Annotated in this window: 68 protein-coding genes and 1 riboswitch (1 of these 69 cut by a window edge); of the genes, 18 read left to right on the forward strand and 50 right to left on the reverse strand. The window is 47.7% G+C overall.

Annotation, left to right across the window (positions count from 1 at the left end; genetic code table 11):
• The first annotated feature begins 64 nt into the window (after positions 1-64).
• The 14 genes from WMO29_RS13130 (at position 65) to WMO29_RS13195 (ending at position 13,232) form a co-directional block, all read left to right on the forward strand.
• Positions 65-2,449, forward strand: a complete 2,385-nt coding sequence (locus WMO29_RS13130) for an FtsX-like permease family protein (RefSeq protein WP_227589429.1) — start codon at positions 65-67, stop codon at positions 2,447-2,449.
• 132 nt (positions 2,450-2,581) lie between these two features.
• Positions 2,582-2,905, forward strand: a complete 324-nt coding sequence (locus WMO29_RS13135) for a PadR family transcriptional regulator (protein ID WP_004841007.1) — start codon at positions 2,582-2,584, stop codon at positions 2,903-2,905.
• Positions 2,902-3,489, forward strand: a complete 588-nt coding sequence (locus tag WMO29_RS13140) for a DUF2812 domain-containing protein (RefSeq protein WP_148336069.1) — start codon at positions 2,902-2,904, stop codon at positions 3,487-3,489. The genes WMO29_RS13135 and WMO29_RS13140 overlap by 4 nt, the downstream gene beginning before the upstream one ends.
• 12 nt (positions 3,490-3,501) lie before the next feature.
• Positions 3,502-3,921 carry a nuclear transport factor 2 family protein gene (locus WMO29_RS13145; RefSeq protein ID WP_004841005.1) on the forward strand — a complete coding sequence of 140 codons (420 nt, stop codon included), beginning with the start codon at positions 3,502-3,504 and terminating at the stop codon, positions 3,919-3,921.
• Between the two features lie 27 nt (positions 3,922-3,948).
• On the forward strand, positions 3,949-4,122 hold the full coding sequence (locus WMO29_RS13150; protein WP_158575090.1) for a hypothetical protein: 174 nt from the start codon (positions 3,949-3,951) through the stop codon (positions 4,120-4,122).
• Positions 4,123-4,197: 75 nt separating this feature from the next.
• Positions 4,198-4,866 (forward strand): response regulator transcription factor, encoded by a 669-nt coding sequence (locus tag WMO29_RS13155; protein ID WP_148336070.1) that lies wholly within the window; start codon positions 4,198-4,200, stop codon positions 4,864-4,866.
• Positions 4,863-5,876, forward strand: coding sequence for a sensor histidine kinase (locus WMO29_RS13160; protein WP_227589428.1), 1,014 nt, complete (start codon positions 4,863-4,865; stop codon positions 5,874-5,876). Before WMO29_RS13155 ends, WMO29_RS13160 begins: the two co-directional genes overlap by 4 nt.
• A 101-nt stretch (positions 5,877-5,977) precedes the next feature.
• The gene (locus tag WMO29_RS13165) at positions 5,978-6,745 is read left to right on the forward strand and encodes an ABC transporter ATP-binding protein (RefSeq protein WP_004840998.1); all 768 of its coding nucleotides are present in this window, start codon (positions 5,978-5,980) and stop codon (positions 6,743-6,745) included.
• On the forward strand, positions 6,735-8,954 hold the full coding sequence (locus tag WMO29_RS13170) for an FtsX-like permease family protein (protein ID WP_227589427.1): 2,220 nt from the start codon (positions 6,735-6,737) through the stop codon (positions 8,952-8,954). Before WMO29_RS13165 ends, WMO29_RS13170 begins: the two co-directional genes overlap by 11 nt.
• A gap of 12 nt (positions 8,955-8,966) precedes the next feature.
• The gene (locus tag WMO29_RS13175; RefSeq protein ID WP_227589426.1) at positions 8,967-10,931 is read left to right on the forward strand and encodes an ABC transporter permease; all 1,965 of its coding nucleotides are present in this window, start codon (positions 8,967-8,969) and stop codon (positions 10,929-10,931) included.
• Positions 10,932-11,081: 150 nt separating this feature from the next.
• Positions 11,082-11,246, forward strand: coding sequence for a DUF6440 family protein (locus tag WMO29_RS13180; RefSeq protein WP_117497604.1), 165 nt, complete (start codon positions 11,082-11,084; stop codon positions 11,244-11,246).
• A 55-nt stretch (positions 11,247-11,301) separates the two neighbouring features.
• On the forward strand, positions 11,302-11,736 hold the full coding sequence (locus tag WMO29_RS13185; protein WP_029465871.1) for a winged helix-turn-helix domain-containing protein: 435 nt from the start codon (positions 11,302-11,304) through the stop codon (positions 11,734-11,736).
• A gap of 166 nt (positions 11,737-11,902) precedes the next feature.
• Complete coding sequence (locus WMO29_RS13190) at positions 11,903-12,817, forward strand: ParM/StbA family protein (RefSeq protein WP_227589425.1); 915 nt, start codon at positions 11,903-11,905, stop codon at positions 12,815-12,817.
• Positions 12,780-13,232, forward strand: coding sequence for a hypothetical protein (locus WMO29_RS13195; protein WP_253057963.1), 453 nt, complete (start codon positions 12,780-12,782; stop codon positions 13,230-13,232). The genes WMO29_RS13190 and WMO29_RS13195 overlap by 38 nt, the downstream gene beginning before the upstream one ends.
• Positions 13,233-13,262: 30 nt before the next feature.
• Here WMO29_RS13195 and WMO29_RS13200 read toward each other — a convergent pair whose 3' ends face one another.
• Positions 13,263-13,592 (reverse strand): helix-turn-helix domain-containing protein, encoded by a 330-nt coding sequence (locus WMO29_RS13200; protein ID WP_003501971.1) that lies wholly within the window; start codon positions 13,590-13,592, stop codon positions 13,263-13,265.
• A gap of 126 nt (positions 13,593-13,718) precedes the next feature.
• On the opposite strand from WMO29_RS13200, the gene WMO29_RS13205 reads away from it, so the two are divergent.
• From WMO29_RS13205 to WMO29_RS13215, 3 genes are all read left to right on the forward strand, one after another.
• Positions 13,719-14,267 (forward strand): SLOG family protein, encoded by a 549-nt coding sequence (locus WMO29_RS13205; protein WP_118560398.1) that lies wholly within the window; start codon positions 13,719-13,721, stop codon positions 14,265-14,267.
• 666 nt (positions 14,268-14,933) lie between these two features.
• Complete coding sequence (locus tag WMO29_RS13210) at positions 14,934-15,461, forward strand: sigma-70 family RNA polymerase sigma factor (RefSeq protein ID WP_349165117.1); 528 nt, start codon at positions 14,934-14,936, stop codon at positions 15,459-15,461.
• Positions 15,458-15,640 carry a helix-turn-helix domain-containing protein gene (locus tag WMO29_RS13215; RefSeq protein ID WP_025529780.1) on the forward strand — a complete coding sequence of 61 codons (183 nt, stop codon included), beginning with the start codon at positions 15,458-15,460 and terminating at the stop codon, positions 15,638-15,640. The genes WMO29_RS13210 and WMO29_RS13215 overlap by 4 nt, the downstream gene beginning before the upstream one ends.
• Positions 15,641-15,693: 53 nt before the next feature.
• On the opposite strand, the gene WMO29_RS13220 is transcribed toward WMO29_RS13215, so the two are convergent.
• The 4 genes from WMO29_RS13220 to WMO29_RS13235 all read right to left on the reverse strand — a co-directional run bounded on the left by WMO29_RS13220 (position 15,694) and on the right by WMO29_RS13235 (position 18,485).
• On the reverse strand, positions 15,694-16,119 hold the full coding sequence (locus tag WMO29_RS13220) for a winged helix-turn-helix domain-containing protein (RefSeq protein WP_029465888.1): 426 nt from the start codon (positions 16,117-16,119) through the stop codon (positions 15,694-15,696).
• Positions 16,120-16,289: 170 nt separating this feature from the next.
• A complete protein-coding gene (locus WMO29_RS13225) occupies positions 16,290-16,982 on the reverse strand; it encodes a riboflavin kinase (RefSeq protein WP_227589421.1) in 693 nt (230 codons plus the stop codon).
• Between the two features lie 8 nt (positions 16,983-16,990).
• Positions 16,991-17,635, reverse strand: a complete 645-nt coding sequence (locus WMO29_RS13230) for an ECF transporter S component (protein ID WP_227589420.1) — start codon at positions 17,633-17,635, stop codon at positions 16,991-16,993.
• Between the two features lie 117 nt (positions 17,636-17,752).
• Positions 17,753-17,868: riboswitch (FMN riboswitch) on the reverse strand.
• Positions 17,869-17,966: 98 nt separating this feature from the next.
• A complete protein-coding gene (locus tag WMO29_RS13235) occupies positions 17,967-18,485 on the reverse strand; it encodes a nitroreductase family protein (RefSeq protein WP_227589419.1) in 519 nt (172 codons plus the stop codon).
• A 152-nt stretch (positions 18,486-18,637) separates the two neighbouring features.
• Here WMO29_RS13235 and WMO29_RS13240 point away from each other — a divergent pair, with 152 nt between their 5' ends.
• Positions 18,638-18,991 carry a winged helix-turn-helix transcriptional regulator gene (locus tag WMO29_RS13240; protein ID WP_118024187.1) on the forward strand — a complete coding sequence of 118 codons (354 nt, stop codon included), beginning with the start codon at positions 18,638-18,640 and terminating at the stop codon, positions 18,989-18,991.
• 143 nt (positions 18,992-19,134) lie between these two features.
• Here WMO29_RS13240 and WMO29_RS13245 read toward each other — a convergent pair whose 3' ends face one another.
• The 45 genes from WMO29_RS13245 to WMO29_RS13465 all read right to left on the reverse strand — a co-directional run.
• Positions 19,135-19,557 carry a winged helix-turn-helix domain-containing protein gene (locus WMO29_RS13245; RefSeq protein WP_227589418.1) on the reverse strand — a complete coding sequence of 141 codons (423 nt, stop codon included), beginning with the start codon at positions 19,555-19,557 and terminating at the stop codon, positions 19,135-19,137.
• Between the two features lie 187 nt (positions 19,558-19,744).
• On the reverse strand, positions 19,745-22,237 hold the full coding sequence (locus WMO29_RS13250; RefSeq protein WP_349165118.1) for an ABC transporter permease: 2,493 nt from the start codon (positions 22,235-22,237) through the stop codon (positions 19,745-19,747).
• Positions 22,234-22,908, reverse strand: a complete 675-nt coding sequence (locus tag WMO29_RS13255) for an ABC transporter ATP-binding protein (protein ID WP_148336085.1) — start codon at positions 22,906-22,908, stop codon at positions 22,234-22,236. Before WMO29_RS13255 ends, WMO29_RS13250 begins: the two co-directional genes overlap by 4 nt.
• A gap of 68 nt (positions 22,909-22,976) precedes the next feature.
• On the reverse strand, positions 22,977-24,077 hold the full coding sequence (locus tag WMO29_RS13260; protein WP_204987124.1) for a HAMP domain-containing sensor histidine kinase: 1,101 nt from the start codon (positions 24,075-24,077) through the stop codon (positions 22,977-22,979).
• A complete protein-coding gene (locus WMO29_RS13265; protein ID WP_431833075.1) occupies positions 24,065-24,736 on the reverse strand; it encodes a response regulator transcription factor in 672 nt (223 codons plus the stop codon). The genes WMO29_RS13260 and WMO29_RS13265 overlap by 13 nt, the downstream gene beginning before the upstream one ends.
• Positions 24,737-25,007: 271 nt before the next feature.
• Positions 25,008-25,664: a hypothetical protein gene (locus tag WMO29_RS13270; protein ID WP_227589416.1), complete on the reverse strand. Its 657-nt coding sequence runs from the start codon at positions 25,662-25,664 to the stop codon at positions 25,008-25,010.
• 26 nt (positions 25,665-25,690) lie between these two features.
• Positions 25,691-26,398 (reverse strand): DUF4313 domain-containing protein, encoded by a 708-nt coding sequence (locus tag WMO29_RS13275; RefSeq protein ID WP_227589415.1) that lies wholly within the window; start codon positions 26,396-26,398, stop codon positions 25,691-25,693.
• A 128-nt stretch (positions 26,399-26,526) separates the two neighbouring features.
• Positions 26,527-26,850 (reverse strand): hypothetical protein, encoded by a 324-nt coding sequence (locus WMO29_RS13280; RefSeq protein WP_006874331.1) that lies wholly within the window; start codon positions 26,848-26,850, stop codon positions 26,527-26,529.
• On the reverse strand, positions 26,847-27,941 hold the full coding sequence (locus WMO29_RS13285; RefSeq protein WP_227589414.1) for a DUF4313 domain-containing protein: 1,095 nt from the start codon (positions 27,939-27,941) through the stop codon (positions 26,847-26,849). The genes WMO29_RS13280 and WMO29_RS13285 overlap by 4 nt, the downstream gene beginning before the upstream one ends.
• Before the next feature lie 48 nt (positions 27,942-27,989).
• Entirely contained in the window at positions 27,990-28,589 is a 600-nt protein-coding gene (locus tag WMO29_RS13290; protein ID WP_227589413.1) for a hypothetical protein, read from the reverse strand.
• 101 nt (positions 28,590-28,690) lie between these two features.
• Positions 28,691-29,920, reverse strand: a complete 1,230-nt coding sequence (locus WMO29_RS13295) for an ATP-binding protein (protein ID WP_331465188.1) — start codon at positions 29,918-29,920, stop codon at positions 28,691-28,693.
• 118 nt (positions 29,921-30,038) lie between these two features.
• Entirely contained in the window at positions 30,039-30,530 is a 492-nt protein-coding gene (locus WMO29_RS13300; protein ID WP_227589412.1) for an adenylosuccinate lyase, read from the reverse strand.
• Positions 30,527-31,066, reverse strand: a complete 540-nt coding sequence (locus WMO29_RS13305; RefSeq protein WP_003502000.1) for a hypothetical protein — start codon at positions 31,064-31,066, stop codon at positions 30,527-30,529. Before WMO29_RS13305 ends, WMO29_RS13300 begins: the two co-directional genes overlap by 4 nt.
• A 175-nt stretch (positions 31,067-31,241) precedes the next feature.
• On the reverse strand, positions 31,242-31,679 hold the full coding sequence (locus tag WMO29_RS13310; protein WP_270224393.1) for a hypothetical protein: 438 nt from the start codon (positions 31,677-31,679) through the stop codon (positions 31,242-31,244).
• A 40-nt stretch (positions 31,680-31,719) separates the two neighbouring features.
• On the reverse strand, positions 31,720-32,148 hold the full coding sequence (locus WMO29_RS13315; RefSeq protein ID WP_003502005.1) for a DUF6809 family protein: 429 nt from the start codon (positions 32,146-32,148) through the stop codon (positions 31,720-31,722).
• A gap of 35 nt (positions 32,149-32,183) precedes the next feature.
• A complete protein-coding gene (locus WMO29_RS13320) occupies positions 32,184-32,867 on the reverse strand; it encodes a YkgJ family cysteine cluster protein (RefSeq protein ID WP_003502007.1) in 684 nt (227 codons plus the stop codon).
• A 104-nt stretch (positions 32,868-32,971) separates the two neighbouring features.
• Positions 32,972-33,217, reverse strand: a complete 246-nt coding sequence (locus tag WMO29_RS13325) for a hypothetical protein (RefSeq protein WP_003502009.1) — start codon at positions 33,215-33,217, stop codon at positions 32,972-32,974.
• Positions 33,218-33,280: 63 nt separating this feature from the next.
• The gene (locus WMO29_RS13330; protein WP_003502011.1) at positions 33,281-33,820 is read right to left on the reverse strand and encodes a hypothetical protein; all 540 of its coding nucleotides are present in this window, start codon (positions 33,818-33,820) and stop codon (positions 33,281-33,283) included.
• Positions 33,821-33,923: 103 nt separating this feature from the next.
• On the reverse strand, positions 33,924-34,757 hold the full coding sequence (locus WMO29_RS13335) for a hypothetical protein (RefSeq protein WP_003499649.1): 834 nt from the start codon (positions 34,755-34,757) through the stop codon (positions 33,924-33,926).
• A gap of 37 nt (positions 34,758-34,794) precedes the next feature.
• Entirely contained in the window at positions 34,795-35,868 is a 1,074-nt protein-coding gene (locus tag WMO29_RS13340; protein ID WP_003499648.1) for a DUF932 domain-containing protein, read from the reverse strand.
• Positions 35,869-35,913: 45 nt separating this feature from the next.
• The gene (locus WMO29_RS13345) at positions 35,914-36,729 is read right to left on the reverse strand and encodes a hypothetical protein (RefSeq protein WP_003499647.1); all 816 of its coding nucleotides are present in this window, start codon (positions 36,727-36,729) and stop codon (positions 35,914-35,916) included.
• Positions 36,730-36,845: 116 nt separating this feature from the next.
• Positions 36,846-37,247, reverse strand: coding sequence for a single-stranded DNA-binding protein (locus tag WMO29_RS13350; protein ID WP_003499646.1), 402 nt, complete (start codon positions 37,245-37,247; stop codon positions 36,846-36,848).
• A 293-nt stretch (positions 37,248-37,540) separates the two neighbouring features.
• The gene (locus WMO29_RS13355; RefSeq protein WP_003499645.1) at positions 37,541-38,149 is read right to left on the reverse strand and encodes a hypothetical protein; all 609 of its coding nucleotides are present in this window, start codon (positions 38,147-38,149) and stop codon (positions 37,541-37,543) included.
• Positions 38,150-38,321: 172 nt separating this feature from the next.
• Entirely contained in the window at positions 38,322-38,780 is a 459-nt protein-coding gene (locus WMO29_RS13360; protein ID WP_308459193.1) for a hypothetical protein, read from the reverse strand.
• Between the two features lie 2 nt (positions 38,781-38,782).
• Complete coding sequence (locus WMO29_RS13365; protein WP_003499643.1) at positions 38,783-39,478, reverse strand: hypothetical protein; 696 nt, start codon at positions 39,476-39,478, stop codon at positions 38,783-38,785.
• Positions 39,479-39,538: 60 nt separating this feature from the next.
• The gene (locus WMO29_RS13370; RefSeq protein ID WP_050624190.1) at positions 39,539-40,120 is read right to left on the reverse strand and encodes a sigma-70 family RNA polymerase sigma factor; all 582 of its coding nucleotides are present in this window, start codon (positions 40,118-40,120) and stop codon (positions 39,539-39,541) included.
• Positions 40,121-40,136: 16 nt separating this feature from the next.
• Positions 40,137-40,544, reverse strand: a complete 408-nt coding sequence (locus WMO29_RS13375) for a zinc-finger-containing protein (RefSeq protein ID WP_243139228.1) — start codon at positions 40,542-40,544, stop codon at positions 40,137-40,139.
• Positions 40,545-40,600: 56 nt separating this feature from the next.
• On the reverse strand, positions 40,601-40,948 hold the full coding sequence (locus WMO29_RS13380) for a hypothetical protein (protein WP_003499640.1): 348 nt from the start codon (positions 40,946-40,948) through the stop codon (positions 40,601-40,603).
• An 83-nt stretch (positions 40,949-41,031) separates the two neighbouring features.
• Positions 41,032-41,253, reverse strand: coding sequence for a DUF6133 family protein (locus WMO29_RS13385; RefSeq protein WP_003499639.1), 222 nt, complete (start codon positions 41,251-41,253; stop codon positions 41,032-41,034).
• A gap of 61 nt (positions 41,254-41,314) precedes the next feature.
• Positions 41,315-41,461, reverse strand: a complete 147-nt coding sequence (locus tag WMO29_RS13390; protein ID WP_006873413.1) for a hypothetical protein — start codon at positions 41,459-41,461, stop codon at positions 41,315-41,317.
• A gap of 185 nt (positions 41,462-41,646) precedes the next feature.
• On the reverse strand, positions 41,647-42,525 hold the full coding sequence (locus WMO29_RS13395) for a type II secretion system F family protein (RefSeq protein WP_050624192.1): 879 nt from the start codon (positions 42,523-42,525) through the stop codon (positions 41,647-41,649).
• Complete coding sequence (locus WMO29_RS13400) at positions 42,522-43,454, reverse strand: type II secretion system F family protein (RefSeq protein ID WP_003499637.1); 933 nt, start codon at positions 43,452-43,454, stop codon at positions 42,522-42,524. The genes WMO29_RS13395 and WMO29_RS13400 overlap by 4 nt, the downstream gene beginning before the upstream one ends.
• Positions 43,455-44,831, reverse strand: coding sequence for a CpaF/VirB11 family protein (locus WMO29_RS13405; RefSeq protein ID WP_003499636.1), 1,377 nt, complete (start codon positions 44,829-44,831; stop codon positions 43,455-43,457).
• Entirely contained in the window at positions 44,824-45,618 is a 795-nt protein-coding gene (locus WMO29_RS13410; RefSeq protein WP_003499635.1) for a CpaE/TadZ family protein, read from the reverse strand. The genes WMO29_RS13405 and WMO29_RS13410 overlap by 8 nt, the downstream gene beginning before the upstream one ends.
• Positions 45,619-45,645: 27 nt before the next feature.
• Entirely contained in the window at positions 45,646-46,485 is an 840-nt protein-coding gene (gene cpaB, locus WMO29_RS13415; RefSeq protein WP_003499634.1) for a Flp pilus assembly protein CpaB, read from the reverse strand.
• A gap of 12 nt (positions 46,486-46,497) precedes the next feature.
• Positions 46,498-47,007 carry a prepilin peptidase gene (locus WMO29_RS13420; protein ID WP_227589410.1) on the reverse strand — a complete coding sequence of 170 codons (510 nt, stop codon included), beginning with the start codon at positions 47,005-47,007 and terminating at the stop codon, positions 46,498-46,500.
• Positions 46,982-48,679, reverse strand: coding sequence for a DUF8193 domain-containing protein (locus WMO29_RS13425; protein WP_227589409.1), 1,698 nt, complete (start codon positions 48,677-48,679; stop codon positions 46,982-46,984). Before WMO29_RS13425 ends, WMO29_RS13420 begins: the two co-directional genes overlap by 26 nt.
• Before the next feature lie 80 nt (positions 48,680-48,759).
• Positions 48,760-49,329, reverse strand: a complete 570-nt coding sequence (locus tag WMO29_RS13430) for a DUF6550 family protein (RefSeq protein WP_215725542.1) — start codon at positions 49,327-49,329, stop codon at positions 48,760-48,762.
• 74 nt (positions 49,330-49,403) lie between these two features.
• Positions 49,404-49,904: a hypothetical protein gene (locus tag WMO29_RS13435; RefSeq protein WP_215725543.1), complete on the reverse strand. Its 501-nt coding sequence runs from the start codon at positions 49,902-49,904 to the stop codon at positions 49,404-49,406.
• Positions 49,905-49,912: 8 nt separating this feature from the next.
• Entirely contained in the window at positions 49,913-50,404 is a 492-nt protein-coding gene (locus WMO29_RS13440; protein WP_243167434.1) for a DUF4320 family protein, read from the reverse strand.
• 123 nt (positions 50,405-50,527) lie between these two features.
• A complete protein-coding gene (locus WMO29_RS13445; protein ID WP_118560360.1) occupies positions 50,528-51,175 on the reverse strand; it encodes an RloB family protein in 648 nt (215 codons plus the stop codon).
• A 1-nt stretch (position 51,176) separates the two neighbouring features.
• Complete coding sequence (locus WMO29_RS13450) at positions 51,177-52,373, reverse strand: AAA family ATPase (protein WP_006873400.1); 1,197 nt, start codon at positions 52,371-52,373, stop codon at positions 51,177-51,179.
• A gap of 194 nt (positions 52,374-52,567) precedes the next feature.
• Positions 52,568-54,064, reverse strand: coding sequence for a S1 RNA-binding domain-containing protein (locus WMO29_RS13455; protein WP_173885384.1), 1,497 nt, complete (start codon positions 54,062-54,064; stop codon positions 52,568-52,570).
• A gap of 34 nt (positions 54,065-54,098) precedes the next feature.
• Positions 54,099-56,039: a VirD4-like conjugal transfer protein, CD1115 family gene (locus tag WMO29_RS13460; protein WP_349137190.1), complete on the reverse strand. Its 1,941-nt coding sequence runs from the start codon at positions 56,037-56,039 to the stop codon at positions 54,099-54,101.
• Positions 56,040-56,050: 11 nt separating this feature from the next.
• Positions 56,051-56,242 carry the 3' portion of a hypothetical protein gene (locus tag WMO29_RS13465; protein WP_006873397.1) on the reverse strand. Its footprint extends 894 nt past the window's final position, so 192 of the gene's 1,086 nt are visible here — the last part of the coding sequence; its start codon lies off the right edge, out of view; the stop codon is at positions 56,051-56,053.

Consider the following 56,242-nt stretch of genomic DNA (forward strand, 5'->3'; position numbering starts at 1 on the left):
CTTCCGATGTGAAGCCGCCGCTTTGCTGACAGCAGAAATATAAGACTTAAAGGAGATGATCAAAATGACAGTACCATTTGAAAATGATACAGGAAATATTGTCAGGAAACTGGCAAGAAAAAGTTTGAAAAGCGAAAAACGCCGGAATTTGATGGTGGTGATCGCCGTTGCGCTGGCATCCTGTCTGATCTGTTTTTCGATTGTGATGGCTTTGTCTACCCGGCAGATAGAGAAAAATCATGTGGAGGATACTTATGAGGCGGTCTATACCAGGATTACTGAGGAAGATGTGTCCACCCTGAAGGGGCTGGATGACTTCTCAAGGGTAGGAGAGTATTATATGCTGGCTGTGGAACCTGCGGAGCAGGGATACAATGCCTCCTATATCTATTGTGATGAGGAAACGATGTATATTGCCCGTGACCAGATGAAGCTGCTGGAAGGCCGACTGCCCCAAAAGGAGGATGAGGTGGTGGTGAGCCGTTATTTCCTTTCCAACTATGCTGCAGACGCCGGGATTGGCGAAAAGGTTATGCTAAGCAGCGAGAGCTTTCACGGAGAATACACGGTGACTGGCATTATGGAAGGCTATAAGGAAAAAGAGGTAAATGGATCTTCCATCCTTCTTTCCAAAGAAGCCCTGAAAGGATGGAGCGGCTATGACCCCGCTGATTATCGAGCCTATGTGCATTTTAAGAATGAGCAGCAAATGGATGAAACAGAGCTGACTGCCCGCAGCAGGGAGATTGCCAAGGAATATCAGCTGGAAATGCCGATCATGAACCTCAGCTATATGAAGTTCTATAAGCAGCCTGTGAATGTCAGTATGCTGGCGCTGGTTGCCGGAATTGCAGTTCTGGTCATCATCGGAGGGTATGTTGTGATACAAAGTATCTTCCGAATTTCTATCAATGATAAAATCCAAAGCTATGGACAACTGCGGACCATCGGCACAACGCCAAAACAGATCCGCCGTATTGTCAAAAAAGAAGGCCGTTTCTTAGGATGGGCTGGCATTGGTATCGGTATTTTGCTGGGATGTGCAGCCGGGTTTGCACTGTTTCCCCGTGGGTTTAATCTGCTATTTTATGCAGCCGCGATTGTTTTGACTGCACTGCTTGGCTGGTTTATGGTATCCATTGCGATCCGCAGACCGGTAAAGATTGCCGCCAGTATCTCCCCGATTGAAGCAGTCCGCTTTACCGGCAATCAGAGCGGAAAGGCCCACACACATAAGAAGAATATGCGGTTAAATCCCCTCTCCATGGGAATTGCAAATTTCAGGCGTGACCGCAAAAAGACGATCAGTATCGTGGCTTCCCTGAGTCTGGGCGGGGTGATCCTTTTGGTGACAGCTTCTATTCTTTTGGTTCGTTCGCCGGAGCGGATCGCAAGACAGTATTTCCCGGATGGGGATTATAAAATCTATATCCATTCTGAAAAAACAGAATATGAGGTGATGTCAAAAGGAAATCCTTTGAATGAAGCGCTTCGGCAGGAGGTGCTGGCCGTGGATGGCGTAACAGATGTGATAGAAAATCGTCAGGCGGTTCATGTGCGGTTTGAAAATGAGGAAAGTTCTTCCGGCGGAATGTGTGATCTGTTGAGTGACCGAAACAGGGATCAAATGGAAGCGGCGCTTGTGTCCGGAACTTTACCTCAAGATTCCCATAGTATTGCACTTGATATGGATTATGCAGAAGATATGATCGGTGTAGATGTGGGGTCAGTTATCAAACTTACCATAGGGGATCAAGAGATTCCTGTCACTGTTTCCGGTCTGCTCATAAACGATGGGCTTAAAAATGGTCATGGTCCTCTGGCATTGGACAGCACCTGCATGGTTGCAACCAAAGAGCTATTTCAGGAAGCAATGCCAAAGATCAACTGTTTTGATTATTCCTGGAGCATTGTCAGCGATCCCAAAAAGGCGGAGCAGATTGAAAACAGTCTGAGTGCGATCATTTCTTCCAATCCGGATCTTGACTTGGATACCATTGGGATACATAAGGATTATGAGGAAATGGAAAACCGGGTCGTTTTTGGAGGGTTTCAGGCGCTGTCCTGGCTGGTATTCCTCTTTGGCGTGGTCAATCTCATCAACACAACCCTCTCCAATCAGATGTCCAGAAAGAGGGAAAACAGCGTCTTTCGTGCCATCGGTCTGACCAGAAAACAGCTCTGTCAAATGACCATCTATGAGGGAATTTGCTATGCGTTTTCTGCTGCGCTGGCAACCCTGGTAGCGGGCCTCCCGATTGCAGTGATTGCTGCCCGGAAATTCAGTGAAATGACTTTCCATGGAGTCATCATGCCATATTCCTTCCCCTTCCTGCAAATGGGGCTGTTCGTTCTGGTGCTGTTTGGCCTGGAGGTGATTCTGTCCTTCTGGACAATGCGCAGGCAGAAAAATCAATCGCTTGTGGAAGAAATGCGAGCGATGGAATAAGCATATAGAATCGGCGGGGCGGCGTGTGCTGCCCCGCTTTTTAAGTTTGCTGTTATATTTTGGATCGTTATTGACTTCTATTACGGTTAGTGATATATTTATTACAGTAACCGTAATAAGGAGGCAGGTGTTATGCGAGACAATGCGAAAGGCGGTGCGCTCACAGAGGTGACATTCTTTATTTTGCTTTCCCTTTATACCCCGAAACATGGATATGCTGTCATGCAATTTATTGAAGATAGTACAAAAGGGCGGCTCACGCTGGGGGCAGGTACTTTATATGGTGCGTTGAACTCGTTGCAGGAAAAAGGCTGGATTGCACCTTTTGGAGATAGTGCGGGACGGAAAAAAGAATATCTCATCACAACACAAGGAAAAGAAATTGCAGAAAAGGAACTTATAAGGCTCAATGAACTTGTAGGAGTGGCCAATGGAATTATTGGAGGTGCAGTATGAGCAAAAAGTGTTATCGTTTCTTTGGCGGTTTGTTGACTGCCCAGGAACATTGGTTGAATAAAATGTCTGAAAAGGGCTATCGTCTGATTCGGACGGAAAAAATGTTGTATGAATTTGAGGCGTGTAAACCGGATCAGGTAAAATACTGCGTGGAGTTTATCGGGCAAAAATCGAAAGCCAACGCGTCCGATTATCATGAGTTTTTAGAGGGGATGGGTTACAAAGTATTTTATAAAAACATCAACCTGAACTACTCTGTTGGTAAAGTACGCCTACGGCCATGGGCTGAAAAAGGCGGACGCATAGCAACAAATGCCACCACCTTTAATCGGGAACTGTTGATTGTAGAAAAAGATAATGACGGTAAGCCGTTTGAACTTCATACTTCTTATGAGGACAAGGAAAACTATTACAGAAATCTGCGTAATCCGTGGCTGCTGCTCCTGCTTATGTTCGCAATATTTGCGGTTGTAAATCGCTCGGCAGTTTTTGGTGTGCTTGCCCTGGTTTCTCTGATTCCTGTCCTCGTATATCAAACCCAGGTGATGCAGAACAAACGCGAAGGTAAGACAAAAGAATGGTGAGGTGTTTATATCATGAATGAACGAGAAAAAACAATCCGATTATGGTTTGATATGTGGCTCAATCAGCAGGATATGGGGATTGATGATATTTTTACAGAAGATGTGATCTATACAGAAAGCTGGAGTCCCCAGTATAACAACCGAAAAACAGTAAAGCATTGGTTTCAGGAATGGAATACCCGTGGCAAGGTGGTCATTTGGGAAATCAAGCAATTTTTTCATAAGGGAGATCAAACGATTGTGGAGTGGTATTTCAAAAATGAAATGAACAATGGAAGTATAGAGGAATTTGATGGAATCTCGCTGGTTGAATGGACAGAGGATAATAAAATAAAGGCATTAAAAGAATTTGGGTGTAATCGCAATACCTATAATCCATACCAGGAAGGCGATACCCCTCAATTCAAAGCAGAAAAAGCAAATTGGTTTTGAATTGAGTGCTTATGGAGGTAAAATATAATGTATCGGACAGAATTAGTAGAAGGAATTACCGTGGAAAATGTAACAGAGAAAATCAATGCAAAAATAGAAGAAATGGAAAAGGAAAGCTATCGACTTGTTACGATGTCTTTTTGGGGAACCGAAAGAGCTGTACTGGTTTTCAAAAAAGGCTTAAAGGGTAGTTTGCTTTAACATATATACTTGACTTATTCGAATGTCAATGGGAGAATGAGCAACTGCATATCGTATTTTTTTACGGAGGCTGATATGAAAGAAAAAATATTGATAATAGAAGATGATCCGTTGATACGGAATGAATTGAAAACGCTGCTGCAAAGCAACGGCTATGAAACGGTGGCTCCGGAGAAATTTGCTGATGTGATCGACCGGATCAAAGCCGAGCAGCCACACTTGATTTTGCTGGACATCAAACTGCCGGGGACCAGTGGCTTTTCTCTCTGCACCGAGATTCGCACATTTTCCGAAGTGCCAATCATCTTTGTGACAAGCTGCAACACGGATATGGACGAGCTGAATAGCATTATGCTGGGCGGAGACGCTTTTATCACGAAGCCCTATAACACAGCGATCCTGCTTGCGAAAATCGCTTCTCTGTTGAAAAAAGCCTATCCCACACAGCAACGGGAACAGATCGTCTATGGAGATGCGGTGCTGCGTCTGGAATCCAGCAGTTTGGACTATCATGGACAGAGCGTAGAACTTACCAAGAACGAATTGAAAATTCTCTATTACCTGTTCAAGAACGGTGGAAAAATCTGTTCTCGCGGAGATATGATTGAGTATTTGTGGGACAATCAGCTATATGTGGATGACAATGCTTTGAGCGTCAATATCAACCGCATCCGGGAAAAACTGGCGGGCATCGGTCTGACGGATTTTATCAAGACAAAGCACCGACAGGGGTACACGATATGAACAGCAGACGATATTGGAAAAACAGGCTGCCATTTCTGCTGACAAACCTTGTTTGTATGGCTGCACTCACTGTATTTCTGCTGGTGTGCGGCAATTCGGTTTCCGCAGTAGTATTGATCCTGATTGTATGGGCATTGATTTTGCTGACGGGACTTGTCCTCACTTACTGGAAACGGAAGCGGCAGATGAAAAAACTTCTGGATATGGCGGAGCAGCTTTCCGAAAGATACCTCATTTCCGAAGTGATGGAGCTGCCGGAACAGGCCGAGGATCAGGTTTACTATCAGCTTTTGAAAATGGCTGGAAAATCCATGTTGGAACAGATTGGAGAAGTCGAGCGGGAACGCCTGGAGTACAAAGAATACATTGAGCAATGGATTCACGAAATCAAAACGCCCATTACTGCCATGAAACTCCTATGTGAAAACCACCGGACGGACTGGACAAAGGAACTTCTGCTGGAACTGGAAAAGACCAACCGTTTTACCGAACAGGCTCTTTATTACGCCCGCAGTGAGCATACAGAGAAAGATTATTCTGTCCGGGAAATGGCACTGTCCCAAGTGGTGCATCAGGCGATTGCAGATAATAAATATCTGCTGCTCCAAGGTGGTATGCGTCTGGAAGTGGAGGAAATGCAGGACACGGTTTATTCAGATGAAAAGTGGGTGCGCTTTATTCTGAACCAACTGATTGCCAATGCGGTCAAGTATCGTACGGAACAACCGGTTCTCCGCATTTCTACTCATAAACGGCAAGATCAGGTTGTCCTTGTCGTGGAGGACAATGGAATCGGAATTGCTGCGTCCGATCTGCCCCGTATTTTTGAAAAGGGATTTACAGGCCAGAACGGTCGCAAGATTCAGCAATCCACAGGAATTGGTCTGTATCTGTGCAAACGGCTTTGTGAAAAGCTGGGCATTGGCATTGCGGCGGAATCGTCGGAACATGGCACAGCCGTTTCCCTTTCTTTTCACATCAACTGTCTGATTCATGAAGTGCAGGACTGAAAAGCGTTCTGCACTTCTTACATTTTTGTTAGAACTTTGTAAGAAAACTTGATACAAACGAAGCCGCTCTTATTTTACAATAGAGATCAGAGGTGATAAAAATGAAAGAAATTTTGAAACTGGATCATATCCAAAAATATTACGGAAATGGCGGGAATGTTACAAAAGCAATTCAGGACATCAGCTTTTCCGTTCAAGAGGGAGAATTTGTAGGAATCATGGGAGCATCCGGTTCCGGCAAGACTACCCTGCTCAACTGTATTTCCACCATTGATACCGTCAGTGCGGGACATATCTATCTGGATGGAACCGATGTGACGGAAATCAATGAAAAACAAATTGCCCGGTTTCGCCGGGAAAATCTTGGATTTGTGTTCCAGGATTTTAACCTGCTGGACACGCTGACCATTTCGGAAAACATAGCCCTGGCGCTGACCATCAACAAGGTTCCCGCAGGCGAGATTGATGGGCGGGTGCGGGAAATGGCCGGAAAGCTGAATATCACGGATATTCTGGATAAGTACCCCTATCAGGTGTCCGGCGGCCAGAAGCAGCGGTGCGCCTGTGCCAGAGCCATTATCAACCAGCCTAAGCTGATTTTGGCGGATGAACCCACCGGTGCGTTAGACAGTCACTCGTCCCAGATGCTGCTCTCGACGATCCAGAGTATCAACGAAGATCTCGGAGCCACGATCCTGATGGTGACACACGATGCTTTCTCGGCAAGCTATGCCAATCGTATTCTCTTTATGAGGGACGGGGCAATCTTTATGGAAATCCGTAAGGGTGGTGATTCCCGCAGGACTTTCTTTGAAAAAATCCTGGATGTCCTCACCATGATGGGAGGAGGCATGAGCGATGTACGCTAAATTGATTTTTAGAAATGCGAAACGCTCTGCAAAGGACTATCTAATCTATATTGTTACCTTGACGATCTGCGTTACTTTGTTTTATGCGTTTCTATCTATATCGAGCAGCTACTACCAGCCAGATATTGGAACTGCTTATGAAATTACAGCGTTTAGTGATGGTATCAAATTGGCGGTCTGTGCGATCACGCTGTTGTTATTGTTCCTGATACGCTATGTAAACAGCTATATGCTGCGGCGCAAGCAAAAGGAATTTGCCGTACAATCTATTATGGGGATGGAGCAAAAAACAATCGGCTGGCTCTTTTTTGCAGAAACTTTTTTGATGGGGGCTATATCTATTGCTCTTGGTATTGCTCTTGGTGTGTTGTGTTCGCAATTTATGTCCGCTATGCTGCTCGCTTCCTATGGTCATAGTTATGAGCTGACATGGACACTGTTCCCCGATACCGTTCTTTGGACAGTCGGCTTTTTCACAATCAGTTTTTTCGTGGTTGGACTGTTCAATGTCCGTACTATTCGTAAGATCAAGATTATTGATATGCTGTCTGCGGACAGACAAAATGAACCTGATTTGAAGAAGAACCGGTTTATACCGACAATCCTTGTGATCTACTTGGTGCTTTCTATATGGATGTTGGAAACAGGGATTCAAAAGATGATCTTTTTCTTTGATCCACGATTTGCTTTTCCTCTCCACATCTTGTTTTGGGGAAATATCATTTTTCCGGCGCTCACCCTGCTGTGGTCGTTCGTTTGGCTACTCAAAAAGAAAGTATGGACATTGCAAACTTTGCTTATCGGTCTCTTAGCCTGCACAGTTCCAAATACTGTACTTGCAGCTCTCGTACCGGTTTTTGAAAGCAAGTATTATCTAACTCTGGGCGCTGGTACGATCAATCAATATTTGCTGTTCGTTGTTGCAGATTTACTTTTTTTGATATGCGGAATTATTTATCTGTCCAGCAGCGCGATTGTTGCATGGAAAAGCAAATCCCCTGCACACAGGTATCAAGGTAATAACCTGTTTTTCTTTGGACAGATCATATCCAAGCTCACAACAACGACAAAAACAATGACCTTGATTTGCATTACGCTGACAATAGCCATTCTTATGTTCATTATCGCACCAGTACTGACAGAATGGAGTACGGGGTATTTGGATAGTCGCTCCATGTATGATGTTCAGATCAATTCCCGATATAATGATGTGTACGAAAAAAAGGATTTGCCAACAGGCGATTATGAAGCGGTCACAGATTTTTTGACGGAAGAAGGAATTGCGGTAAGCGCAGACTGTGCCTTTAGCCTTTATCTTCCAAATTGTGAAGATTTTCATGACCGTGTAAAACATGAATTTCCTGTGGTTGCTATTTCTCTTAGCGATTATAATGCTATCAGGGAAATGCTGGGATATGAGGCTATTACGCTTGAAGAAAATGAGTTTACGACCCAATGGCATACAACTGCAACAACGGATGAACAAGAAGAATTTATACGCAGTCATGCAGTGGTAGATACCGATGTAGGAAGGTTAACGCTTTCTGAACAGGCCAGTTATCAAGAGGCAATGGGCGAAACCTTATACAATTCCTATACACAAGTTGTATATGTATTTCCAGATAGTGTTTGTCAAAACCTTCTTTCTGTCAAGCGGAACCGTTATATCCAGACATCAAAAGAACTTTCCTACTCAGATGCAGCGGCCTTAGAAAACAGGTTTATAAAGGTCTATCCAGAACTTTCGGAAAAGGGTGTTGGGTATTCCATTCGATTGAGTACGCTGCAAATCAATGAAACAAAGGGTATGAACTTCATTCTAAAGACAGCGATGATTTATGGCGCTGTGGTTTTAATGGTAATGTGCCTCACAATACTTTCTTTGCAGCAACTCTTAGATGCAGGAAAATATAAATATCGTTTTGGAGTTTTGCGTAAATTGGGGACAGAGGAATCCGATATAAAGAAATTGATGCGAAAACAGCTTAGAGTGTGGTTTGGTTTACCGATTACAGTAGCGGTTATTGTATCCTTCGTTGTGGTAGCTTATTTTATTCAATCTGTCTCAAATGAGATTGCTTCTTATATTGGATTTGATAAATTGCTCCTGCAAGTGGGCATTACGGTCGCTGTACTTATTTTGCTTTTGGTTTGCTATTATATCAGCACATGGATATTATTCAGCAAATCCACATCCAATTCAGATTGAGGGGGTGTGATGATGTACTGGAAGTTAGCAATTCAAAATATTCGCAGAAGCCTGCGGGATTATATCATTTACTTTGTGACGCTTACCTTGACTGCGGCATTGATGTACTCATTTTTGGCATTGGGCTTTTCATCAGATGTTCTTGCTATGGCAGAAAATATGTCGATGCTGACTACTGGAATTCTGCTTATGTCAGCTCTGGTTGCTTTTATGTCCTCGTTTGTGATCGGTTATGCGATCCGCTTTATGCTGGGACGACGGAAAAAGGAGTTTGCAACCTACGAATTGATTGGCATGGAATCAAAGACAGTACGGAATTTGTTCCTTGCTGAAAACAGTATCATCGGCACTGGGGCCTTTCTGCTTGGTTCTTTGGTTGGCACAGGGCTTTCCGGTTTGCTGAATCAGGTGGTAAAAAATATCTTTGAGGTGCCGCATACCTATCAGGTTTCCTTTTCTCTCCAGGCATGGGCAGTAACATTTTTGTTTTTTGCCTTGATGTATGGTTTTGGGATGCTCCGAGCAGCAAAGATTATCCGGCATCAGAAAGTAATCGATCTGCTGTATGATAACCGCAAGAATGAAGAATACCGTTTCAAATCATTCCGCCATAGTCTTTTGGTAGTATTGCTCTCAATCGCTGCAATGGTTGCAGGCGTGATTTTGCTTGGGCGGATGCTTCAGACACAAACCAATGAAGCATTTTTGTACCTTGGCGGAGCCTGCCTGCTCATTCTGGTGGGTGTTTACGAGCTGCATCGCCAGATTCCGCTTTTGTTGCACCGATTTGCAAAACAAAATCTGCGCCATAAGTACAAAGAAGAAAATCTGTTCTTCCTGGGGCAGATTGGGCGGCGCATCCATTCTGCTGGCCGGACAATGGCTGTGGTGGCGATTCTTTTAACCATATCCCTGGCAACCATGTTTGTGGGGCTTACAATGGGAGCAGGCTACAAAGCCAACATGAAAGCCTACTATCCCTATGATGCAGGCGTGGCGATTGATGCACCTTTGGAGAAATCCAGCATGGATTCCATCGTTTCCTTTACAGAGGAGCATTGTGGAGTCGAGGATTCTGTGAGCTATTATCTGTATGCGGTTCCTGAAAAACCGATCGAAGCCTTGTCCTTGTCCGACTATAACCACCTGCGTGAGATTTTGGGACTTTCTCCTGTTTCCATGAGCGACAACGAGTTTTTGGTTCATTGTGATACATGGAACTATATGGACGGAATCCGGCAGGGCTTGAAGCAGCAGCCAGAGATCACATTAAATGGTCGAACCTTGACTATTGCAGAGACACCGATTCTGACGGAGCCGATGGAGCAGTATCAAATGGCCGGAACGAAGGGATATGTACTTGTTCTGCCGGATGAAGCAGCTTCACAATTCGTCGGAGAAAAAATCCGTCTGGCGATGAAACTGGAAGATGGCGGATACCCGGAATTGAAAAGCGACTTGAAGCAATTCCTGAACAGTGGGAAATGGCAGCCGGAATTGCAGGCAGGTCAACAGCTCCCGGAAAAAGTAACGATGGGTGTTACAGTAAAGGCGTGGGGCGTTGCCAATTCGCTGACTGGATTTACAGCCATTTCGTTCTGCGGATTGTATTTAAGCATTATTTTTATCATTCTATCCTGCTCGGTTCTTGCATTTGAGCAGCTTTCTGCCATAGACAAAAACCAGAAGAATTATGCAGTCATTGACCGTTTGGGTGTACCGGGCCGCAGGCAGGCTTCCCTGATCCGCAGGGAACTGTCCACAGTCTTTTTGATCCCACTGCTATTCCCTCTTTTACTGACGGTTTTGCTGATCACAGGGGCACAGTTCTTTTTCGGAGAAGCAATCTTGCAGCAGGGACTTGTACCTCTTTATGGTCTGGTGACGATTCTGCTATTCTGTGCAATCTACCTGACCTATTTTGGTGCAACAATGTTCTTATTCAAACGGGTTATTCTTCGGCCTGAAATGAGATGAAAATTGAATTGCTACAAAAATGAAGCAATTCCGCCTGTTTTCTTGCCGAAAAAGAAAGCGATTAGGAGATTTTTGCAACATTTGGCCTTTATCATAGAGTAATAAATTAGAAATGCTGATACCTTACACTATGCAAAGGAGTGGATTACTATGGCAAACAAAGAAAAGCGCTTTGAAACAATCTATACACAGGGAACTTCCTTGAGTATTGTTGTAGACACCGAAACAGGTGTAAACTACCTTGTCCATGATACGGGGATTACCCCTTTGCTGGATAAAAACGGAACAGTCGTTATTACTGAAATAAACAAGTAAACTTTATATTGGCTGCAGGGTATCAGCATTCTAATTATGAATAAGGGAGGGACATATGGGAAAAATCTTTGTATTGTCGGTAACAGACCATGAAGAATACATACTTAGCAGAATTATGGAGATTATTGCAGCCGAGCCAGGATTTGACCATATTGTGTCATCTCATCCTTGTAATACTCTTGTTTTTCCGGGATTGGAGCTTCGCTTGAAGGAGAGAACGGTACACCGAAACGGCGAGTTAATTTCTATGACCCATCGGGAATTTGCGACATTGGTATACTTGGCAAACCACCCGTCCTGGGTATTTTCTGCCGGGCAGATTTATGAAGAAGTATGGGGTGAGGATGGTGAAAACTGCGGAACAGCCGTTGCCAGCGTCATTGGTCAGATCCGCAGAAAACTGACACCGGATATGCCGAAAGCGGGTTATATCCGTACTGTTTTGGGGAGCGGATACAAATTTGAAGTTCCGCAGGGTATGGCAGAATAGAACAATCAAATATATATTAGCTGCGCACATTATGAAGCAGCCAAAAGCGGGAAACCTTTATGATGGGTCTCCTGCTTTTTGTTTTTAGAAAATAGTGTGTGATTGTTGAGAATAGGCGTCATATAGGCGTAAAGGATATGTATAAAGCAAAAAGGAGGCATTACATATGCTTATTGGCGTTGATCATGGCAACAAACAAATTAAAACGGTTCATTGCAACCCCTTTGTGTCCGGTCTGAAGCAGAGTGTCACCCGTCCCTTTGGACAGAATGTGCTGAGGTATCAGAATACCTACTATACGCTGTCTACTGAGCGGATTCCTTATCGGAAAGATAAAACGGAGGATGATCGCTTCTTTATCCTGACCCTATTTGCTCTGGCTGGAGAGATTGAAGCGAGGGGGGCATATTCCTCGGAGGTTCAGCGTATCCAACTGGCAGTTGGACTGCCGCCGGCACACTTTGGCGCCCAGGTGGAACGGTTCACACAATACTTCAGACAGCGAGGAGTGATAGGGTTTGAGATGCAGGGGAAGCCGTATTCCATCTATATTGAAGATGCGGCCTGCTTCCCCCAGGCTTACGCAGCAGCAGCCACCATGCTTCACACGCTCGTGGAGGAACCCAAAGCGGTGATTCTGGATATTGGCGGGTTTACGGCTGACTATCTGCTGATGAAAAATGGAGAGATTGACCTTACCTCCTGTGATTCGTTAGAAAATGGTGTAATTCTGTTGTACAATAAGGTGCGTTCAAAGGTGAATTCGGAGCTGGACCTGCTGTTGGATGAAGGAGATGTGGACGCTATCCTGATGGGAAAAAAGACTCAATATCCGGATGCAGCCATACGGCTGACAGAACAGATGGCGCAGGAATTTATCAATGACCTGTTCAGCACGCTGCGGGAGCGAATGTTGGACTTGCAATATTGCAAGGTAGTATTTGTAGGCGGTGGCGCCATTCTTTTGAAGCGGCAGATCGAAACTTCGGGCAAGGTGGGAACACCATTCTTCGTACCGAAAATCAATGCAAATGCGGATGGCTATGAGTATCTGTACCGGATTGAAACAGCAGGCAGGTGATGGTATGGGCGAGAAAAAAGAACGAGGACGGTTTACGCTGCGCTTTAATGAGGGCGATCCCATACACGAGACTGCCATTGGATTACTGGAGTTACAGAGTCCCCGCACAAAAGCGCAATATGTGGCAAATGCAGTGGTCTACTATAATGAGCACTTTGGGCAGGAGCCGCAGCCACTAAATGCTTCTATTATCAGCAAAGAAGCGGTAGTGGCTATCGTCAAAGAGATTTTGCGGCAGGAAGGTATGGGACAGGAAAAAGCAAAAGAGCAGGCGATCACAGCCAGATTGGTTGAGGGGCCCGTAGCGCCTGTGATGCCTTCAACTGCACAGGAAGTGGACGATGATTCGGAAATGGACGATAGGACACGCAGACTGATTGCTGGTGCCTTGTCTGCATTCCGCAGCCGGGGATAATCAAAAGAGGCATGGGAGCCAGCGATGCTCCTATGCCTCTTCCTGTATGGCCGCGATAAAACTGTCTAAAATATCTTCAAAATGCCTGTATTGTTTGGGTGTTAGTGTGGAAATCTTCTCCATAAGAAGGGAGGAATCTGTTTCTGTGATGACGCCTCGCAACAAATACTCGGTGCTGATGTGAAGTGCATCACAGACTTTGAGGATCGTCTCAGGCCGCATAGCCTTTTGACCCAATTCTGCGGTGGAGATGGTCTGTGGTGTGACATGAGCCAGCTCTGCCAGAGTTTCTTGGGTCATATTTAGTTGTTTCCTCCGGTCGAAGATCCGTTTACCCATATCTTTCAGTAGATTTTCCATGCGTCACCTCCATGCTATAGTTACATTTTATCCGCTATGACATGGATTATTAAGCGGTCATGGTTGATTTATCTCGTCCATGGCAAGTATAATATGCAGAGGAGTACGCCAGGAAAGGAGAATTATATGAACAGTTTTTCGTGTGTGATTACAGGTCACAGACCGACCAGATTTAAGTTCAAATATAATGAAAAGGATAAACGCTGCCAACGGATTAAAAAGTGTCTGCAGGAGCAACTCATACGACTCTATCATCAGGGAGTACGATGCTTTTGGGTTGGAGGAGCAATGGGCGTTGATATGTGGGCAGCGGAGCTCCTGCTACGTATGAAAGAGCAGCAAGCGTATCAAGATGTGGAATTGTGTCTGGCTCTCCCTTTTGAGGGTTACAATGCAGACTGGGATGACTGGCACCGAAAGAGGATGGATTTTATTTGCAGATATGCTGAGAAGGTCTTAGTGCTGGGCGAAATGCCCTCAAGCGAAAGCTATAAGAAACGCAATTACTATATGGTGGAGCAGGCCGGGCATATGATAGCTGTCTATGATAATGCACACAATATGCGGTCCGGAACCCAGCAGACGGTCAACTATGCCAAGAAGAAAGGACTCCAGATCATTTATATCCATCCAGATACAGCCCAGGTAACAGAGGAAGATATAACTAAAAAATAAAGGAAGGGCTCTAAAGCGGGACACTGAGAGAGGTTGAAAAGCAGTGTGTCCGTTTTAGAGCCTGTTTTGTCATATAATGTCGAATGATTTTCTTTTTACTCGAAAGCGACTCCAATGCTACTCCAAAAGTTTCCGAAAACTGTCAGTTACACTGTAATTATGGCAGTGATCCCAAAACCAATGAAAACTCGATAAGTGGAGGTGGGGGGATGAGATCAGTACAGTACCCAATGAAAATCGGAAGAAGAGGGTGGTCTTTATCCTGACAATAAGGATGAAGGCCGCCTTTTGTTTTAATTTCATAGATTCATAGAATAGTTGGAATAGCATTTGAAAAAAGTATTATTTCACAATTTAACAATTATCAGCAGGGCGGCAGCGTTGCGCTGCCATATCGCGAAAGAAAGGGGATGATGCAGGCCGCCTGTGTGCCGTCCGCATAACTGCGGACAGGGAGTAACGATGTTATGGAAAAAGGATTCCACAACATCGAGCAGTTCATTGCTTTCATAACTCCAGGACACACGGCTTTTCATGAACGGCTCTCAATAGGGGTATATCGTCGAGGCAGGACGAGAGAGTTTTCTCCACATAAGGAAAAACCTCCACCTGCTCGGATGGTATCTATTGAACTGCTCGATGCAGCAATTCAGGGAACAGCTGGTTTTGTCCATTGGTACAAAGCTGGCTGTTTTTGTTTATCACAGCCAGGTTTTGTCCGGTGCAGGTCACCGCCAGAAGCTCAGGAAATTCATAGAAATTCTTGAGACTTTTGGAGGTAAAGCCATGTGGCAACGGAACAATGGACAGGCAGAAGATGACCTGCAATTCAGGTTTACAGCATATTTAGTTTCGGCGGTCAAGCGCCGCAGAAAAGATTATTTGATCCAGCTTTATAAGCGCAGCAGTATAGAGAGTACTGTGGAAGTGGTCTATGAGTCCGAACCAAGCTCAGAGGAAGTGGTTTTAGACAAATTGCCGCTTATGGATGTCATTGAAAATGGAGCGCTTCTGGAGGCACTTCAGAAACTCAATGAACGGGAGCGCCAGATCTTTCTGGCTCGAACGCTGGAGGAAGAAGATTTTGAAACTCTGGGAGTAAAGTTTGAACTGTCCTACAAAGGGGCAGCTGCGCTTTACTATAGGACGATTCAGAAAATCAGAAAGAGCATTGAAGGAGGTGACAAGAGATGAATTTTGAATGTCTGCTTCTCAGCGCCAAGGCGGGAAACGAGGATGCCATTACGACGATTTTGCAGATGTATCGACCATTGCTGCTCAAGTATGCCATTATTGATGGTGTGCTGGATGAGGATTTGTACCAGGAATTGAGCATTATTTTGTTGAAGGCGATTAAGTTGTTTAAGATTTAAGTCAATGAGAAAGGCTCCGAGATCATTATGGCCTCGGAGCCTTTCTTGCTGACTTAAAATGGAGAACTGTTAAATTTATATCCGCTGCCCAGTACAGTCCGGATATAACCGCCCTTCGGCGTATCCGGTGTCAACTTGCGACGGATCTGACCGATTACACTGGCAACAGCGGTACCGCAGTGTTCACCGTCCGCAGCCCACACAGCCTCATAGATTTGGCTGGCAGAAAAGACCCAGCCAGGATGGCGAGCCAGATAAGCAAGGACAGCAAACTCATGATGAGTTAGTGTAACAAGTTGACCTCTGCAGAATACTGCCTGCTCCTTCAGGCGAATCTCAAGCTCCGGAAAGGGGAGAGTGTCATCCGAGAGTGGGAGAGCAATATGGTCAAGCTCTGGTTCGTCTGCAAGGGCTTCCATAATTTTATTGAGTATGTGTTCTTCATGGTCTGCAACGGATAATATTAAAAATTTGCCCATATTGTTCACATCCTTTCTTCTCTCTATATGAATAAGCAGTGGTCTTGTTTTTGGTGAAACCTAAATGAACTGGGGGATAGTATCAGAGCCGTTTCTGTTTATAAAAGGTTGCTGAACACGAAGACTTCAAAATTTTGAGAATGGCGCTATTTGCTCTTGTGTTTACCACCTTACTCGGAATTGAATTTATAACCATAGCCAATTACTGTTTTTATATACTCGTGTCCCATGCAATATGGCTTTAGCCTTTTTCGTATTTGAAAAATCGTGTTTTCTACTGCATGCAAATGGTTATTTGTGGGTTCATGCCAAATCTGTTCATAAATCTGTTCTTTTGTGAATGCAGTTTGAGGAGATTGCAGTAACAGATAAAGGACTTCAAATTCGTTTGTTGATAAATAAACTTCCTGCTGTTCTAATATTACACAATGCCGGTTAACATCAATGTGTAAGGTGTGATTTGTTTGCTTTAATCCCCAAAATTCTTGTGCCATTGTCCGGTCATTCGCAATTTGTTCAAGCAGCAAGGATAATTCATTGAATTTTCTGACTTCCCTCAATTTCTTATATAGGTTGACAGTTATCGTACACCCATATATATCCTTATCAAAATCAAAAATATATGTTTCGATTGAAACAAAGCTATCATTATCAAGTGTAGGGCGCGTCCCAATGTGGGTAACACCGTAATATCTCTTATCGCCTAAAAGAATATCTGCCACATATACTCCTGTCTTTGGCAAAAAATCTTTTTTTTCGATTGCTATGTTCGCGGTAGGTGTCCCCACATGCTTTCCAATACCTCGGCCATGTATAACGGTTCCTGTTAGTGTGTAAATAGGCTCATTTAGTTTTTCTTTCATTTCAATCCTCATATAATCCCATTCATTGACAGGATAATCAAAACACAAGTTACAATAATAAAACTTGCCAATATAAGCAGACCAGTATGCTTTTGTCTTGCTTCATTTTCCGAAGCAGCAACATATCCGCTTTTTCTCAAAGCGGTAACTATGGGCTTATACAGTAAAAAGGTAATGGATGCATTTAACCCACCTTTCAACAAGTTAAATGGAAGAAAGGCAGGAAGTAACAATTCTACAACTGCTTCTCTTGGATACCCCATGTAAAGCGGTGTTACCAAATAGTTCCACAACAGCATAACAACAACCGTTATGAGCCATCCCGATGCCAGACCAATCACTGCACCAGATAAAGTGTGCTTTTTTTTGTAAATGACAGATGCCGTACACGCAAAAGATAGTGTTTGTACGATATTCATGATACAACCTAATATTCCAGTATCGCTTACTGTAATCATTTCAAGGATTGCCACAATGACAGATACGATACAAGAAGTCATCGGTCCCCAAATAAAGCCGCCCAAAGTTACAATAACATCGGATGGGTCGTACTTTAAGAATAGAATAATCGGAATCCTGCCGACAACCATGGTGGCATAAGTGATCGCACATAGCATCCCAATAGTGGTGACTCTTTTTGTTTTACTGTTCATAATTGCTTTCCTCCGTGGCAAAAAATTAACACCCAAAAGAAAAGGTCTTTCGGGTGTTAACATTATAATTAGGCCACAGAAAAGAAAGTAAGCCCCTTAAAATCTGCGGAAATCTAACCATATCTTCTTTCATCCAGACTATACTGTTGGTTTTGGAATTACACCAAATCGTGCGTTTTACGCTCGCGGACTTTACCGCCAATCGGGAATTTCACCCTGCCCCGAAGACACTTTTATTCAGTTGTTTCCCCGCAATTATAACATCAACTATTTTTGGAAGCAATGAGTTGAAGATAGTTCGGAAGTATTTCGGAAATCGAGTCATACTCGGTTACAGTTTTTCATACGAAACTAAGTCAGTGAGTGGAATCCTCATGTGTTCATGTCTTTCTGTATCTGATGGCGCTTCATTTCCATAACCGATTACCAAAATATTGATTGGCTCTAAATTATCGGGTAAATCAAATTCTTTCCGGATAACATCAGGCTGAAAGTAACATACCCATACGGTACCTAAACCTAATTCTGTTGCCTCCAACATCATATGGTCTGTTAGGATAGCTGCGTCAATGTCTCCGGTTTGCTTTTGGTCAAAGGGGCGAACCCATGCTTTGTTATGATCTGCACATACAATAATTGCAAGAGGAGCATTATAAATATTTGCCCCTTTGCTGATTTTTTCCAGTCCCTCTTTGCTTTCTACTGCAATTAAGTGAACCGGCTGTAGGTTTGCTGCTGTTGGTGCAACATGAGCAGCCTGCAAAATTTTATCAAGCTTCTCTTTCTCCACTTTTTTGCCACTGTAATTGCGTACAGAATACCGTTTTTTTGCAATCTCAATAAAATTCATCATGGTCAATCCTTTCTTGGTGCTGTATAATTTAGTTGACATGTTCAATCGTCGTACTAATTTTAACATGGTGCAGTAGAATAACAAGATTGCACTTTTCAGGTAGATACTTCCCTCAAAGAAAGTACCCAAAAAGGAGTGAATATATAAAAATGAATTATCAAAAAGATCAATTTAGTTGTCCAGTGGAAGCCACACTTTTTCTGATTGGAGGAAAATATAAACCTCTCATTCTTTGGCATTTGATAGAAAAACCTTTGCACTACATGGAATTACAACGCTTAATTCCAAAAGCCACACCTAAAATGCTTTCACAACAACTTCGCGATTTGGAAGAATGTGGCATGATTCACAGAGAAGTAATTCCAGAAAAACCACCTAAAACCTTGTATTCACTTACCGCCTTTGGAAAAAGTATCATTCCGGTATTAGATTCTATGTGTAACTGGGGAATACACTTTCTTGAAGGATTGGATATTACACCGCCTTGTGGTTCAAAACTGTAAATAGTCTATTTGGGGAAGAGTAGACTGCCGTTTGTCGAATTTATATATGTTTTTTTCAAGTAATACAGGAAGCAATACTTGCAGCCTTATTTTATATAAAAAGAAGCGCCGGACAGAGCCAATAAGCCTATGTCCGGCATTTCCTATATCACGGATTCAAATTTATATCCACTACCCAGTACAGTGCGAATATAGCCACTCTTTGGTGTATCCGGCGTCAACTTGCGCCGGATCTGACCGATGACACTGGCAACGGCGGTGCCGCAGTGTTCACCGTCTCTATCCCATACGGCCTCATAAATCTGGCTGGCTGAGAATACCCAGCTGGGATGACGAGCCAGATATGTAAGGACAGCAAACTCATGGTGAGTCAGAGTAACAAGTTGACCTCTGCAGGATACTGTCTGCTCCTTTAGCCGAATTTCCAGATTTTTAAAAGAAAGAATGTTGCAAGGGAGAGGAGGCGCAATATGGTTAAGCTTCGGCTCGTTTGCGATAGTTTCCATAATTTTATTGAGTATATGTTCTTCGTGGTCAGTGACGGATAATATTAAAATTTTGCCCATATTGTTCGCCTCCTTTGCTTGGGGTAAATGCGGAAAACTGTTGTGCCAGTGGCCGCCAACTGTACCAGAATCAGCACAGCAAATAGACAAAAGCTTCTTTATCCACCTGCTTTCACTGATAAGGTCATTCTAAAACCTAAATGTCCACAAAATATTAGAAAGTTCGGACAGTTCAAAAAATAGTGTTCTACTCAACCGTTTCAATCGAATCCACAATATTCATTTTTGAAATTTTCCGTAGCGGAATTGCTGTTGCCAGCAAGCAAGCTCCTACTGCCAAGAGGGTTGCTTCAAGAATGGGCATGACAGGGATTGCAACAAGCTGGATGGTGTCGCTCGTGGCCGCCTCAATGAAGATCGTACAAACATATCCCAGCACGCTTCCAATCACAGAGGCAATGATTCCGTAATATGCACCTTCCCAAAGGAAAGTTTTATAAAGGCTATCGGCACTCATTCCAATGGCCCGCTGCATACCGATTTCTGTTACTCTGGTGTGAATATTTGTGTAAACGGTATTGATGATATTAAGAATACCAATCAGGCCAACGAAAAGAATCAGCCCCCATGCCAGCATTTGAATTTGTGCAAAGCTCTCTTTTAGTTGCTGGTCGGTTTCTTCATATGACAAGAATGTTGTCCCCGGTATTCTGTTACAAAACGCCTCGATAAATGTATCAAAGTTTTCCCTGTCAGCACCCTCGTTCAGTGTAGGCAAAAACTCTGAATAGGTATCTTTTCCCGTCAGGCGTTCATAGATAGCATCATCAACGATCACTTGAACACCATTTGTGAAACCGCCATTTCCAATACCAAGATAACCGTCATAGCCATCCAAGGTTTTCAAAACATTCAGCTCCATTCCCGCAACACAGATGCTTTCTCCGGCCTCTATATTTGTAAATTCAAGAACATCTTCGCCGTAGCTCATGGGAATAGGATTCCTTACTATACAGGCGTTCCCTGATTTCAGTTGTCCAAGCTGTTCTTCTGGTAATTGATCCCCCATAAAATAATCCCAATATTCATTGTTCAATCCGACAACCTGAAAAGTTTCGCCGGGTTTCAGTTGAAATTCAAGACTGATTTCATCGAGCAGCCCATTTTCATTTTGTTCGTAAAGCGAAAATTGTATGGCGGCTACACTTTGCACAGCTTCATTTTTCCGCAAAGTGTTCAGATCATCTGTGGTAAATCCAATACTTTCATTTGTGATCTGATAATCTCCTACATGATTATCTTGCAGGGCGCTTGCAGCGTTCAGGAGAGAGGAAAACCCTTGCAGGGCAATAAAAACCGTGATACTCATAACAAGGGACAAAATTGTAATTGCAGTACGGCCTTTATTTCTCTTTAAGTTCAGGCGGGCATAATATGCTTCAAAATGATGGATTTTCTTTGTTTTACGCTTTCTGCGCCGAATTTTTAGATTTGTTCCAGACATCGCCATAATGGGAGATACCCTTGCGGCTGATCTGGCTGCTGGTAATGCTGCAAACAACGCAAACGCCAAAGTGATTGCTCCGCTTAAAACCAGTAAGGTTCCATTCAAAGAACTGTTCTCTGCTATTAGAGTTTTCAATTCAGAAGCATCCTGAACCAAGAACAATTCAGGGGAAACCAGGCCGGTAGCTGCCTCTAAAATTCCTCTGGCACTCAGGAAACCAAGAAGCATACCAATAGGAATCCCCATCAGGCACAATAGGATTACTTCAATTACAATGATCTGATAAAGCTGTCCTTTTTCGCCTCCAATAGCCCGAAGTGTTCCATATCCCTTTATCCGTTTTGATACAGATATTTTCAGAATGTTGTAAATCACAAGACCAGCAGCCAGCAAAATCAAAGTACCCACTAATATCCCTGCGACTGTCATAAAAGAGAATCCCTTATCATTAGCACCCTCGGAATTTGCAGTATAGGAAATTCCCAAGGCGTTCAAATATACAATATTATAGCTGGTATCAAGCTCATGGATATTAAATTCCTTATTGATGTCATCGACAACTGCTTGAAAATTCTTTTTATCGGCAGTCCGAATATCCACATTGTAATAAATATAAGATTCCGTTAAAAGTTGTTCAGCAGTTCCTTCCCCTACAACTCCCGTAACAGTGTCGCTTGTATATCCCAAGTAGTTATTTTTCAATATCCCTGTAAGAACAAATTCTGCTGTATAGGAATAGCTGTCCGCAATGTTGTGGCGAAGATTTTTTTGCAGTGAAAGTGTAATCTTATCTCCAATACCGCCCTCAAAGCCAAGATATTTCAGAATATCTTCAGAAAGCGCTATTTCCATCGGGGCTTCCGGCAGACGACCTTCTTCTACACTGGTACTGGATGGATAGATAGCGGCAGTATCATCCCAATATTCCATCAAACCAAGAGTAAGAGATGGGGAGAGTTCTAAACTTCCCATATAAATAGATTTGCCTACATAGGAAAGACGCTCATCCTGTTCCAGTGCATGAAGCTGCTCTGCATTCATCTGCAAAAAAGTGGCATATCGGTTTCCTCCGATAGCGATGGCCTGCTGTTCCCGCATTGCACTAAGTACGCCAATGGATTGTCCTACAATGGTTGTCATCATAGTAGACAGCACAACGGCAATCAAAATAAGAATAGAAGTGACTTTTTGGGACAGTAGTTCTTTCAATGCTAATGTACGATAAGATTTCATTTCGCTGTCACCTCCGCAAGCACACCATCTACGATCTGAAACTGGCGGTCTGCCATTCGCGCAATACGGCTGTCATGGGTAATGACAACGAGAGCTTTACCCATCTTTTTCCATACATTTTGAAGCAGTTCCATGACTTCGCCGCCGCTTTTGCTGTCCAGATTTCCCGTAGGCTCATCAGCAAAAATTACATCCGGCTTTGCAATCAAAGCGCGGGCGATGGCTACACGCTGCTGCTGGCCGCCGGATAACTCATGGGGCAGATGTTCCAAGCGGCCCTGAATGCCAAGCAGTTCTGTAAGCTGTTTCAGGTATGCTTCATCCGGTTTTTGTTTATCCAGCAAAAGAGGCATGATAATATTTTCTTTCGCCGTCAGAACCGGAAGCAGATTAAATTGCTGAAAAATAAATCCAATCCGCTTCCGGCGGAATGCCGACAACTCCTTATCGCTGTAACTGTAAATATCTTTACCATCATAGGTCAGCGAGCCGGAAGATGGCTTATCCAAGCCGGAAAGCAAATGAAGCAGGGTACTTTTTCCGCTTCCAGATGGTCCCATAATAGAAATAAAATCACTGGATACAATTTCGAGATTCGCATGATCCAAAGCCACCACTCGGTTTTCACCGTCACCATAAATCTTTGATAAATTCTTTGCCTCAATATTCATAAAAAACACTCTCCTTATTTGTGGTATAAGGAGAGTGTAAATGATAAATCTCAAAAATCGCTCAAGGATTACACGAAATGAAAAATAGCAGTTGCGGATGCACCGCCCCCAACCCTATTTTCCAAAATCAATCGGCCACCATGTTTTTCACATAAAATTCTGCTGCTGTAAAGCCCCATTCCGAAATGTGAGGAATTACTACTTGTCGTTTCAAAAGGGTTTGGCCCATTCTGCACGAGAGACAGCGGATAACCAGCACCATCATCTTCTACATTCAAGGTCATAGAATCATTTTGCAGCGTTATTTGAATAGAGATTGCTTTTTCTGCAAATCGCGCCGCATTTCCAATCAGATTTTCCGCTACGGTAAGAAATAGCCCGTGATCTATACAAACAGTTCCGCCTGATGGGACTAAAACAGAAACTTTTTTGGATAGCGCCAACAGTCGTGCTGTTTCCTGCAATTCACTCTGCAAAACGGATAGTCTGATTTCTTTTGGCTTAACAGAGAGTTGTTCCAACTTTTGAACACTGCTCATAGCTTCTACATACTGCTCAATCCGTAAAGTGTAACTTTCCAGCCGGTCTATGGTCTGTTCGTCCTGAATACCTTGCCGTAAAAGTTTTACACTTCCTTTTAATACCGTAATCGGGTTACGCAGATCATGGGAAAATGCGGCATTGAGCCGTTTGCGTTCCTCGGCCTGTTGCCACAACAGCCGATTCGATTTCAGAAGTTCACTCCGCATTTCTTCAAAGGCAGCACATAGTTGTCCCATTTCATCGTAAGACAAAATCGGCAGCGAAAAATCCAGATCATTATTCTGAATCCGCATAATGCCATTTTGCAGGCAGGAAATAGGCTGCTTCAATTTGAGATAATAAAAAAGAAAGACTGAAACAATCAATCCACCTACCGGGAAAAGAATACAGGAAAGCGTCTGCACAATATTTAGGATAGCCAAAATGCGCTGTTGTGACGCCGTAGGAGATGGCAGGGGTACGATTGAACCATCCGATAGGATTTCTACACCGCCTAAAGGATAATAGTTTTCAATGCCACGGCAAAGAAAGATAACCGCACCAAGCAGGAGAAATGCCACCGCTAAACAGGAGAGGGATAATAACAGGAAAGATTTCTTTAGTCCCATATTTTTTAGGCGTTCCACCGATACCCACACCCCCAAACTGTTTCAATGTAATTGTGCAATGTATGTGCTGCAAATTTAGCGCGTATTTTCCGGATATGCTCCATAATTGTATCGCTGTTTCCGTCCCCATCTAATCCCCACACACGCTCATAAATCCGCTCACGATCAAAAACCTGTCCTGCATTGAGGGATAAAAGTTCTACAATCTCAAACTCCCTCTTAGATAGCGGGATGTTCTGATTATTGATTGTAACTGTTCGGGCGGAATAGTCCAGTATCAATTCACCAAAGAAGCGTACTGCCGAATTATTTTGGCGTCGCTGCTCACGGCGCAAATGTGCAGCAATACGCGCCCCCAATTCATCCAAATCAAAGGGCTTGACGATATAATCATCCGCCCCGGCCTGAAATCCAATAATCTTATCGCTGGATTCAATACGAGCAGTCAAAAAAAGAATGGGACAGGCTATGTGTTCCCGTATCTTCTGGCATACAGTCAGGCCATCCATTCCAGGCATATTGATGTCTAATAAAATTAAATCTGGTTTGTAGGCTACTTTTTTGAGTGCTTCTTGGCCGCTATAAGCGGTCAGAATATCATATCGTGTTTGAAAATAACTCTGTATCATATCAACAATACCGCGTTCATCATCAACGATCAGTAATTTAGGATTCAAAATCATGCACCTCCATTCTTTATATGATATATGGTAAATCTCAAAAATCCCTCAACTTCCTTTGCTTTTGCGGATATTATAACAGGCAAATGTCTGCGAAATATTACAACGGACAGATTTTGAAAAATATATTTCTTTATAATTATATAGCAGGTTGACTTTTGCAACAAGATTTTATAAGTGTACATAAAAATAAATAACTATTTCATAGAGAAAAATGCACCGAATACAGAGTCGATAGGCATACTGTATCCGGTGCGTTGCAGACTTTTTAACCTTTCAGATAGTAATGCACATAGGCATTATAATCTCGACGCCTGGTAATCAACCGCAGCCAGATATAAAAGTGAGCAGTTTCCGAATACAAATTGAATTCGGTGGGCTCGCTGGTGGGTTGGGCGTACCCTCGGCAGAACCGTGTCAAGGTGTCCAAATTCCGAAACTCCGGCAGTTGGAACAGCGCATTCTGGAAAGCATCAATTTCATGGGCAGCTTCCAGAATGGGCGCGCTCTTTTGGCACTGATGCCAAGTGGTCCACCATTTCCATCCATCATAATCAGAACGGGAATAGGCTATCTCGCTGGCAGGCCGGGAACCCTGCTGGAATAGATCTTCAAAGGTGCAGGAAGTAGTCAGCAGCGGAGCTTCAAAATCGGTCTGCTGCTGGCTCAAACCGTTTTTGACAGCTGCCCATTCTGTTAGAGGAAGTGGGCAACGGTTGGCATCACGCAGGGCTTCATCCATACCGCACGCCTCGCAGATATGGACATCTGCATAGCGGCTCAGGGCGTTGATGACCAGCCGGTGGTCCAGTGGCTGCCCACATCGAAGACACAGGGGTGGTTGCTCCGCTTCTGGGGTAAACAGCAGTTTGTCCTGCTGCCATACGGTTTCCAACATGGATTTGGGATAGATATGGATCTTCATGATGATGTCCTCCTAATTTTATTCCTTTAATATTCGTACCGTTTCCTCCGGTCTTCAGACCAGGGAGGGTAGACACGCAATTCTTCCTGAAACATGGCCATCAGCTCGGTTGCCATGTCCTCTTTACGCCGATAGATGCGCTGCTTCTCTGTACCATCTGCATAGAGGATGGTAGTTTGGAGTGCGGGACCTTTCTGCGTGAAGATGAATTTGCGGCCATGAGAAGGGTCAAATGCCTCGATCCAGAGGGGCAGGGTGGAGGAACTCCCATCCAGACACCGCCAGCCGCTGTAATCGGTGTAGCTGAATCCGTTGATTTCTCGCGCCAGTCTTCGCAGGGCAAGATACAGCCGCTCAAAGCGGCGCCCCAGCTCGCCTTTCTGCCGCCGGATGTAGAGGGTATGCCCCTCATGATCCAGGGCATCCAGTTCTTTGCCATTAAACAGGTATTCAGGGTAAAGGCAGCCATCCGATTCAAGAATTTGCCCGGTAGGTTCCGCAAGGTGATTGTCTGACAGCCAGACTGGAAAAAGTCCGTCTGCGGCTTTTATATTGATGAAAGCGCAGTGGTCGGGCCGGATTCCGGTTAAGTTGGTGGTAAGGGTTTCCCAAAAAATCAGGATGCCGTGATCCTTTTCATAAAGCTTGATGGCGAGATTGCCGTTGGGATAGGTACTGATTTTCAAAGTCAGCTGGGATCGGTATTCGCCCAGCGTAAATGCGAGAGTATTCATAAGCGTTTTCCTCCAAAGAAGCACCGGACGTCTGCAAAAATGCAGATTTCCGGTGCTTCTTAGTGTGTGTTCCGGACAAGGAAACCGGAGCAGGGAGAGGAATGCAGTTCCTCTCTGGTCATCGTCAGCTACACAGCCAAAGTTTTTGACTCGAACTGATAGCGCAGAACCTGAGCCAGCTTTGTCCTGTTTTCACAAGTAATGCGATAGGTAGGGCCATAGTTGTGCCGCTGTTCATCCATCCTTCGAATGGAAATGCTAAATCGGGTGCCCTCCTGAGTGATCCACAGACGCCTGCCCGTGGCAGCATCTTCAGCAATAATCCATAAAGGGCACTGCATGGTCATGTAGGTCTGGGGGTAAGCACGCCAGCCGCTGCGGTCATGGTAACAGAAACCGGGGGTAGTCTGCCGCCTTTCATTCAGTACATCATAAATTGCCTTATATTTCATGCGCTGCACCGCCTTTCAAAGTTTTTCAGGTAGCCTGCATACCCTTCCGGGTCCAGCTCCTGCAGCCGGTTGGCACGAAAACGATATTCAGGATAGGTGCAGAACCCACTCTGCATGGTGCGGCCGGTTGGGATAGCCAGACCATGTCGGATGAGCCAGGTGGGAAATTCCGAATCGGCATTGGTGTCGATAAAGGCATGGTCTTTTTGCCGTTGGCCGGGCAGGTTGACGGTGAGAGTCGCCCAGGGTTCCGGGTCGCCGCTTTCCCATGTCACCATTTGTATGGCAAGGTTTCCATTCAGGTAGGAAGTCACCTGCAGCTGGATGGGGTGCGTGGCGCCAAATTTCTTGTAAGGCAAGGTAACAGGTGCCGCATCGGTATCAGGTTCTTCGTCCTCCACGCCCAGTTCCCAACTAAGGGACAGAATCTGGCTCTGGCTCAGCGTGCGGGCATATTTCTTTGCGTATTTTGGCTTGAAGAGCAGGGTACCGTCCTGCAGGAGCAGCTTTCCTTCTTTTTGCTCCTGGATACAGCGCAGCCCATGCAGACGGGGCTTTGCGCGCTCCACCGCATCGTGGATCTTCGGATGGTCAAACCATATGGAATACTGTACGGCTACATGGAGATGGGGATGCTCCTGAAAGCGTGAGCATAGGAGCTCCAGCACCTGTTGACAGACTTTTTTTCGTTTCTCCAGCGTCTGACGCTCGTTAAAGGTCAGCGTGAAATATGAGAAATCCCGTTCGGATGCGTCTGCGGCGCCGTTAAAGGGATTACACCAGAAGTACAGGTCCCATCGGTCGCTGCCATAGGACACAGGGATATTTTCGTCATACTGGTAGCAGACAAAGTCCTGTGCGATAGCTTCCATGACGGGTTTCATTGCTGCGCTGCTCTCCAAACTTGCTTGGCGGATATACTGATCCCATTCTTCGCGGGTGTGGCTGTCGTAAAACTGTTTGTTGGCTGCTGCCTCTGCTTCGGTGCATAGAGACTGCAGGCGCAGGGAGTGGACATCTTCTTTGACATAGCCTTTTTCAAACCATCTGGTATCAATATTCATATGAGAACGATCTTCGTGGATTTTCATTTTGCATCCTCCTTGTGTATAGTTGCTGCATTTTTTGACGCAGTGTGGTCATTGGTCTTTCCAGTCATAGAGCAGTAGGTCATGTCCGGAAGATTTGGCTTCGGCTCTTTTGTCCCGGAAACGGTAGTTGGTAAACACAAAGCCGGTGGGCTTGTGGGTATAGCGGACAGCCAGAATGTGGAACTGACTATTTAGCCATTCAGCTGAGTCTACGGCTTCCTCAACGGTGTTCTCAAAATCGGTGGCAAAGAGCCAGTTTTCCCAGTACCAACCATGCCCAACCGTTTCTATGACATCCGGCAGGGAGAGCAGCTTTTCCCTTAGTGCTTCCTGATTCTGCAGGTGCGGATATTGTGTATGAACGGACTGCACCAGCGATTGGCGGAATTGGCAGAAAGGTACGAAGGGTTTCTTGCCTTCAAAGTTACCATTGCCGTCCAGTGCACAGACTACGCCATCTGCAATCACTTCAAAGATGAGGTCTTCCCGGATGAGACTGCCATTTTCATTCCAGTCCGGTGTAGAGCTGTACCATGCGCCGCTTTCGGTATCCCGGTTGTAGTAGCGTACCGGTTCTGCAATGGTGCAGAATACATCTATACAGAATCCGGGATCTTCAAACAGAAAAGATATTTGTCGTTTTATCATCAGGTGTTTCCTCCTAAATGAAAAAAGGACCGGCAGGCCGCTAAATGCAGTCTGTCGATCCTTTCGGTTATAAGCCGCAGGTAATGCGGCAGGGTTCCTCGTTAAATCAAAGAGATAGGCACGATCAGATTGTTCTGATCAAAAGCGCCCAACTGGTCAGCCATGCACAGGATAGCACCAGTGCCGCGCTGCAGTGGGGACTTGTCGATCAGGTCAAATACCTTCGTCAATTTCTTTGGCGGCGAGGCCATCTTTTTGATCTCGATGGGAAACAGTTTTCCGTCACGCTCCAGGATCAGGTCGATTTCTCTGGCATCCTTATCCCGGTAATAGTACAGGAATGGCTCCTGGCCGGCGTTCTGATAGGTCTTGATGATTTCCGCTACGGTATAGTTTTCCAGTAGTGCGCCGCTCATGGCTCCTTCCATGGCTGTCTCCGGACTGCTCCAACGGGTCAGGTAGCAGACAATGCCGGAGTCGTAGAAGTAGAGCTTGGGTGTGGATACGGTGCGTTTGAGGACATTATTGGAATAGGGTTCCAATAAAAAGATGATCCCCAGCGCCTCCAGAACATGAAGCCAGTTTTTGGCTGTGGTCTGGTCGATCTCCGCATCATCGGCAATGCCCTTGTAATTGACCTGCTGGGAAGTCCTGGCGGCAACAGAACGCAGGAACCGCAAAAACTTCAAGCTGTCAATGTCATTGGACAGCCGCCGCACATCCCGTTCCATGTAAGTGTCAATGTAACTGGAATAGAAGATGGAGGCATTGGAATAGGTTCCTGTGACCAGGGCAGGCATCCCGCCCTGATGGATATGCTGAAAGACCTCTGGCGTGTTCAGCATTTGGCGTCCGTTCTGCCGTTCGGACAAAAGAGGCAGCTCCAGGCTGAACGGTGGTTCAGGAGGCCGTTTCATGATCTCACTCTGGGAAAGCGGTGAGAGGTGGAGCAGAGCCACCCGGCCTGCCAGAGATTCCTGTACGCCCTCCATCATCTTGAAAAGCTGAGAACCCGTCAGCCAGAAATCGCCGGGCTGATGGCGTTCATCTACCATGATTTTGATATATGGGAACAGTTCCGGTGCGTATTGCACTTCGTCAATGAGCAGCGGCGGCTGATACAGCTGAAAGAACATCTTTGGGTCCGTCTTGGCGAGTTCCCGCAGCGTCAGATCATCCAAAGAGACCTTTTTGCGCCCCTTGCCCTCGACCTCTATCAAATGTTCCAGCATGGTAGTTTTTCCAACCTGCCTTGGGCCGGTAAGCAGAAGCACAGGATACTGTTCATTCAGCTCCATCACCGGTTTCTCCATGTGTCGGGTGATATACACAGGCGTTCCTCCTTTCTTAATTTCGGCTGATATATTATTATATACCTATTTTAGCCGAAAAAATCTGATTTTGCAAGTAGGCAGTCTGCAAAGTAAATTTCAGTAGCGATTTTAAGGGTCATTCCTGCGCAGCGGAGGGGTTGATCATTTCCTTCAGACTGGCGATATACTGCTTCCATGCCTGTCTGGATTCTTCAGCACGCTTCAACTCGGCAAGCTGTTCTTCCGGTGACAGGGCTTCAAACTCGCATTGGCGGCAGTCCCTATCAATATCCAGAAAGATGCGGTTCAGGATGGAGAGAGCCAGTTCTGTAACAGTGGGGCTGTGTTCGTCAAGTGCTTTGCGTCCCTGACGAAACAATTCCAGATAGCGCTCATATTGCTGTTCGCTGATGAATTCCCAGCCGTAGGCTTCCTGGATGTCGCTTTCGCTATGGTATTGCATAGCTGCTTCAAATTCTGCCTCGCGGTCTGCGGCTTCCTTTTCGATGTGCCGCTTGAGCTTGGCGCGGATGCGCTCCAAGTCTTTGAGCAAAAGCTTGCAGGCTTTGGCCTCCATGAGATAACCGTGTGCTTCGCTGTTTAGATATTGCTGAGATGTATTTTTCATGCGGCAGCTTCCTCCTTGGATTTGGATTGAACAAAGAGTAGGAACCCATTGCTGGTATCCTCCAGAAGCTGCCATGTACCATCCCGCCAGACGCAGGCGGTTGCATCGTTGTAGACTTCCGGCGTCTTGGGCGGGTCGTCAAAGCATTCCGGCGTCACATAAAGGCACATATGTCCCATATAGAAGGGCTGCAGAGCTGCTTCTATCTCTTTGCGCAGGGCAAGGGCGAGGGATTCGATCTCGTCAATATCCTGGCGCTGAAAGGCAGCATCTGAGATCTGTTTGAGCCGCTTGGTTTGCTTCACAGCTGCATCTATATAGGGTACGGCCTCATCAAAGTATTTGTGTTTGATCCGCATACCGTCAAATACCAGAAAGCGGGTATAGGCGGTAGCGGCTTTACAGATGTCTTGCCGCAAGGCATCAAATGGTTTTTTGTACTTGGTTTTCAGCACCTCCATGGATACGACCTGCAGATTGCGCCGCAGGGTTTCCAGATGGTTCACTAAAGTGGTGCGTAGTTCATCTCGTTCCATAGGCATCCTCCGTGGGTAACTTCCGGGCGGTTATCCGCGCCGGAAGTGGCGGCAGTGCTCATGCACATTGGCGTGGGTAAACGCAAAGCTCTTGCAGGCCAGCAATCGGTTCCGTTCTCTGGAAGATTGCCGGGCAACGTTTGCATGATACTTTTTAACAGATGTTTTTATAGGGTTATTCGAGTTCAGGTTCCCAAGGGGTATCTTCCTCATAAGGCGCAGCCTCCTTTTCATTGTCAGTGGACTTGTCGGCAGCCCGTACCGTCAGCAGAAGGGCATCTTCCCCGACATCGCTGCTGTGGGACTTTTGGGCTCGTTTTCTTTTGCATCGTTCCACGGCTTTGTCATAGTCGTAGCCGATACCAGCTTGCAGCTTGTCCGCAATTTTACGTAGCTTTTCTGCATGGTACTCATAGGTAGCACGATGGAATCCAGTCAGCTCCCACTGATCGCACACCGATTCCAGAAGCCGGACATAATCCCGCAGTGCGTTGACTGTTTTGTAGATATCGCCATAGCAGGTAGTAAAGGTATGGACGCCATCAAGATCCCGAAAGCAAAAAATCAGTTCTTCCCCCAAAAACTGTTCCAGTTGGACTGATTGTGCGATCATTGGCCGAAAAGCTTCCTGGGGCAGTTCGGGCAGTCTGTTCTCATCCATTGCTATCCTCCTCATGTTCCGGTATTGGCGGCTGTGGGCCTAAGCCTGCCGCAAACATCTGCACAGCGGTACGGTAACCAGAGGCGTATGCCTGCTCCAATACAGCAGAATTGCGGCATTGTACCGCAGTCTGATACTGTTCAAAAGCGATGGATGCCTCGTTGGAGAGCAGCGGGAGCAGAGCTTTTTCTTTCTGTTGTACTGCCTGATTAAAAGGTGTGAGGCGTTTATCAAGCTTGAACACATCTGCTTCATATTCGCCATAATAGAGCGAAGTGAGAAAGCGTGGGTCTGCCGGAAAGGATATAGCAGATGGTGCAGGGCGGGAAAGCGCCGCCGCAATATCTTTGAGTGTGTTGATCAGTGCAGGGAGCTGAACATTAAAAAATCTTTGCCCCATTGCTGTTTCGTGTAAATTCATAAAATGAGGCCCCCTTTCTAAAAGCCATTTGCCTTTTACTGTTCCCTGGCAATCCGGTGCAGGTCTGCTAACAGGTGCCGGTTATTCTGCTCATACTGAGGCTGAAAAGGCTGGTCTAAATCAAAATTGTAATAGCGGTAGTAGATCACCTTGAATACAATGCCCTGCCGCATGTCAGGGTCAATGGCGCGCATCAGTTTGCCCAGTTCGGTGGCGATCTCATATTCCCGCTTTACATATTCTTTGTCTTCCCTCTTAAAATTCTGATACAACCAGTCCTTGACGGATACCCGGCTGCCGGTAAAGTGGCTCCGGTGCCGGTCCAGACACAGGCAGTATTCAAAATCACGGCCACGCTCCCCTGGACCTACGGTAAGAGGATAGATACGGCAGGTACGGGTACGGGCAGGGTAGACGGAACAGCGCCCATCCATAAGGAAGATACAGGGGCCGTTTGGGGCTTTTGTCTTGAGCATATAGATAGGGAAGCCTTCTTCGGTCAGTGGTTCCGGTTCGCAGTAGCGGAACAGGAAATCCTCTATTCCTTCAATGGGCTCACCTTTTGTTCGGAGATAGCGAGCCAGGCGGTAGGCGTCCAGACTCTCCACCATTACACAGCCTTCGATATTGCGGCAGCACGCCCCGCATTGACGGCAGGAAAAGGTAAACTGGTCTTTGGGGCGGACTGGTTGAATTTCATTCATGATTTCTTCGTTCATTTTGTTCCTCCATAAAAAGAGCCGTGACGGAATGGTATCCGCCACGGCCAGAACTTGTGGAATAGTCAGCGGGAGCCGGCTGTTCCAATCCATTTACAGTCCCTTCACGCACATGCGGCCAATCTCACAGGGAGCGGACTGACAGCCGCCAGCGGAAAAGGGGACATGGACAGATGGTAGTGGGAGTTCTGCGTTTCAAAACGGACGCAATCCTCCGACTCCTCCAGAATCGCCACCACACGCGAAGTGTGGTAGATGTTTCCTCCGGCGTGCAGAAGCGCACCCCGCCCAACAGACAGTGGACGTAGCAGAGAACCATTCAAAACGATCTGTTTCTTTTCTTTCTTCATTCGGTTTGACCTCCAATCTTTTTGAAAATGTGGATGTAAGGGTATTTCGTATCTGTAATGGGTTTACCCATAGCAAATGTCCAACAGCACATCATGGACTTCGGCCAGAAGCTCTTTAATGCGCCGCATAGGAACCTTCTGGGTGCGGGCAATCTCACGGATACCATAGCCGCCCTGTTTCAGATGCACAATATCCATTTGCTGCTTGGATACTCTGCCGGCCAGTTCGTGGAGCAGAAGATCCATTTCCAACTGCTGCATGATTGGGTCATGGGCAGGAATGGTATCTTCTAAAGGTGCACCATCAGGATATAATCCGACATGAATACTGAGAACCTCCATATTGCGCTTGCGGCGCTCCTGGGTACGGAAGTAATCGAATAAGCAGAATTTCATTCTCCGATTAGCGATGGTGGAAAAAGTGAACTGTTGTGCGGTGAGATCAGAAAAGTAATCCCGAACGGCTTTCAGATAGCCGAAAATGACTACATCGTAAAATTCATCTTCTGGCAACCGGTTTTCGTTCAGAAACTTATAGACCAGGCTATGATGGGCGGTGGCAAATGCCTGTTGTTCTTTGGTTAATGGTACTTCACATAACATTGTATTTTCCTCCTTAAATAAAAAAAGAGGGATACCTCCGGTGTGTTCAACCGAAGGCATCCCTTTGTTCATGTGTCATGTGGCGCAGGTCACATCAAGATACTTATGCGGGCAGCTGCTCGCAGTCACCATTGATCTGGCTGACAGTATAGTGACCGTCTGCCGGCTCGTTGGTCATGGCGCCAGGCTCGATTACATAATCGCAGCCGGTGTCGCGCTGCTCCTCAGTGATTTCGGTACGCTGTTGGAGCAGGAGTTTGATCTGCTCCTTAAAACTGTTGGCGTAAGCCCGGATCTGAGCCAGTTCCTCGCCCTGGAAATCCTGCAGCAGTTTGAAGGTAGCAACACTGTAGTCATTGGTGCCGTTGTTCTCACGCTTGAGACCAATCTGCACGATGCTTCCGCAGGTGGCGCGGCAGCGGAACATAAAAGCTCGATTCAAAAAGTCTTTGAAAGGTTTGATGCTGGTGGGGGGCAGATTTATCTGCAGAGGCATGTACTCTCCACTGCGGAGCAGGTAGAGTATACGCATATTTTTGCAGGCTTTTCCCTTGCTGCCATCAGGTGCAGAACCAAAGCGGTTCATTGCGCAGGTGGCGCAGGCACCGCCGGGTGTACCGATGCCGATCTTGCCATCCGCAGAAGAACAAAGCGGCGTGGTATCGTCATCGTACTCGCTGCCGGCCGGCCAGTAGGCGCAGGTGGCGTGGCTATGCAGAATGACGCCTACCAGAGTCTTTTCATAGTCAGGATTGTCCGGATCATCGGACGGCATCTCGAACTGGAGTGTGCCGCCGGCGGGAATCTTGACACGCGGAAAGCTCATCTGCAGACCATCGGCGTCCTCGGCCAGTTCCTCGGCGCTGAAATCGCTTTCGATCATAGTGGGGAGCATGAATTTTTCCTGTTTCATCAAATCGCTGTTCTGATTATACATAGTGGTTCCTCCTTAAAAATGTGATGGTTGCAGATGGTCAGGCGGCCATCTGATTGATACGGTTCCACTGCTGCCGGGGCATGGACAGGATATTGTATCCGATCCCCTCCAGGGCAGTGGCGCGGTCATAGCTGTCCACATCCTGACTAAAGCGTGTTACGGCATTGGATAGCCCATAGAGGGTCAGATCCTTGCCTTCAATCAGACGCTGCAGAACGCCGGTGCTTTCTTCCTCGGTGATATTGAAATCCTTGCTTGCCAGACGGACAACACTGGGAATATCAGTGGTATTCATCTGGACGGTTGTGGCTTCACGCATCATGCCGACTACCCGTGTAAACCGTGTTTCATCCACGGCGGCCATCACGGTATCCTTGATCTTCATGGCAAATGCGTGGTCATCAGCGGCCAATGTCTCCTGTGAGAACAGTTGGAAGTTTTCGTCTGCCTCATTGACCCGTCCGATGTGAGTACGGCGAGTCTGGGCATCGTTGACAACCATGCCGTTACTGCATACCAGCCGATAGACCAAAGGCTGGATGTTGACGGAACCCAGTCCAACCTCACTATTGCTGATGATAACGCCGGACTGCACGATGTCACCGGGTACAACTTCGGCTTCAAGCCGCTTGTTGACTACCTTGATGTACATACGGCTGTCCGTGATCTGGCAGCTTTCAAAATAGGCGTCCTCCATTTGCTGAATGACAGGAAGGACGATTTCTGCAATGTCCAGGTTGTCAATGCGGCGATAGCGGTTGCTCAAAAACGCCCGTACAGTGCCATCCAGGGTGCGGACCATACGCTGGGTCGGTTCCCGCTGGAACCAGGAATTCACATTCTCCGCCAGCAGTTCCGGATAATCGGAAAGCATACGGTCATAGTAAGCAGCCGGAATCTTCAGATGTGTGCCGATCTGCCGATGGGCGATCTGGTTGATCTCCAGTGGCTCCACCAGTGGGTCATCGTGGTCATCAAAGGTGTGGAGATAAAGTTGAGAACCAAAAGGTTCTACTTGAAGCCGACGGGTATCAAGCAAATAGTCTTGCTTGAGTTTGGATTGGCGTTCAATCTGCTGTGCCATTTCCACGATGGTAAGTCCTGATTTCATTCGTCAAGTTCACTCCTTTCTCTGTGTTCCTTGGCAGCAGAAGCATTACCAGGACACCTGAATGCCCTGGGCAGTGACTTCAGCGGCCAGACCATTGCTTTCCAGAACCTCTGCCAGACGGGGCCAGTAGACCTTCTGGGGAAAGTTGTTCAGATGCTCCTGAGAAACAGCATCTTCGCCCTGCTCAATGCAGATATCACCGTCTTCCCGAAGCGTCAGTTTACTGTGCCCACGGGAATTAAGGTCGGAGATCAGTGCTTCCAGTACAGAGCGTCCTTGCGTTTCATACCAGATACGGGGATCAACAGGCTGCCTGTTCGGAGGTGTTGCATCATCCTCGTTAGTTTCTCCGCCGACCTTGGACAGCGGAACGATTTTGACCATATCGCATTTGATATTGGCGTTCTGATCCAGTGTCACATCGGCGTGATCAAACTCGTCAATGCCAAACACACGGATTCGGCCGGTACCGCCATTGCGGATCAGCTGCTCCGGCTGCTTTTCACACCACTCGAAGGTGGCTTGCGGATAAGCGGAGCGCAGATATGCCAGAATACGATGGTTGGTGTGGCGCACCAGAAGGTCATCGGAGTTGGTGCCGCCCAAGTCAGGAATCTCAAAACTTCGTGTTTGGATGCCTTCTGCATGGAGCTGTCTGGTGCGCTGTTGACGCTGGCGACGCCGTTGGGCCTGCTGCATATAGGGGAGAAGCAGGATCAAAACTACCCACAGTCCCCAGAGAGTGAAAACGCCCAGCAGCAGCCAGATCTGCCAGGGCCTGCGCACGAGAGCCATAATTGCGATGACCGCACCAATCAGGATCGTGATGCTGCCACTCAAAAGTCCTCTGTCATTATTCATGTTTGATACCATCCTTTTTTCTGAATTTGTTGGAAAACAAAAAAAGAGGGACCGCACCAAGCTTTCAGTTTCATTCTGAAAAACTTGATACGGTCCCTCTTAGGAGCCGAAGTAAACTACTCCGGCAGGGATTCACGGTCACCGTCCAATACCTCCGCGGGAGGCAGTGCGGGTTCCGCCGTAATGTCCGGGTCATTCTCTTGTCTGTTCGCCGCGGCGGGCTGTTTGGGGAGAAAACCGAAGTCATTTAGACTGACCTTCAGTTTCTTTTCCAATTTGCCGTCCTTCATGCGAACATCTACCAGCCGCTGTGAGCCGGCAAGCCAGATCATACTGCCTTTTTTGACCTTGAATTGCATGAGCCGGGTGACATCTGCATCCCAGGCCCACACCTGATAGAACTGCGTCCAGTTTTTGGTGCGTTCCATCAGATCAAAGCATACATAGCTTTGTTTGGACTGGCTTTCTTTGGGTACGAGGTCGTTCATGACGCGCCCGAACACAAAAATCTGTGCCATAACACTCCTTTCTGCCATTGGCATTATTATCTATATAAAAAAGTGCCAGCAGTTTTTCGACCCTAAAAGGGCGCAAAAAATCACTGACACTTGCATACAAACTTAACAGCGTGTGCAATGCAGGCTTTTGGCCTACGGTACAGATCAAAAAGACCTGTATTCCCAAATGGGATACGCACAAAAATCAATTACAGATACAGTATAGCACTGCATCTTGTGCCTGTCAAGATGTAAAACACTATATATAGATTTATAGCCAGCGACAAGTACGATATGTAGTAGTTGAAAAGGTTTTACTCTGTAAGATGGTTCATAACGCGGTAGTAGTCATCCAATAGGTAGAACTGAGTCTTTGTTGGGGATGCCGTTTGATAGTCAAAGGTCAGGCCGTATAGGCTTCCGGTGCCATCTACTCCCAGAGGACCAAACCAGCAGGACATTGTATGGCCGTTGAAATACCATAGCTGCAGGTCATTATATTCCGATTCGGTAACGAGTCCTTTGCGTGCCAGCCGAAGGGCGTCATCTTCACTGATCAAAGGATGGGACAGAAAATGGTGGTAGAGATCATCGGACATACCAAGTGCCTGCTGGTAGGTAAGCGGGTTGGGATTGTCCAGCCACCAGCGGGTCAGCGCTTCAAAGTCATGGACGACTGGGCGGGGCGTAAGGCTGCGGAATTGCTTTAGAAAAGCGATTACTGTTTCTGGAGCAGCTGGAGCTGGTATAGGTATTTCCTGTACACAGTCATTGAGAAAGGCAAACGCGATTTTTTCACCGGTTTTGTCCTCCAGCATCAGTCCGAAGCGCGACAAAGGAGCGAGCAGGAAATGCTCCAGCGCAAAGTTTTCTTCCAGAAAGCGATAGACTTTATATTGTTCGATGGTATGGGGCTTATACATAGGAAACCCTCCTTTCCTTGATCTACCCAATAAATAGGGACAGAAGGAATGTATTCTGCAAAATATAAGGAAATCAGGCGTTGGTCATTGTGATTTGCAAAATGCCCTTTAAGAAAGCGAGGTGGCTCAAAACCACCTCGCATTTTTAGGATTCAGAGGACGGATCGGGATGTTACTCCGGCTCGCTGATTGCTTCATAGCCCAAAAAGCTGTTCGTTGAAAGGGCTGCGTCCAGATAGTCATTTCCCACGGCAGGCCGCGCCCCTTTCTGAAAGTAAAATCGGTAGGGTGCGCCTATTTTAAGCCGGGCCGATTTACTGAGAAGCAGTGTGATCTCTATACCATGGCTGTCTATCAGATGTACTTTGCGGTAGTGGCGGAGCATAGGTGTACTGATACCGGCGCAGATGCCTTCCACTACCTCGTAGTTCTTATGTGCTGCAGTCGCCCAGATCCATCGACAGGATATAAGACAGGCGCAGAGTACGACAATCCCCAATGCCAGCAGGATATGATCTTTAGTCGCCACGCAGATGATGACGCTGATTCCCGCACTGGCGATTCCGGCCAGCAGAGTGAGCAGAAACTTTCGCTGCAATACGGTGGGAAAAAGAGTCCATTGTTTCATCATGCTCATACCCTCTCAAAGATAATCTGCTGCCGCAGATAAAGATTGGCAACGGCTAATGTCACTGGCTTGCTGCTCTGGCTGATTTTGACCATGCTGGCAATGTTGTCACTGGTGGTCGTTTCATCTCCGTAGAGGGAATCCAAAAGCGCACATTCATTGGGGAGGCGGGAAATATTTTTATCTATGCACTTGATGATCTCTGCAGTGGAGAGCAGGGCTTGGCCGGCAAGGCGCATGACCAGAACTTCGTATTTGGTGCGTTTATCTTTCTGGAACAGTTTCCGCGCAGCGGATACCGGAACATGTGCCAGCAGCGTCAGCTTGACAAAAGAGGCGAGCCGGAGGAAGAACGGTCCGCTGGTTGGGATAATGCTGAGCGAACCAAGCAGGTCATACAGAGCATCGTATTCTGTTTCACCGCTGCCGGATACCAGAAGACCGCGGGTAAGCAGTCGGTTTGTACAGTCTTCCCAAGAACGCTCGGTACAGTAACCGGATGCGGTGGCTAGCTTTTCGTATTCTTGTGCGATGTCATCCCAGCGCAGGATTCTCCAGTTGAGCATGCTCCAAATCACCATTTCCTGCATATCGGCCATGTACTCCTGACCGCCTAACAGGATGATTGGACAACTGCGGTTGCAGCCGTTTGTCCTTCGTTCAAACCGGCCGACCGCAGTGTATAGGGTTTTGATTGCCATATTTCGATACCTCCTTTTTATACATATCCCTTACTGTTATTGATGCTGATTTTCAACAGATCAAAGCAGGCAGGTTAAAAAGTCAGGGTCATTGCGAAGTTTTTCCAGGGAGCGGGAGATCCAGGCGCCCACATGGGAAGGAGGGACTTGATAGAGGGCGGCGATGTCTGTAATGCGCATTCCCTGAACCTTCAGCGCCAGTGCTTCGATGCCAAGTCTGGCAACGCCCTGATAGTTCTGTTTGCTGGCTTCCAGCAGATCAAGGGTCTCCAGACGAGAAAGGTGGGAGTCAAAATGGTCATCCGGCTGGTCTACCTGCTCTCCATCTGCGGCCAGCTCGCCCTGTTCTCCGATGATCAGCCGACTGATGTGCCGCCCCTGACTACAGATTTTTCGGCAGTAGGAGAGGAGTCCATTTTTCACAACCTTTTTGGCGTAGGTTGAAAACTGCGCCTGTCCGGCATTGTAGGTAAAAGCGGCCTTGCAGAGCCACAGGCATCCTTCCTGAAACAGATCTCCGTACTCCAGACCACAGATGCCGGGATTTACATGGATGTTGTTGACAATGACCCAGTGAACGATGGATAGGTTTTTTTCTACCAGTGTCTGCTGGTCTTTGGTAAGCTTAAAGTTTTGCTTCATCAGGCTTCACCTCCGTTCAGGCAGCACGCCCGGATGTGTACGCCGGAGCCTGCTGACAGAGGGAAATGACTTGCTCACACATATATTCGGAAAACTGGCCGATGTGGGTCTGGTGTGCATCAAGCCCCAGTTTGGCTTGCAGCCAGATATAGACCTCCCATTTTTCCATATGGCAGTCCTGCTGCAGTTTTTTTAGGGCACGATGGGCCAGAATGCGTTTGTGGCGCAGATCGCCATTCGCCAGTGTCCCCATGGGGAGCAATGTGCGCTCATGAGCACTGACATAGGCATTGCAGGCCGGCCATCTGTCGCAGACATACAGGAATTTTCCTCTGGTCTGTGGAGTAGATCCATACACAAGGCTTGCAGGCCGAAGAGAAGCGTGAGCATGACAATAAGGACATTTGATTTGCTTTTGTTTCAATAAAATCACCTCCATTACGCGCCGATGACGGCGGCATTGCGTCTTAACAGGCAGAATCATCCGAAGTAGGTATCCCGGTCTGGGCATAGCTGTAAAAACGGACATACATGGTCCGAAGAGGTATGCCATTCCAGAAACTTGGTATAAGCAGTCCGGAACGAGCGGCACTCCAGAATTGCAGAGCATTCTTCGGGGTCCACTGCTTCTCCACTCAGCTTCCGCACTGTCTGGACGGACAGAAAGATCGGCTGACAGCCTGCGTCTGCTGCCATCAGGAACCCCTCACAGGATGCCTGCCGGATCATTGGACAAAGTGAACCGCTGCAGCGGATGAACAGGGCGTTGCGCCAGTTACCCCGGACTGCCTGCAGAAAGGAATAGAACTGACACGGTTTTTGATTCATGCTTTCACCTCCATTAGTCGTTATCTGCAAATAAAAAAGGGGCCAGCTGCAGAAGTTCTGCAAACTGGCCCCTGATTTGGTGCTTAGGAGAACAGACTTTCAATCTCTTCAGTGATGCGGGGGATGACCGTATCGTTGAAGATGAGGGTCAGAGCCGCCAGGAGCAGCGCACCCAAAACTACGGCGATAATGATCTTGACGGCATCCGAAATGTAAAAATCGCCGCGCTGATTGGACAATGCCATACGGCCGCGGTTGAGCAGATAGTTGGCTTTGGTATAGATACGGGTCGTGAATTTTCTCATGGTTAACCTCCTGTTATGTGTTTGATTTGTGGTTGGGTAGGTATATCAAGTCCACCGTCTGTTAAGCGCGGCGGATAGGCTTGATCAGATTGTTTTTGTTGGAACGGGGCCGGTTCGGATATGCTTTAGGCCGCTGGAACAGCAAGCAACGAAATCGGCGTTTTTTGGTGCCGGTATCATTCGGCGGATAAAATTTCTTTTTGGGCATAGGCATTCTCCTGTAAAAAATGAAGCCGGGCTGATGAAACAGACCGGCTCAGTTAGGACCAATGGAAATAATGTGCCTGTCGCTATGGAAAATCGCTTGGGTACAAACGCTCACCTCCCTGTGTATTTGTCTTCCATATGAGGAGCAGGTATGAAAACGCCCGGAAGTACCGGGTCGGATACCAATTAGCCAAAGAACGCCCCGAGCGAACTCATAACCTCGGTACAGAGCACCACCAGATAGATAATCATAATGCAAATCAGCATCATCATAGAGTAACGCTGAATCTTTTTGGGACGTTTGGCAGCTTCCTTCTTCAGATTGTTCTGCTCGATCTGGCGCATATCGAAAGTAATCATTTTGAAGTACATCCGCTGATCATCGCCGCGCAGGACACCAATCAGGCCACGGATCACATCGGACAGCATGGGGCTGCCAATGCGGGTTTCAAATCGAATGAGGGCATTTTCATAGTTGCCGGTCTTCATATCAGCAATGGTCTGATCCAGCTCGGCGCCGAAGTCTTTCCCAGCCACACGGCGGTAGGAAGTCAGAATTTTAAGTACATCCCTGTCATTTTCAAGGCTCTGGCCGACGGTCAAAGCAAATCGGGGGATCTCTCCCTCGATCAGTTTGCGGCGCTTTTTAACAAAATCAAAGGCTGCATAGTAGGTTGAAAACCACAGCGCTACCGCAAGGCCAATCAAAATAGGTACCAGCAGCGGAATAAGAAATGCCATGGGGATGGCACACAGGCCAACTGCCCCTGCAGTTACCCAGGCTCTGGCTGTATAGACCTCCGGGGTAAGCTGCAGACCTGCAATGTCCAGAGCGCGTTGCACCTTATTGCGCTTGAGCCGGTCCAGCCGCAAATAAGGGGCGATCCAACCGGCGATTTTTGTCACATAGACATCAAGCAGCTTTTCATTTTTGGTGCCCTGCTGTTTGCGGGAGAGCATCATCATTTGTGAGGTCTTCTTGGTCGGGATGTCCACAAAGGCACAGGTCAGGTTGTAGACAGCAAAACCGAAGAAGATGATGGCGATGAGCGCCAGAAAGGTCATACGCTATCACCTCCATATTCGATGGGCTTGCTCAGTTTCATAATCTGGGTCAGCGCAAACAGGATGATGGCTGCACAGATTGCCAGTGCAATTTTGCCCGGTGTGGTGAAGATAAGGGTGTGGAACCAATCCTCATTCAAGAAATAGAGCATCGGCACATTGGCGATAACCAGAAATATCATGGTGATGGCTTCACGCCGCGGTCCTTGCATCATTGCCTCCAGTTCCGACTGCACCACACGCACATCGGAGAATTTCTGGTTGATGGTAGGCAGGGTATTCTTCATACTGCGGTCGGACTGGCATTGGATGAGGGTACCGCACCATTCATGGAAGACCCGGTTGGGAATCTTCATCTTCAGGCTGTTGATAGCACTGGTGATGTTGGCATTGATCAATTCCGCTTCATAAACGAAGGCTTCAAAGTTGGCTTTTACCGGCTCATTGATATAGGGCAGGTTTTCCTTGACAGAACGGATCAGATCCTCGGTGCGCAGGTAGGAAGTCGTGATGATGGAAATAGCGGTTTCCAGTTCTTCATTCAGATGCTTTTTATAGCTGGCGGCAGTGCTGCGCAGATACCAGATCGGTATAAGGGAAAAACCGATACCCAGAATGGGCACCATGTACACATTCCCAATCAAAAGAGCCAGCACAGCCCCCACAGCGAACAGAATCAGGGACAGTCGTTTTATTGCCTCATAGCGGTCCGCCCGTCCGGTACCCTTCAAGATCTGTTTCAGTTCGTAATCCTGATTAAAAAAACCCTTGGCTGGTGTGCCCAGAAGAACATTCAGTTCATCAGACAAGGTGGCGGATTTTCGCTGGGAGCGGAAGAGGGCGTCAATAAAATCACCCGGCTTCACACCAAACAGAGCCAAAAGCCCAGCACTGAGCAGGATAAAACAGATAAGATAGATCCATTGCAATTAACCCACCTCCTTTGGCGGCTGCATGAATTCTTCCAATTCCTTGTTGGAAATGCCATTGTCCAACAGCCTTTTCTTCAAGGAATCGGAGATCAAGCCGATTTTTTTATGGTGCCCCACCACACGGGTTTCACCACGGTCATCAGTTACATTGTCCTCCACTTCATATTTGTATAGGGAATGGGCGATCAACCGCCCGTCCTGGTAGTCCTCGCCCTCGATGATTTCCATGATCTTACGGGAACGGTCCTCCAGCTGCTTGGTAAAGACGATGATGGGATACGCCTCTACCATGATCTGCATGAGGATGGAGTCATCCATGTTGTACTTGCGTTTGGCAAGGGTCATCATCCTGCGGTAAGTACTGTTGCAGGAATTGGAGTGGATGGTGGTACATACGGTATGGCCGGTGCGGGAACTTTCGGCTGCGGACAGGCTTTCTGCCGCTGACCGCATTTCACCTACACCGATGACATCCGGATGCTTACGCAGCACCCGCTCCAGAAGAAAATCCTGATTGATGTTCAGCGCAGGGTTCTCGCTGGGGCGGGTCAGCAGATGTACCACGGAATTGAGGATATTGCCCTGTGCATCCCGCTTGACCAGATCAAATTCGCGGCTGCCTTCTTCAATGGTAATAAGGCGCCGGTTATTGGGCACATTGGACAGCAGCCAGGCCATGATCGTGGTCTTGCCGGAGCCGGTGGAGCCGGCAATGCAGACGGACACCCCATATCGTATACAGGCAGTCAGAAAGTGAAGCATTTCAGCGGTGGCACTGCCGGAGTTCAGCAGTTTTTCTTCACTGACGGTCTGCTGGTTGACAATACGGATGGAGGCATTGACGCCTACATCTGCATCCACAATGGGAGTTTTGTCCACTGAAATACGGATGTTTTTGTCCAGAAATCCCACAATGCTGGGCATAGTATCATCAATGACCATGCCGCAGGCGTTGAGCATTCGGCGGATCACATCGATGGCGTGCTGGGGCGAACTGAATTTATCAGAGATCTTGATACTGCGCCCACTGGATTCGATCACTTCAATGTCGTTGTAGGCGTTGATGTTGACCTCCTCAACACCAGGCTTATAGATCCATTTCTTCAAAAAGGAGTAGCCGGCCATGTCTTCATAGAGCTTGGAACACAGTTCTTTTGTAGAGAGCCCGTCAAGGGCATATTTGCGTTTGACAATGTAGTGTTCCATCAGTTCTTTCAGCAGGCTTGTGGCACGCTCTGCATTGCCTTCCCCAGCTTCAGCAATGGTGGAGGCATGGTTTTCGGCAAAATACCGCTGTACATCCTCCAGTACCTGGTCATAGGTCAGCTCCTGATTGGCGGCCGGTGTGAAGAATATATCATTCAAATTACTCATCGGCATCCTCCTCACATTCATACGCTGCATCATCCTCTGACTGTTCGGCCAGTTCCATTTGCTCCAGAATTTCCAGTACCTTGTTCAGTGAAGCAGTGTATTTGGGGTTACAGTAGGTGATAGCCTTGAACATACCGCCTTCGGTAGCACAGCGGTCGATCTCCTTACTGTAGGGAAGCAGGCCGTCAAACCCGCCAATGATATAGCCCATTTCATCCAAGGCGTGGAAGGGACGGGCCAGACCGGCGAATGTCATATGCTCAGAAAACCGGAAGCGCTCGTCCACAAGCAGAGGTTGATGGGCTTTCAGGTAGTTGATGCCCTTTAGGTCCGGGGTGAGGATACGGATGACCACATCGCCGGCTTCAATGGCGGCGGGAGTGAACACATTGGTCATGCTGGTGCTGCAGTCCAGAATGACGAAATCTACCAGTTTGGCGGCAGCATGAATGAGCTGCAGTACCATGGTATATTTGACCTCTGGGTAGCTCAGCGGGTTTTCTCCTGCCGCATAGCCCATCATCCCAATGAAGGGATAGTTTTTCAGCACTGTCACATGACTGGCGACCAGAGATGTATCAATCTCCACACTGCTCAAAACCTGGCCGATAGAGGTATTGGTCTGGATGATCTGCTCCGGTAGCCAGACCGGCAGCATAGGGACATTCATATCGGCATTGATAATGATGGCTTTCCGCTTGTCCCGGGTCAGGGCTTTGGCCAGAATACAGCAGAACATGGATTTGCCGCTGCCGGGGCTTCCCCAGACGGTGATAACTTTACCCATAACGAAGATCCTCCTTCCTTGATTTGATTATTCTGCCGAGGGTGCAGTTTCATTAGTGGATTGTGCAGACTCTGCAGTTTCCGTTTCCTGGGGTTCACTTTCAACATCAGAATTTTCCGCATCTGCAGCTTCTTCCTCAATCAAAGTTTCGGGGAAGTAGATTTCCTGCAGAGTCTTATCCTGCTCGGCAAGCAGCTCATCTGCCAGTTTGTCATTGTTGCGGGAGATAAGAGCCACATGAGCTACGCCGTCATTTTCAAGACCGGTAATGATCTTCGCCTGTTCAGGGCTTGCCAGCACAGTGATGGTGGCTGACTGCTGCTTTTCTTCATCCTCCGTGGGCTCCTTGGCATTATCCACATTGATGCCGTCTGAGTCTGTGACGGACAATACTTTGACAAAACGCAGTTCCGGTACTTCGGCCGCCGTATCAAGAAAGTGGTAAATACGGATGATGTCACCGGGCTGAAGCTTGTCAGAGAGGCCGGAAGCAAGTGTTTTAACGGTCAGCGAGATAGCGACCTTACCGGAAGGGATGCTGTTGAGCGCCACATCGGACGAAACCGGTACAGAGCTGATCTTGCTGGTAAGGATATAGTCACCCACAGCCAAGTCGGCGGTAGCGTAAAGACCATTTACATCGGAGAGCTGATGGGCGATGTTGGAGGGGAGGTTATAGCCGCCTACCTCAACCACCTCGGCATTTTCTGACGAGATTTGCTCGCCTTTCAATACCGGCTGGGTGATACGGACGATTTCCTCTTTTCCATTGGTCTGACGGGCGATGGTTGGAAGTGCCACAAAGGCGATAACTGCCGCCAACAGCAGAGAGAGGATCCCGAAGATGAATCGGTTATTCAGTTTCATAAGCGTTGTCTCCTATCTTAAAAATAGTTGGGCCAGGGTCGCTGTACAGCAGCCACAGGCGAGAAATGGCAGGAACGGGATAGCAAGGGGCTGCCCAGTTCGATAAAGCCGCCTGAGAAGAAAGATCACAGGCATTGCGGTAACAGCGGCAGTCAGAAAGACCAGCGCCATGCCGGAAGGGCCATAGACCAGCCCTAATATCCCGCAGAACTTGATATCCCCGCCGCCCAGACCGGTGCCGTTTGTTGCCAGTGCAGCTGCCAATGGAATACAAAAGCCGAGCAGGGCGCCTACCAGGGCATGGGTAGCGACCGGCCAGAGGAAGAGCGGCGGGAGCCCATGGTTTAACAGGAAATACCCCTGCAGGACCGGCGCCAGGGCAGCTAAGGGGATAAAAAAGACGAGTGCCCGGTCAGGCACCCGTCTGTAAAGCACATCGTAGACAGCAAAGCCGGCCACCACAAAAAATATGGTAAGCAGGTAAGCTGTCCAGAGGTTATTCTCGATTGGTATACCAGTCATCATAAAGGCTCCCTTGGATCGAAACATAGTCATTTAGGTTGATGGATAACATGCCGTCAGGAGTCCAGGTATCCCACACCTGTGTATAGATGGTGTAGTCGGTGGCATCTGGGAACCACAGCGGTGTGAAATGCACTGTCCGGTCATAGGTGGAAAACTCGTTGGGCTTGAAGATGAATTTTGCACTTTGGCCGCCGGAACGCTGCAGAAGCCGCAGATAGGTCTGATACTGGAACTCAGGAAATACGGAAAAAGCAGTTTGGGGATAAGTAATGTGGCTGGTCGGGGCATCTGTGGACAGCGTTGCCCGCACTTCGGTTTTAACGCCGTACCCGCTTTTCATCGTCTTGCCGGATGCTGTGGGTACAATATCATCTGGCATTAGGGACATCTCGCCGCTGATGGAAGCGGAGTAGCCCGTATATTCGTATTCCCAATATCCTTCATCCACCCAGTGCCCGCCATCTTCACCGTGGTCGCACCATACCCATACAGGCACCCAGTAGCAGCTCCAGACGCCCCAGTTGGCAGTGAGCTTCTGCGTTTCACTGGGTAGGGGCGGCACAGAGTAGCCGGGATTCGTGTCGGTTGCCACAGGGTCAGGTGGAATGTGCTCATTCAGATCCACGATTTTTGCGACAAAGGTATCCTGAGCGGTATAGGCACCGCTGACAGATACTGTAATGGTCACGGTTTGTGGGGTGGAGGGGGTATGCCATTTGACCCAGACTACCTGACTGTCACCGGCTGGGATCACTATATCATTGACCCGGTAGGTGGTGCCGAGAATATGGAAGGTAACCGATGCCGGATTATCCGGCGTCAGATCCTGATCTGTCCGCAGTGTGACGGCGGTGATCACATCCGTATCTACTCGGTATTCGACATCAGGGGCCTCAATTTCTCCTTCCGGCGGAGCTTCATCAAACCAGACGATACCAACGCCAAGGGTGCTGATGATGTCGGAATTGTTCTGCTTTCCAGTGGTGCTGCCTGTCCAGGCGGAGATGCCAAGGTCGCTGAATTCCAGGAACATTGACAGCGGCAGATTTTTATGGGTAAGCGAGGTCATGGTTTTCCGCAGATTGCCGCCGGACATCTGATCATACAGGCCGGCGGCAGTAGCTGTCATACAGTAATACTGGCCGTTGTGCGTGAAATAGGCAATGGGCTCGATCAGCAGCTTGTACTCGCCGGCAATCATCCGCTCATAATCGACTCCGGCTGCCTGAGCGACCATCATGCACGCATATTCAGAACAGAAATACCGTTTGATGGCTTCGATGTTGCTCTGCCCCTTGCTGCTGACGATTGTGGGCATAGATTGCGTAGGTCTAATGCAGGAATAGGCAACGCCGGACTGGAGGGAGAGGCCGGCGCCGCCCAGGTATTGCAGTTTGTTGACTTTCCCAAAATGGAGAAGACTGGTCTTCTGCGTCCGGTTTGAAAAGTCCAGCGGAGAAGATACGGCAGTTCCGCTGGATGCGTCAACAACAGTAATGCGGACGCCATCGTTGCCTGAGTTCCAGAAGTTGCTGCTTGTGCCATGACCCATGCTGCCACCGCCGCCATCTATGTTTCCATTTCCGCCCGTTGCAAAGGCAGAGGAGGGGAATAGACAGAAAACAAGGGTAAAGCAGCATAGGAAGGCGAGAAGTCGTTTCAAATACATCACGCTCCATTCCTTTTGAAAATAGGAAGGCCGCCACAATCCTGTGACGGCCAAGTAGTGCCATATTCAGTTGTAGTAAATCAGCCCATATTGCCGACCTGTTTGTTCAGATCTCCATCGCTGTCACCGGTGGACTGCTGTACATTGCCGGGAACAACCCAGCCAAACACCGGATCATATACAGCTCCATTTCCGTTGCTGGAGCCTGGAACCGGCTCATTGCTGGGCGGCGCTTGCTCGGCGGGCGGGGCAGTAACCTCCGGAACTGACGGGTCGGGATTGACGGTATGCTCCTGACCAGGATCTTTGATTTCGGTCTTACCTTCCGGCACCGGAGGAGGCGTTTCTTCAAGCTTTTCAGTATCGGTGAAGTCGATCACAACCTCATCCTCCGTTTGGGAGGTTACTTTGGGATATTCTTCTTCGGCATCTGTGGACTGGCCGGGGGCATAAGCATCTGCTCCATTATCACCATCTGTCTGTGTGCCGCCATCTGACCAATCGCCGGTGACGCTGCTGGGTGGGGATTCATCCGGCCTAAAATCTCCGGTACGGTCGCGGCTTACGAACCAGCAGACACCCAGAATAGTGACGCAGAGGAGAGCCAGCGAGGAAACAATAAAGCCTTTGGATTGGAAAAACTTCTTCATATTTTACATACACTCCTTTTTTGCTGTTATATAAAGCCTATACGGTAGAATGTGCCGGGCTTTCAACAGTAGGGTTAGAATTTTGTGTTGTGGTAGCCTGTCAGCTCCACCCGTTGGGTGATAGCCGGATAACTGTGGCCGAACATCCGCACATAGAACTCCACGTCACAGTAAAAGATGTACTCAACCCGTCCATCCTCTACATTGAACTCCAGGCTGATGTCGGAAACCTTGTAATCCTCCGTTGAAAGCGGAATCTTGGAGTCCAGGCCACCTGCCACTGTAGCCTCCAGCATGTCGGTATAGTCACTGCTGGAGTAAAGGGTATTTAGGTACTCTTCAAAGTTAGTTTCACGCTGGGAACGGTAGGTATCTGCATAAATCGTGCCGCTAAGGTTATTTAACTCCATTTTAGCGCCGTTGCGGATGTTGATGCAGGTGATCCGGATGGAAGCGTACAGGAGCAGGAAGGAAATCAGCATCACGATGCCTACCACAAAAAAGCAGGCGAAAAAGGTGATCTCGCCCCGTTCGTTTCGCAGCAGCTGTTTCAGCTGCAGGAATATACGTTTCATAGGTCACCTCACTTCCAGTAGTGCTCACTGACGCCGCTGCCGCGGGCAACAACTGTGATGTTTACCAGGTCAAAATTCCAGAACCCGCCCAGTTTAGCATCTCCCTCGATAGTAATGAAGAAGGGGGTGCCCAACTGGATGGCATTTGTCATACCGGATGGCCTGGGTGATGTGTAGGTAGCGTCAATGGAGTAGGAAATATTTTCGGCTCCTTCGATCTGAGAACTCAAAAATTCAAACAGCTCATCGGTCTCGCCGTTGACGCCGCCGGAAAGCTGGATCTGTTTGACCATCTGATCGGCGGCATGGTCAAGTTCCTGCTTGGTGGAAATGATGCTGAACAGGTCAATAATGAAGGCCAGCAGCAGGACAGCGATGAAGATGAAGACCACCGTACTGAAATAGTTGGCCTCGCCCCGCTCGTTGTTCAGCACCTTCCGGGCTTTTTGAAAGAGAATAGAAACCACCACCTTTACTGAAATTGAAAACAGCCGCTCCAAACCGGAGCGGCTGCTATGCAAAGTTTTGACTGTACCAAGTATAACAGATATGGATTTACGGCGAAAGGGCAGGACTGTGCCAATGTAGAGACAATTTTGTGCCAACCATGTTTCTTTGCAACATTACAGCAGTGATTCCACCAGCTGATAGATGTCGGTAAATGGATTGACAGCAATTCCAAACGGTTTGCTGCTGTCATTTTGAAGATGGTATTGCTCTACACGTTTGGCGTTCTGAATCGCAATGGCTGTATGCTCTGCTAACTGGTTATATACATCGCCAGCTTTCTCATAATCAGGGAGATAAGTGGTCAATGCGTTTTTCACTGCGGGGTAGTCTTTGAAAAATTTGGTGGTGTACTGGAAATGCAACAGATACCAAAATTCAAAGCAGGGATTGGAGAGTGCAATCTGAATCCCCTTCGCATCTGCCATTTTCCTTGCCTTGGAGAGCAGACTGTCCTTTGCAGTGATGGGGTCAGGGTTGTTGTAGTTCACATCTCCATCTGCAACTACCCATACAGAGTCTCCCTCTGATACGGAAATCTGATTTTTGTTCTGATATTCCACGGCTTTCCGGATCAGGCTGAGATAATCTGTTTCACCTCCGCTGGTGCGGCTGCCGACCACACGAATATCAATGTTTGTCTGACGGTTGCGGTAGTGTTCAAAATACTTAGGCTCAGTTTGAGAACCCTCCGTTACAATCAGAATGACAGGCTTTATTTTTCTGCGTCGCTGTCCACGCTTTTCAATTTTTCCACGTGCCATTTTACAGCCCTCCCTTGATAAAGGGGATTGCACCATAACGGCCAATCAGATAGCCTTTCTCCACCTTGGCATCCTTGCGGATGGAAAAATCGTAAAGGGAGAACAGATCGGTAGCCGCTGTTTGCTCGTCTTTTTCGGTAAACCAAATCTGATCTCTCCTCAGTACATCCAGGTCAAGAAGATTGGTGTTGTGTGATGTGAAAATCAACTGGGCTCCATTTGGATTGAACTCCACGCTGTTAAAAAGCGAGACCAGATGCTTTGTCAGAAGAGGATGCAGATGAGCGTCCATCTCGTCAGCGACAAGAAGCGTTCCTTCATCCAGCACCTTTTTTACAACACCGATCAGTTTGAAATAACTGTTGGTGCCATCAGATTCCTCTGCCATGTTCAGCGCGTAGGAAGAAGTATTTCCCTCTGTATCCTGTACCGTGTGAATGGCCTCGATATTGGTAAAGATATCATTACGCTGAGAAGGAGCGGGTTCTGTATCACGCATCTGAAGGGACTGTATGCCAAAATCTGCAACACGCAGCATAGAGGCGATCACATGCCGGTAGTCATCATCTTTGAGTTGTTCTGCTTCAAGGCCGTAGGCGTCTGCAACAGAATTTTTCGTGATGATCTGGCAGGAAGCAAACCATTCCAGAACCGGAATCACTTTGGAATAGCTCCAGTTTGATGCGACAGACAGATAGAGCTTGTTGGCCGAAGTGCGATCCTTGAGAGTATTTTGTTCATCGACATCAACGGTAAAGCGAAAATCTTTTGTGTCTTTTCGCTCAAAAATGAGTGCCTGCCTGCCATTGGGATAGTAATACAGATATTCTTCAATAACAGCTTTGTCTGTTACAGAAAAGCCATACGCATATCGGATGCCATTTGTGGTGAAGATGACCTCAAAGCTGCTGGGGCGAGAGGGTGTTTCCCGGTCAAACTTGAACGGCGAACGCTCAATGGTTTTGTGGAGCTGCTGGTTATGCGAAGTCAGCACATAATTTACCATGAACCAAAATGCATTCAAGACATTGGACTTTCCGGAAGCATTGGCACCGTAAATCACGGCAGACTTCAAATGCTTTTTGTTTCCGTCCACAATCAGGTGTTCCGGATGTTCGTTATCCTTACTGGCAAGCAGGGATAACACGACATTATCTTTGATAGAGAGAAAGTTCTCTACACTAAATTGAATCAGCATAAAACAACCTCCTAAATCCTTGCTATAATATATTATATCCGCATTTTTGTGAAAAATCAACGCAAATGAAAAATAAAAATCTATATAGAGGATTTAAGAGAACAGTCGTGTGGAGAGGATATGCGGTGGGAGTTTCGGTAATGATAAAAAGCAAGCCTGGGAAACAGTTCGCCGCTGCTTCCCAGGCGCTTTGCTTACAGGTTCTGACGGATGATCCGGGTGATAATACCTACGGCCACACCCCGCTCCATATCCAGACGGGTGACGGCAAAAGATACATCGTCCTTTTTGCCGGGCATCCGGTAGTCATAGCAGGAGTGGGCTACCGCATTGACGCCATTGGAGAGGCGCACATAGACAACGCCCTTGTGGACATCTGTGACACGGCCGGCATACTTGCCTTGGATACGGCACTTCTGCAGGTTGTCCCTGTCGGTGTTCTCGGAAATACTCTTGATGTCAGCCTTGATGCCCAAGTCCTCCAGACTGTTGCGCCGCACGCTGAGAATACGGACCAGAACCTCATCGCCTACGGAAAAACGCTCATGGGCATCACCGATCCAATCCCAGGCAAGGTCACGGGCAAGGATGGAGGTTTCAACGCCGAAAACTTCCACGCGCACAACCTTTTCAGCCACTGCAATCACACGCGCCTGGACGATGCGGCCCTCATAGACACGGTACATACCGGCAGCATCCGTATCCAGATAGAAAATCTGGCGTTTGCGCAGCATGGCCTCCTTGCGGCTGGCAACTACGCTGCGGGTCTTGGAGTCGATACCACGCACGATGAAGTCAATGTCAGCACCGAGCATGTTGCCAAGGATCTTATTTTGGCGCAGCATAAGGTCGGCGTATTCCTGACCGGAAGGACTGCGGCCCAGATTGATCATCATTTCCTTGATAGGGATAATGACACGGAACCCCTTGTAATCCACAACTGCCACCGTCTTGCGGTTGTCCAGCTGTTCAATGCCGCCCAGCTTGCCGGTGATGATCTTGCGGGTGCGGTAGGCATTATGGATCTCATGCCAGATTACATCATCACGGTCTTCGGCAGTCTCGACATCATCCCGGCTGCGGATGGTAAGGACGGGGGCCTCGCCGCGCTGGGGGCGGGGCTGGCGCTGGGGAGGAGAAGGAGTAGGGGCAGGAGCGGCAGCTTCTTCCACGACAGGAACATCAGGCTCCACAGCAGGTTCCTCCGTATCAAGAATAGAGTCGGCTGTATCCGCCGACTCTGTTGTTTCGGCAGGGACTTCCTCTGTGACAGTTTCTTCAGGAGCAGCAGCTTCTTTCTTCTTTCGGCTGGTACGCTTGGGCTTGGGAGATGCAGGGGGTTCCTGCACAGCGTCGGCGTTATCTTCGTAAACATCAGGCGGCTGCACATCAAAGTCTTCCGGCATATCAGTGGGAGCAGCGCTTTGATCGTCTGTTTCAGCAGGCGTATCTCCGAACATTTCCTCCTCGGTGAGTTCAGGAAGGGGATCTTCAGCCATATCTTCGGCAGAGGTGTCCTCCAGGGGCTGATCCATCTGCCCCAGCAGTTCGTTCAAATCCAGACTATTGCCAGTATCAGCAGGAAGGGATTCAGGTTGAGCAGTATCGGCCGGCAGAGTTTCGCCTTCCGACATAACGGTTTCGGTAACAGGAGCCTCCTGTTCCAGAAGTTCTTTTTTCTTGGTTGCCATAGATTAAAACCTCCTATGAATTTGATAGTTTTGTTTAAGACAGGATGGAATCCTTGTCTGTGGTGATAATGCCTTCCGGCGTACCGGCAGATTTGGGGGCCGGAGCCTCTTTGGGTGATTTATCCGTGGGGGATGCCGGTTTGGTGGCTTTGCGCTTTGCCGGCTTCTTTGCTGCAGGAGCCGGTTTCGGCGCGGGCTGCGGTGTTTTGGCGGCTTCTTCTTCCAAGCGGCGCCATTCCGGTACATGGGCAGATGCTTTGCAGGAACGCAGGTACTTGGCTTCCGGGTGTTTGGAGTAATCCATTTTGTCTACCTGCAGAACCTTCTTGCCACGGATGATGATGAGCGCCTGATCCAGCGGGAGCCGCAGGACTTCATCAGGAGTAAGTACAGGGCGTTTTCCAACACCGGAGGTCTCACGAAACTCCGGTGTATAGTTGGAGATACGCCAGGTGCCCAGCTGTTTGGACTTACTGGATACTGCTACGGAGGCAAGCCCTGTCCTGGCAGAAATAAATTCGGCAGTAAGCTGGTCTGTACAGCCTAAAAACAACTGCGCGTCACAGTTTCCAATGATCTCCTGCCACAAATTCTGCGGGTATCGGTTCTGCAATCCTGCGAGATTTTGGAACACACAGGACATGGAGATATTCCGGGAGCGTATTACGCTGAGCCGGCGGGAGAGGTCGGGGATCGTGCCGCACGCTGTCAGTTCTTCCCCAAGGATATGGACAGGCACAGGCAGTTTGCCGCCCTCGCAGTTGTGGTCTGCATATCGCACCAGTTTGATGAAGCAGAAAGATAGAAACAGCGAGGCCAGAAAATCAAAGGTGCTGTCCTGGTCGCTGGTAACGAGGAAGTAGGCACAGGGCTGCTGACCCGGAAGCTCCAGATCGATCTTATTCTTAGCGGTAATTTTTTTGATCAGCTCAGACTGGAATACCTGCAGGCGGCTGCCCAGACCGATAATCACGCCGCTTCGCACTGTGTCGCTGGCCTGCTTGAACAGGCTGTAGGGTGCTTTGGCAGGGTGCGTGGAAGGAAGCGCCTCGAACAATGTGTCAAGTTGGGATTCCCCATTGAGAGTCAGCAGCCGGTAGACTTCGCCAATGTTGCGGTTTTCTTCCGCATAGCCTTGATCCACATACAGTACCAAGGCCTTGAGCAGATTCATCTCACAGGCATCCCAGAAATGGTCGCTCTTGCCGTTGTTCGTGGTGTTCTTGATGATGACATCTACAAAAAGCTGGGCCATTAGTTCCTGTCCCTCAACTTCGGCAAGGCAACACCAGGAATCTGAGTTTTCAGGCGAAACGAGGTTGAATAGCTTGACACAATAGCCCCGGCTGCGGAGAAATTCGCTTGACTTCTCGTACAATTCCGATTTGGGATCGCAGATGATCAACGATTCTCCGGCGCCATTTTCACCTCGGACAGTGGCCTGAAGGATACGGTTCATACAAAACGAACGGGTTTTCATGGAACCACTGGCGCCGTAGACTGCCAGATTACTGTTGATTCTGGTATCTTCCGGTATGCAGACTGCTTTGCCATCCAGCATACCCAGTACAACACCCTTGTGTTTGCGCAGATCGGGCACCAGATCCAGTACGCCGGACATTTCTTTGCGGGACATCCAGCCGGAGGTGCCATAAGTGCCTTTGGCGGAGTAGGAGAAATTGCGGTCTTCATCATACTCACCGGCATCACCATATCCCATGCGCATGACCATGATGAGCAGCACTGCTAACAAGCCAATGCAGATCAAAATGCCATACACGCCATAAGGCGGTCTGAGCACAGAGGAAAGGCAGAGAAGGAAGTCGGGCGAAGCGGCCAGCGGTGAAGTACCGTCGCCGGGAATACCGCCGCCCTGTTTCCAGGTTGCATAGTTACCCAAAAGCTGTGCCAGAAAGCCGCCTGCGTATAGAATCGCAAGAATGGCAAAGGGCGCTGCAATCAGGCTTACGATCAGTTTTTTCTTGTTTATGGGAACAACCTCCCCTCGAATTTTGTGAAATCAATGGTCTGGAAGCGCACCCGGGAACCACAGTAGCTGCGAAGTACCTCTGCCTGGAAGTCAAAACAGATCAGTGTGCCTGGGCGCTCGGATAGTTCGAGGGAGGTGTTGAAGCGTGCGATACGGGGCAGATCGCAGAAATAGCCAAACAGGACTGG

The sequence above is a fragment of the Laedolimicola intestinihominis genome (assembly GCF_040096155.1).
In the GTDB taxonomy this organism is placed as follows: Bacteria; Bacillota; Clostridia; order Lachnospirales; family Lachnospiraceae; genus Laedolimicola; species Laedolimicola intestinihominis.

Bases quoted from the DNA above. Each gene is read 5' to 3' on its own strand.
- WMO29_RS13130 (WP_227589429.1), top strand. From the start codon at position 65: ATGACAGTACCATTTGAAAATGATACAGGAAATATTGTCAGGAAACTG.
- WMO29_RS13135 (WP_004841007.1), top strand. From the start codon at position 2,582: ATGCGAGACAATGCGAAAGGCGGTGCGCTCACAGAGGTGACATTCTTT.
- WMO29_RS13140 (WP_148336069.1), top strand. From the start codon at position 2,902: ATGAGCAAAAAGTGTTATCGTTTCTTTGGCGGTTTGTTGACTGCCCAG.
- WMO29_RS13145 (WP_004841005.1), top strand. From the start codon at position 3,502: ATGAATGAACGAGAAAAAACAATCCGATTATGGTTTGATATGTGGCTC.
- WMO29_RS13150 (WP_158575090.1), top strand. From the start codon at position 3,949: ATGTATCGGACAGAATTAGTAGAAGGAATTACCGTGGAAAATGTAACA.
- WMO29_RS13155 (WP_148336070.1), top strand. From the start codon at position 4,198: ATGAAAGAAAAAATATTGATAATAGAAGATGATCCGTTGATACGGAAT.
- WMO29_RS13160 (WP_227589428.1), top strand. From the start codon at position 4,863: ATGAACAGCAGACGATATTGGAAAAACAGGCTGCCATTTCTGCTGACA.
- WMO29_RS13165 (WP_004840998.1), top strand. From the start codon at position 5,978: ATGAAAGAAATTTTGAAACTGGATCATATCCAAAAATATTACGGAAAT.
- WMO29_RS13170 (WP_227589427.1), top strand. From the start codon at position 6,735: ATGTACGCTAAATTGATTTTTAGAAATGCGAAACGCTCTGCAAAGGAC.
- WMO29_RS13175 (WP_227589426.1), top strand. From the start codon at position 8,967: ATGTACTGGAAGTTAGCAATTCAAAATATTCGCAGAAGCCTGCGGGAT.
- WMO29_RS13180 (WP_117497604.1), top strand. From the start codon at position 11,082: ATGGCAAACAAAGAAAAGCGCTTTGAAACAATCTATACACAGGGAACT.
- WMO29_RS13185 (WP_029465871.1), top strand. From the start codon at position 11,302: ATGGGAAAAATCTTTGTATTGTCGGTAACAGACCATGAAGAATACATA.
- WMO29_RS13190 (WP_227589425.1), top strand. From the start codon at position 11,903: ATGCTTATTGGCGTTGATCATGGCAACAAACAAATTAAAACGGTTCAT.
- WMO29_RS13195 (WP_253057963.1), top strand. From the start codon at position 12,780: ATGAGTATCTGTACCGGATTGAAACAGCAGGCAGGTGATGGTATGGGC.
- WMO29_RS13200 (WP_003501971.1), bottom strand. From the start codon at position 13,592: ATGGAAAATCTACTGAAAGATATGGGTAAACGGATCTTCGACCGGAGG.
- WMO29_RS13205 (WP_118560398.1), top strand. From the start codon at position 13,719: ATGAACAGTTTTTCGTGTGTGATTACAGGTCACAGACCGACCAGATTT.
- WMO29_RS13215 (WP_025529780.1), top strand. From the start codon at position 15,458: ATGAATTTTGAATGTCTGCTTCTCAGCGCCAAGGCGGGAAACGAGGAT.
- WMO29_RS13220 (WP_029465888.1), bottom strand. From the start codon at position 16,119: ATGGGCAAATTTTTAATATTATCCGTTGCAGACCATGAAGAACACATA.
- WMO29_RS13225 (WP_227589421.1), bottom strand. From the start codon at position 16,982: ATGAAAGAAAAACTAAATGAGCCTATTTACACACTAACAGGAACCGTT.
- WMO29_RS13230 (WP_227589420.1), bottom strand. From the start codon at position 17,635: ATGAACAGTAAAACAAAAAGAGTCACCACTATTGGGATGCTATGTGCG.
- WMO29_RS13235 (WP_227589419.1), bottom strand. From the start codon at position 18,485: ATGAATTTTATTGAGATTGCAAAAAAACGGTATTCTGTACGCAATTAC.
- WMO29_RS13240 (WP_118024187.1), top strand. From the start codon at position 18,638: ATGAATTATCAAAAAGATCAATTTAGTTGTCCAGTGGAAGCCACACTT.
- WMO29_RS13245 (WP_227589418.1), bottom strand. From the start codon at position 19,557: ATGGGCAAAATTTTAATATTATCCGTCACTGACCACGAAGAACATATA.
- WMO29_RS13250 (WP_349165118.1), bottom strand. From the start codon at position 22,237: ATGAAATCTTATCGTACATTAGCATTGAAAGAACTACTGTCCCAAAAA.
- WMO29_RS13255 (WP_148336085.1), bottom strand. From the start codon at position 22,908: ATGAATATTGAGGCAAAGAATTTATCAAAGATTTATGGTGACGGTGAA.
- WMO29_RS13270 (WP_227589416.1), bottom strand. From the start codon at position 25,664: ATGAAGATCCATATCTATCCCAAATCCATGTTGGAAACCGTATGGCAG.
- WMO29_RS13275 (WP_227589415.1), bottom strand. From the start codon at position 26,398: ATGAATACTCTCGCATTTACGCTGGGCGAATACCGATCCCAGCTGACT.
- WMO29_RS13280 (WP_006874331.1), bottom strand. From the start codon at position 26,850: ATGAAATATAAGGCAATTTATGATGTACTGAATGAAAGGCGGCAGACT.
- WMO29_RS13285 (WP_227589414.1), bottom strand. From the start codon at position 27,941: ATGAAAATCCACGAAGATCGTTCTCATATGAATATTGATACCAGATGG.
- WMO29_RS13290 (WP_227589413.1), bottom strand. From the start codon at position 28,589: ATGATAAAACGACAAATATCTTTTCTGTTTGAAGATCCCGGATTCTGT.
- WMO29_RS13300 (WP_227589412.1), bottom strand. From the start codon at position 30,530: ATGAAAAATACATCTCAGCAATATCTAAACAGCGAAGCACACGGTTAT.
- WMO29_RS13305 (WP_003502000.1), bottom strand. From the start codon at position 31,066: ATGGAACGAGATGAACTACGCACCACTTTAGTGAACCATCTGGAAACC.
- WMO29_RS13310 (WP_270224393.1), bottom strand. From the start codon at position 31,679: ATGATCGCACAATCAGTCCAACTGGAACAGTTTTTGGGGGAAGAACTG.
- WMO29_RS13315 (WP_003502005.1), bottom strand. From the start codon at position 32,148: ATGAATTTACACGAAACAGCAATGGGGCAAAGATTTTTTAATGTTCAG.
- WMO29_RS13320 (WP_003502007.1), bottom strand. From the start codon at position 32,867: ATGAACGAAGAAATCATGAATGAAATTCAACCAGTCCGCCCCAAAGAC.
- WMO29_RS13325 (WP_003502009.1), bottom strand. From the start codon at position 33,217: ATGAAGAAAGAAAAGAAACAGATCGTTTTGAATGGTTCTCTGCTACGT.
- WMO29_RS13330 (WP_003502011.1), bottom strand. From the start codon at position 33,820: ATGTTATGTGAAGTACCATTAACCAAAGAACAACAGGCATTTGCCACC.
- WMO29_RS13335 (WP_003499649.1), bottom strand. From the start codon at position 34,757: ATGTATAATCAGAACAGCGATTTGATGAAACAGGAAAAATTCATGCTC.
- WMO29_RS13340 (WP_003499648.1), bottom strand. From the start codon at position 35,868: ATGAAATCAGGACTTACCATCGTGGAAATGGCACAGCAGATTGAACGC.
- WMO29_RS13345 (WP_003499647.1), bottom strand. From the start codon at position 36,729: ATGAATAATGACAGAGGACTTTTGAGTGGCAGCATCACGATCCTGATT.
- WMO29_RS13350 (WP_003499646.1), bottom strand. From the start codon at position 37,247: ATGGCACAGATTTTTGTGTTCGGGCGCGTCATGAACGACCTCGTACCC.
- WMO29_RS13355 (WP_003499645.1), bottom strand. From the start codon at position 38,149: ATGTATAAGCCCCATACCATCGAACAATATAAAGTCTATCGCTTTCTG.
- WMO29_RS13360 (WP_308459193.1), bottom strand. From the start codon at position 38,780: ATGATGAAACAATGGACTCTTTTTCCCACCGTATTGCAGCGAAAGTTT.
- WMO29_RS13365 (WP_003499643.1), bottom strand. From the start codon at position 39,478: ATGGCAATCAAAACCCTATACACTGCGGTCGGCCGGTTTGAACGAAGG.
- WMO29_RS13370 (WP_050624190.1), bottom strand. From the start codon at position 40,120: ATGAAGCAAAACTTTAAGCTTACCAAAGACCAGCAGACACTGGTAGAA.
- WMO29_RS13380 (WP_003499640.1), bottom strand. From the start codon at position 40,948: ATGAATCAAAAACCGTGTCAGTTCTATTCCTTTCTGCAGGCAGTCCGG.
- WMO29_RS13385 (WP_003499639.1), bottom strand. From the start codon at position 41,253: ATGAGAAAATTCACGACCCGTATCTATACCAAAGCCAACTATCTGCTC.
- WMO29_RS13390 (WP_006873413.1), bottom strand. From the start codon at position 41,461: ATGCCCAAAAAGAAATTTTATCCGCCGAATGATACCGGCACCAAAAAA.
- WMO29_RS13395 (WP_050624192.1), bottom strand. From the start codon at position 42,525: ATGACCTTTCTGGCGCTCATCGCCATCATCTTCTTCGGTTTTGCTGTC.
- WMO29_RS13405 (WP_003499636.1), bottom strand. From the start codon at position 44,831: ATGAGTAATTTGAATGATATATTCTTCACACCGGCCGCCAATCAGGAG.
- WMO29_RS13410 (WP_003499635.1), bottom strand. From the start codon at position 45,618: ATGGGTAAAGTTATCACCGTCTGGGGAAGCCCCGGCAGCGGCAAATCC.
- cpaB (WP_003499634.1), bottom strand. From the start codon at position 46,485: ATGAAACTGAATAACCGATTCATCTTCGGGATCCTCTCTCTGCTGTTG.
- WMO29_RS13420 (WP_227589410.1), bottom strand. From the start codon at position 47,007: ATGACTGGTATACCAATCGAGAATAACCTCTGGACAGCTTACCTGCTT.
- WMO29_RS13425 (WP_227589409.1), bottom strand. From the start codon at position 48,679: ATGTATTTGAAACGACTTCTCGCCTTCCTATGCTGCTTTACCCTTGTT.
- WMO29_RS13430 (WP_215725542.1), bottom strand. From the start codon at position 49,329: ATGAAGAAGTTTTTCCAATCCAAAGGCTTTATTGTTTCCTCGCTGGCT.
- WMO29_RS13435 (WP_215725543.1), bottom strand. From the start codon at position 49,904: ATGAAACGTATATTCCTGCAGCTGAAACAGCTGCTGCGAAACGAACGG.
- WMO29_RS13445 (WP_118560360.1), bottom strand. From the start codon at position 51,175: ATGGCACGTGGAAAAATTGAAAAGCGTGGACAGCGACGCAGAAAAATA.
- WMO29_RS13450 (WP_006873400.1), bottom strand. From the start codon at position 52,373: ATGCTGATTCAATTTAGTGTAGAGAACTTTCTCTCTATCAAAGATAAT.
- WMO29_RS13455 (WP_173885384.1), bottom strand. From the start codon at position 54,064: ATGGCAACCAAGAAAAAAGAACTTCTGGAACAGGAGGCTCCTGTTACC.